Source organism: Paenibacillus sp. SYP-B3998 (assembly GCF_010820665.1).
Classification (GTDB): domain Bacteria; phylum Bacillota; class Bacilli; order Paenibacillales; family NBRC-103111; genus Paenibacillus_E.
The window spans coordinates 1-57671 of the sequence record NZ_JAAIKC010000017.1 but is presented as its reverse complement, the minus strand read 5'-3'; the positions used below and the strand labels follow the sequence as shown (position 1 = coordinate 57671).

Below are 57671 nucleotides of genomic sequence, written 5' to 3'. Positions count from 1 at the left end.
CGAAAGGGCTCCCAATCACGGGACTTGACAACGTACAAGACTCCATTATTTTCCACGCGGGAACGGCTTTGCAAGATGGCCAAGTCGTTACGAATGGGGGGCGTGTTCTGGGTATAACAGCCTTAGGCAAGGACATCGTTGAAGCGCGCCAGAAAGCGTATGCTGACGCGGAGCGCATTCATTTTGACGGGAAGCACTATCGCACGGACATCGCATTGAAGGCATTGAAATAGACTTGAGAAGCACGAGAAAAGTCTTGGAATAGCTCAGAGTTCACCTTGAGTTAGCTGCAATTTAATGAAGCGCAACCTTTTGAAATCAAAAGGCTGCGCTTTTTCTTTTTCCCCCTCTTTATGTCGTATTTAAGAGGGGTTTGTCGAATTTCAAACGAATTTCTAGCTATAAGCAAAGTAGATTTTAATGAATGGAGGATGGCAATGATAAAGCTGAAAAGTATTCAAAGTAAGTTTATGTTACTATTAATTCCCCTTATTGTTATTACGTTGTCTGCGATCGTTGCATTCGCTTATATTTATAGTAAAGGCTTAATTACGAATGAAATTCAGCAGAAAATGCAGCAGCAGCTCAGCAGCGTAACCAGCAACATTAATTCCAAGATGGTTTCGCATCGTAAAGTGGGTGAGGTATTCGCGAGAACGATTGAATTCGCCCCTTCACAATTGACACTGGATAATTATAATCAAATGCTTAGCAATGATTTGTCAGCAAGCATAGATACTACAGGGATTGGGATCTTCTTTGAGCCCTTTAAGTACAACGCGAAAACAAAATATTTTTCTTCGTATGCGTTTAAAGATGGGGAAAAGGTAAAGCTTATCCAGGATTACAACGCGCCTGAATACGATTATCCGAACAAGGATTGGTATAAAGAGGGACATGATAGCAACAAGCCGTATAGCTACTCTAATCCGTATTATGACGAAACTACCAAGGTTTCGATGGTGACGACCAGTATTCCCGTATTCGATCAGAAAAAACAGTTTATCGCGCTGATTACTAGTGATTTTAACCTAGCTAAGCTCGAAACTTTCATTGAAGAAACGAAAGTAGGCCAAACGGGATGGGCATTCTTGATCGATGGCAACGGAAACTATCTGGCGCAGCCTGATAAATCCAAGGTGATGAAAGTAAGCATTGATAAAGATACTAACGCATCCTTAAGCGCACTTGCTCCTACGCTTCTGTCACAACAGCAAGGTGAACTAAGCTTCATGGACGACAGGAATATGGGCGTTAGCAGAATGTATTTCCAAAAAGTTCCTGAAACGGGCTGGACACTCGGACTCGTAATGCCGGAGAAAGAGCTTCATGAGCCTGTAGACAAGCTTGTTATGTCTTTAAGCATCGGAGGTTTAATTGCAGTTGTTATTATGATCGTTGCGATCATTTTGTTTAGCCGATCTCTGGTTGGTCATATCCGCAGAGCGAAAGTAATGGCAGGTCAAATCGCCGAGGGCGACCTCACGCATCAGATCGCTGTGAAAACAAACGATGAATTAGGGCAAATGGGGAATTCGTTCAACGAGATGATTGGGAGGCTAAGTACAATGCTTGGATCCGTGTCCATGCATACGCATACAGTAGCATCCATGTCCGAGCAGTTGTCCGCTAGCGCGGAGGAAACGTCGAGAGCGACGGAACAGATTGCCGATACGATTCAGCAAGTAGCCGCCAGCGCGGATGAGCAAAGCCTCCTTGTGAATCATTCCAAAGAGACGGTTACTGACATTGCGAAGCAATTGATTTCGATTGTGGACGGCGTTCAGAAAGTGAATCACTCGACGGAAAAAACAGCCGAAACGGCCGACGAAGGAAATAAAGCGGTTGGTGAGGTTACGGAGCAAATGAAGCTCATTCATCGTAACATGGCGCATACGTCCACGATTGTCAATGAACTAAGCGGGAAATCGCATCAGATTGGCGAGATGATTACCTTGATTACCTCGATATCCAGTCAAACGAATCTCTTGGCACTCAATGCTTCTATTGAAGCGGCGCGAGCCGGCGAGCATGGGAAAGGCTTCGCGGTGGTTGCAACGGAAGTGCGTAAGCTAGCTGAACAGTCAGCGCAGGCTGCTGATTCTATTCGTGGTTTAATTGGAGACATTCAGTCTCAAATTAGTAACGCAGTCGTATCCATGAATCAAGGCAACCAGGCCGTGAATGATGGAAGTGTCATGAGCGAAAGCGCCAAAGCGGCTTTCCAGGCGATTAGCCAAGCGGTAGAGGATGTATTCCAGCACGTGAAGGAAGTGTCACAGTCTGCAAGCGTGATACGCGCCGATTCCAAACGGATGGTTGAGGTCGTGGAGCAGATATCGACGATTTCAACGAAATCGCTCGAAAGCACACACAGCATTGCAGCGGCTGCTGAAGAGCAGCTAGCCTCAATGGAAGAAGTTAGCGCGGCCTCCCAATCACTGTCCAAGATGGCTGACGAGCTGCAGGAAGTCGTCAAGGTATTTAAGGTTTAACTCATTATCTTAACTCATTATTTATCACTGCTGTCCATGAGTAGTTTATCTTTATGTTTATAAACGTACCATACAGCAACAAGGGCTCCTAGGATTAAAGCGATGGATAACCAATGGTGGGTAAGCAGCTGCCAGAGGTTGTTCATACATGTTGCCTCCTTCTGTTTACTTTGAGAGTAGCTTTGGCAGAAGGAGGCTTTTTCATGCATATCAAGGGTTAGATATATTCCCAAGTTCACTACTCCCATCTAGAATCAACTTCATGCCCTGTGATAAAATGGACCTATGCTGATCTCCAAAACGGGTAGGCGCATGCAAAAGTATAAGCGCTATTCCTTTTGAGACGTCTCTTACCGCCCGCCAATCTGTCACATTAGTCGAAAAAGGGTATAATACAGCAAGGATTTCATGGTAAAATGAGTGAAGGATGAGGGAGGAATTGTGCGATGCTGCCTTCTTTTTATATTGCTCATGGTACGCCTAGCTTGACTGCTGAGCAGCATGCTTACACAGTGTTTTTACAAAAGTTTGCCAAAATTATACCTAAACCTAACGCAATCGTTCTAATCAGTGCTCATTGGAAACATAAGGTACAGCAAATTAGTTCGGCCTTCCAATTAGACATGCAGTGCGCTATTTCGGGGTTTGCAGATGAACTTTATGCGGTTAAACATTCAATCCGTGGTGATTTGGCGCTTAGCCTGCATCTCCAACAGCTTTTTCAAGCTGAGGGGATTCAATGCGAGTTGAATGATCATCAAAGTATGGACCGTGGTGCTTGGGGAGCGCTGCATTTGATGTACCCCTATTCATCGGTTCCGGTTGTCGTGCTGTCTGTAAATCCAAAATCCACACCAGAGGAGAGTTACCGGATTGGTGCAGCGATAGCTTCCCTTCGGGAGAAGCAGGTGCTCGTTCTGGGAAGCGGAGGGACGGTTTACAATCTTCAAAGACTTGATAGCAATAATCCAGTGCCCCAAGAATGGGCTATCGAGTTCGAGGAGTGGTTGGCAGAGCAGTTGGAGACGTGGAATTTGGAGGCGCTTTTCAATTATGAGGTAAGGGCTCCTAACGCACGTATAGCAGTGCCGACGCCAGAACATTTCGCCCCGCTGCTGCGTGCACTGGGTGCGGCTGATACTTCACACAAGGCTAAACTGCTGCATCACAGCTTCCGGCTAGGCACACTTAGCTTGAGCTGTTGGATGTTCGGAGCCAAGACCAAATAAACAGCGTCGATGTCGACCTGTTCACGAAAGAGCCGGCCACGTTGCCGGGAAAGGGTGGAATGATTGCAGTTGGCAAGCTTACTACGAAGTAAAAAAGTACACATCCTCATGATTTTACTAGCGGCAAGCTTGCTCATCTTTACGGCGTACCGCATTTACTTGTTTCTTGGACCGAGACAGGCTCATTATACATTAGCACAAAGCAGGTCGCTGGCGTATGAGCGATTGGGAGGCATTGGCTTAGGGCAGAGCATCAAGCATTTAACGCTGCCTCCTACGCCCAAGCTTAATCAAGGTAATTTTGATTATTACAATGTCGATAAAGGTACTTTCGTGGCTACCCCCCGTGATAAGGATATCATTGTACGGATCATTTTATCGGCGAATGCGGATCCTGCACGGCAAACAACAAGGGGAATCGGTGTGGACAGCACCGAATATGAGCTTACCACCATTTACGGAGCGCCGTGCTACCGCAGGAACGAACAAGGGGCTTCCATTTTCGGCTATTTGGACAAAAGGGCGAATCAAACTTTGGAATTCTGGTTGTTCGATAAACGTGTCAGTTTGATTCGACTAGATATGGCAGATATGAGCTAGCGCTCCCGCTGTCTAGCTGGGCTATTCAAGGAATCGCTGCTTGAACTCGGGCTTCGGCAGCATACAGTGCTCCGTTTGGCCGAACCAGTGGTAGCGATTGCGTGCAATGAAGGCATATACCGCATTGCGCAGCACGGGAGGCACGACGATGGCCGCATACGTCAGTGGCCATGCTCCACGCAGCTGCCTGGAAATACGCAGCGCCGCAGTGGATTGCGTGTAGATTCGCCCTTCTTCGATCAGGACAAAAGTTCCCAGGTGATCGGTCGGCAAGTGATGCCGCTGCAGCAGCTCCTGCCCGGTGGGAGACTGCAAAGAAGCGAAGTGCAAACGACCTCTCGGATCGTTGCGCAGTATGAACTGCACAGCGCTATTGCATAGGTTACATACCCCGTCGAACAGGACAATGCTCCCTTGATCCAGATGATCTGTCACGTGAATCCCTCCCCTAAGTTTTCTTGGAAAACTCACTCTATAGCAAATACTCTACTCGATTATACTATACCTAATCACTAACAAGCATCCACGCCTCTAACACCCTTTTCCGTCAAAACATAAAAAAAGGATTTCCAAATTATGCATGGAATTTCTCATAAGGTACAAAATTGCCTAGAAGTCTTCTATATGACTGTTCACTAGAATATACATTTTACTAGAACAAATAGATGAAGAGGTGCAGCCTGAATGAAAAACCTACCGTTATTTGGAGGAAGAAACCTTAGCGCTTGGCTTGTCCTTGGATGCTCTTTGATAGCTATATCGGGCTGTGGAGATACGCCTTCAGCTTCGCCAACGACTAGTGTCACGCCCGTTGAAACGTCCGTCGCGTCTCCCCCGTCCAAACCTACGTCCATCGCCGTGGAGACGGAGTTGCCTTTCAAATTCCCGTTAACGGGTCTGCCGAGCAGTAAAGAAGTGAAGACCAGACCCTACATGGTCATGGTCGAAAATGCCCCGCAGGCTAGGCCTCAGACAGGCCTCGATCAAGCCGACATCGTCTACGAAATATTGGCTGAAGGCGAAATTACTAGATTTGTCTCCGTCTTCCAAAGCCACGAAGCGAAGACCATTGGTCCCGTGCGCAGCATTCGTCCTTATTTTGTAGAAATCGGGGATTCGCTTGATGCGGTTATTGTCCATGCAGGCTGGAGTCAGGATGCAATGAACATCATGGCGGGTCGCAAGCTGGCCCATTTGGATGAAGTTTACGGCGACGGTGCTTTTTACTGGCGCGCAGACGACCGCAAAGCACCGCACAATCTCTATACCTCTGTGGATAAAATGAAGCAAGGCGTGGAGGCGCGCAAATTCCGCACCGAGTGGAACGGACCTCTGCTCACCTTTGCCAAGGATGGTCAGAACAAGCTGACTGGCGCAGCCGTGACACATATTCAAATTCCATATCTTCAAGGGTATTTCGTCTCCTATGAATATAATGCCGCCGAAGGGGTTTACAAGCGAAGCATGGATGGCAAGCCGCATGTCGATAAAGAAACTGGCAAGCAGCTGCAGACGACCAATCTGCTCGTGCTGGAGAGCAAGCATAAAATTTTGGACAAAGAGGGCCGCCGTACAGTTGATGTGTTCGGGCCTGATAAAGGTCTCATCCTGCAGCAGGGCAAGTCTCAACAAATTACTTGGGAGCGCAAGGGCGGGTTGATCCGAGCTTATGCGGAGGGCACGGAAGTTCCGCTGCTGCCGGGAAACACTTGGGTGCAGTTCGTGCCGGAGGGTACGGCGATTAAGACGGAGTAGACGGATGAGAGATATTAGAACACAAAATCAAGGAAGAAGCCGCCCGACTTGGTAGCAGAAGAACCAAGGCGAGGGCGGCTAATTACTTTTGGAAAATAGCTTTAGCTGCAAGCTGTGACTATTGCTTAGCAAATGAGGGATGGGTTACACTAAAGCTTATCTGCGTTTACGCTTTACTGAGGTGCTTCGACTGCTTTTTATGCGAGAGGAAGCTGATTTCTTACGACGGTTGCGTTTGCGAGGCAAGGCGTCTCTAATAGCTGAATCCGAAGCGTTTACTTTGCCTTTGCCGAAGGAGTTGAAGAGTACCTTCATCATCGGCGCCATTTGTTGAAAGCTGCTCATAACCTTCTGGACTTTACCCATCGTTCCAATAATACCGTCAATACCGCCCATACGTTCTACGAAGCCTGAGATCTGCTTCAAATTCAGTCCGCTTAGCGCATTGGAAGAGGTTGAACCGGTTCCGCCTCCACCGCCTAAAAGGCCTCCAAGGAGTCCACCACCGCCGCCCCCTCCAGCGGCAGGCGCATTGCCGCCACCGAATAATCCACCCCCGCTAGGGTTTCCGGCGCCACCACCGAACAATCCGCCGCCACCTTCAAACGGAACGGGAAGCCCGCCGCCTTGCGGGAAATCCGAGAACGGATTACCGCCAAGACCTGGGTATTGATTGAAGCCATTGCCGATTTGCGGAGCTCCTGTGAAGCTTCTTGTAAACACTTGAGGGACATTGCCGCCATTGCCAACAATCCTTTGTCTTTGGTTAGTCACTTGGATTCACGACCCTTTTCATCAGATTTGTCTCTTATAGGATATGTCAGCTGCCTACTGATGGTATGGACGAATGTCATGGGTAAAGCAAATTGTCGCAGTTTAGTCCTTTAACGCATAAAAATTTTAACGTTTCGCAAACCTAAAGGAAGGAATTTTTCAAGGCGTGTCGAAATTTACAAATGAGCTTACTGCATGATGAGCTAAAATGATGTTCTACCGGGAGTTGATAGCGTATGCAATTAAAAAAATTAAACGATAAAGCGATAGACCAACTTTTTGAGGCCGTACTGACGCTCAAAGATATAGAAGAGTGCTACGTCTTTTTTGACGATCTATGCACCGTGAATGAGATTCAATCGCTTTCTCAACGCCTTGAAGTTGCGCGTATGCTTCGCAAGGGCTGTACCTATAACCAGATCGAAGCCGAGACTGGCGCCAGTACGGCGACCATTTCACGTGTGAAACGCTGTTTGAACTATGGAAACGATGGCTATGTACTGACGCTTGACCGTCTAGGTCGCTAAGGCAGGCATACAGCTGGATAAAAAGCGGGGAATCCTGCCTTACCTTGTGTAAAGCAGGATTTTTCATGTTCAATTGACATGCAGAGGCACATTCGTTAGCATAGGAATTACATGGTATCGTAGGGAACGGGTGGGGACAAACACATGAACACATATGGCGTACTAGTAATTAGTCACGGCTCTCGCGATGAAGACTGGGTCAAGCTTGTGGATGAGGCGGTATCCGCTGTTGTGATGCCAGCCGAGATACCCATTTTTTCATCTTATTTGGAGCTGGTTGAAGGAAGGCTCATTCAAGATGGTATTTACAGCTTAGAGGCACAAGGAGTAACGAATATCATTGTCGTGCCTTTATTCGTATCCTCTGGGAGTACACATATCGACGAAATTAGTTATGCACTTGGCGTGATCCCGGAACCTACCCTAGAAACAGATTTAGAGCAATTTGACATCAAGGCGAACATTTATTTCACAACGCCGATCGATGATGATCCTGTGATTGCTGAAATTATATATAAGAAGATCGAAGAACTGTCGGATTCCCCTAAACAGGAGATTCTACTCTTGGTTGGTCACGGCAGTGTTGAAAAAGGCTTTCATCTTAAGTGGCGGAAAGGCTTAGAGCAGCTTGCCGGAAGATTAAAAGCGTTAGGCGGCTATGGCGAAGCGGATGTAGCGATGCTTTTGCCAGACCAAGTTCATCGCAAGATGAATTGGTGGGCTAAGCATAAGCCTGCGTATAAGGTCGTAGTGGCTCCGCTTTTTCTAAGTGAAGGGTATTTTACGACGAAAGTGATTCCTTCCCGCATGGAAGGGTTCGAATATCGATATAATGGGCGGGCCCTGCTACCCAGCCCGCTAATTTCCAAATGGATCGAGAAGCAGATCGCTTCACAGATTACTACTGCGAACAGGTGATGAGAACGCGATGGTCAAAAGAGCAAGACTGATCTATAATCCTACCTCCGGGCGAGAGGAAATGAAAAAGCGTCTTCCCGAAATCCTTCAACGCCTCGAGCGCGGCGGCTTCGAAACCTCGACACACGCAACTATTGGTGAAGGCGATGCAACACTTGCTGCCGCGGCCGCCGTTGAGCGTGGCTTCGATCTGATCATTTCAGCAGGTGGGGACGGCACGCTATGCGAAGTGGTGAACGGCATGGCGGAGAAAGAAAACCGACCGCCGCTGGGCATTTTGCCATTAGGAACAACGAACGACTTTGCTCGCGCATTGAGTATTCCCAAGAACTGGGAACAGGCATGCGACCTGATCGTTCAACAGTACACAACCGATATTGATGTGGGTAAAATCAACAACCGTTACTTCATTAATATCGCTGGCGGAGGCTCCATGACCGAGCTGACCTACGAGGTCCCCAGCAAGCTGAAAACCATGATCGGCCAGTTGGCCTATTATATGAAGGGCTTGGAGAAATTGCCTCGCCTGCGGCCCATCGAGCTGTACGTCAAAGCGGGCGATGTCGAGTTTCATGAGGAAGTTATGCTGTTCCTCGTCGGTAACTCCAACTCCGTTGGCGGTTTCGAGAAGCTCGTACCGGATGCGAGCATGAATGATGGGCTTTTCGACGTTTTGATCTTGCGCAAATGCAACCTAGCAGAATTCATCCGAGTTGTCACGTTGGCGTTACGCGGCGAGCATCTGAGCGATCCGAATCTGATCTATTTTCAAACCGATCATATCGAGATCAATTCACCGGACTACGTCCAGTTGAACCTTGATGGCGAGTTCGGCGGAACGCTGCCTTGCTTCATGACGAATTTGAAGAGTCATTTGCAGATCATCGTAGATGAATCGGGTCAGTCTATTTATAAGAAGACACTTTTGGAAACTTTGACCACGCCTTTTCAGTCCAAAGGGAACGGGCATACCGATGAGGAGTCAGAGTAGCAGTGCTTAGCCAACCTAACGTTTAGTATTTGAATTAAAGTGAGGGTATTATGAAAGCAAAAAGCGGTTCTGGCTCAGCGCCAGGTAAACATAAAAGTCGTCAGGATAAGCCTGTGGGGGATAGAGCAGGGGGTGCTGCGCGCACAGCAGGGGACTTCGGAGGGAATAGAACAGAGGAGACTGCGCGTAGAACGGGGAACTCTGGAGTAAGAGCAGAGGACACTGCGCAAAGAGCGGGGAATTCTGGAGGAAGAGCAGAGGGAACTGCGCGAAGAGCAGGGAACTCTGGAGGAAGAGCAGAGGGAACTGCGCGAAGAGCAGGGAACTCTGGAGGAAGAGCAGAGGGAACTGCGCGAAGAGCGGGGAATTCTGGGGGAAGAGCAGAGGGAACTACGCGAAGAGCGGGGGACTCTGGAGGAAGAGCAGAGGGAACTACGCGAAGAGCGGGGGACTCTGGAGGAAGAGCAGAGGGAACTGCGCGAAGAGCGGGGGACTCTGGAGGAAGAGCAGAGAGAACTGCGCGAAGAGCGGGGAACTCTGGAGGAAGAACAGAGGGAACTGCGCAAAGAGCAAGGAATTCCGTCAGGAAGGCAGCGCCGGCTTGGATGGCTGATCTTCCCGTGAAGATCGGGCAGCAATACGAGGCTGAGATCGTCGGGATCAGCCATGATGGTGAAGGGGTGGGCCGTGTGAATGGCTTTACCCTTTTTGTTGCTGGTGCGTTACCTGGTGAGCGTACGCTTGTGAGGGTGGAGCATCTGAAGAAGCAGTATGGGTATGCGGGATTGGTGGAAGTGATGGAAGTGAGTCCAGATCGGATCGTTCCGGAATGTACGATTTATGATGAGTGCGGCGGCTGTCAGCTGCAGCATCTCAGCTATGAGGCACAGCTTCGCGCGAAGCGGCAGCAGGTTGTAGATAATTTGCAGCGGATTGGGAAGCTGCAGGTTGCGGGTGAGGCAAGGATTGGCCGAGTCTCAACGACTGCAATAAGTGAAAATTCAGCTCCAGATTTTGATGAGACGAATATGGACGAGGGCGTTATTGTTCATCCGACGCTTGGGATGACTGATCCATGGCGGTATCGGAACAAGGCGCAGGTTCCTTTTGGGGAAGAACGCGGCGGCCTTATCGGTGGGTTTTATGCCCAGGGCAGCCATCGTATCATCGATATGGACGAGTGTTTGATTCAACATGAGTCCAACGACGAAGTCGTGGCTCGTGTGAAAGAAATCGGCGCGCGTCTCGGCATTCGCGCTTATGATGAAGAGCTTAATGCCGGACTGCTGCGCCACGTCGTTGTCAAAGTCGGCTTCCGCACGGGAGACATCATGGTTGTCTTGGTGACGAATGGGAATGTGATTCCGCGTGTGGATGAATGGGTCGCTGGCATTCGGGAAGCTTTGCCCGGTGTGAAGAGCATTTGTCATAACATTAATGTGAAACAGACGAATGTTATTTTTGGGGATGAGACTCGCGTCCTGTGGGGCAGCGAAGTCATCTATGACTATATCGGCGATGTGAAATTTGCAATTTCCGCGCGATCCTTCTTTCAAGTGAACCCCGTCCAAACGGAAGTACTGTACGGGAAAGCACTGGAGTACGCCGCGCTGACAGGCGGCGAGACAGTTGTCGATGCCTACTGTGGCATCGGCACAATCTCCCTGTTCCTCGCCCAGAAGGCGGGACAGGTGTACGGTGTCGAGATCGTCGAGGAGGCGATCGCGGATGCACGGAAGAATGCCGATTTAAACGGCATGACGAACGTGCACTTCGAGGCAGGCCCTGCGGAGGATGTCCTCCCCGAGTGGACACGTCAGGGCGTTCGGCCTGACGTGGTCGTGGTGGACCCGCCGCGCAAGGGCTGCGATCCGGCGCTGCTCGCGACGATTCTTGAGCTGCGGCCGCAGCGTGTCGTCTACGTGTCATGCAGCGCGTCGACACTAGCGCGTGACTTGCGCGCGCTGGTGGATGGCGGGTACGGCGTCGCGGAGGTGACGCCGGTGGACATGTTCCCGCATACGGTTCATATTGAGAGCGTTGTATTATTGGTGAGGGATGAAACAGTGGAGAAAAACCCTTATGTTTATTAGATTTCCCGATATGGTATAGATAGAAAATATTGGTAGTACAGAGCTCGAAAGTAAGCTTGATGTAAATTTGATGTAAAAATTGACCGAATATCAGCCTAAAACAAAAGAAGACGCCAAGAAACTCCTGTGCGTCTTCTTTTGTTTCATTGTGCAGCTTTAGATGTAAAGAGTGATTCAAACTTATCAGCAGCCGACTGATCAGCAGTACGGAGAGCTTGTGTCCATAAATGTTCATTGTTGTCGTGATGCTTCTATGCCCAAGTCGTTCTGAAATGATTTTGGCTTGGACGCCTTGGTTAACAATTGTGGCCGAGGTATAACGGAGATCATGTAACCGGATATATTGGAAATCATGAAATGCCGGAACCATTGATATGGTCGCTCGTGATGGAATGGTTCTCCGTCAGGGTGGGAGAAAAGGAAGAACCATTCGCCGCCGCGCCACTCGTCACTCATGTCATTTCGTTCCTTGATCCTGTAGGCGTGGTATTCCTTCAGCTCTTCGAGTATCGAAGACGGCAGGGCGACCTTTCGAACGGATTTTTTTGTTTTGGTTGTTTTACGATTACTTCTTCATTGAATGCTTGTATCATCATTCGCTAAACATCAATAACGCCAGTGCTAAAGTCAATATGCTTCCACTCGAGTCCAAGATCTCACTTATAACATCCTATATTCAAATTTATAAAAAAAGTCATGAGCTAATATTAAGGAGTCTTGAACCAGTAAACAAAGTGTGGAGCCAAAAGCAAAAAAAGTTTGTACCCTGTAAAAGGTCTAGGGATCCTGTCTTGTCCTTATGTATGGATGGTTTACGTAATAAAGGACTAACAGGTCTATAACAATATTGGGTTAAGTAAGGGATACAAAAGGAAAGCGCGATAAACAGGGTTTTAGGTATGGGTTGTTGAAACTAATATAAGATGGGTATGTTGAACTACATTGGAGGAACTATAGCCGAGGGGGTATTTAAACCCCTCTGTTCACTAATAACACTAGTAAAGTCAAGAGGAGAATACATAATACATTATGGCCAGCATCGAAGAAACTCTTTGGGATTCTGCTAATAAGTTACGTGGCTCGGTCAACTTCTCCATTTCCATCCTCGGTTTAGGTTCGTTTGAATTCGTCAACCGCAATTTTCGGTTTTAAGCCGACTTTTCACGACAGATATATTTTTGACGATATATGTTTGGTGCCTGATGTTGATATAGGTGATATTTCTGAGCTGAAAAAAATAAAAAAATTAATGGAGGATACGAAGTGATTACATCAGAAGAAATTAAACGCAGATTATGGGACGGGGCAAATGAACTGCGTGGTTCAATGGATGCCAGTCGTTACAAAGATTATATGCTGGGGTTGATGTTCTATAAATTTTTGAGTGATAAGACTATAGAAGCATTCAAAGTAACCAGCGGTTTAGGGCATACGACTGAATCGGAATTGGTTGAGGAGTACACAAAGGCCAAAGCTGAATACGGTGAACAGCTGGATAAAATGCTTCAAAATGTACTAGGTTATTATGTTTCACCCGAACATCTCTATCAGACTTGGTTAAAAGACATCAACTCAGGAGATTTTGAAGTTCAAAAAGTAACGGATAGTTTGAACAACTTCGAGCGTACAATTGCCGTGTCTGGAGATTCGAATGACTTCAAGGGATTGTTCTCAAGTTCTGCGCTTGATTTAACGGATACTGCTTTAGGTAGTAGCCTAAACGATCGTAGTAAAAATATTAAGGCACTGATTTTACTGTTTGCAGACTTGAACATGGTGGCATTACAAAAAGGCGATGTATTGGGTGATGCGTATGAGTATCTCATTGGTCAGTTTGCGATGGAGTCAGGGAAGAAGGCAGGAGAGTTCTACACACCACGTCAAGTCAGTGAAGTCATGGCACAAATCGCAGTGAAAACGCCAGGCATCAAGTCAATCTATGATCCGACTGTCGGTTCGGGTTCACTACTATTAACGGTAAAGAAGCATTTGGATGCAGATGTTCAAAAGAATTTGAGCTATTACGGACAAGAAAAGAATACAGCAACTTACAACTTGACTCGTATGAATTTATTGCTTCATGGTGTTCGCCCAGACAAGATGACTATTAAAAACGGCGACACCCTTTCACATGACTGGCCTGAAGATCCAACACGTCCAAATGAAGGTGTACAGTTTGATGCAGTGGTTATGAATCCACCTTATTCTGCGAAGAACTGGAACAGAGCAAATTTAAAAGTCAGCGACCCTCGGTTTGAAATAGCGGGAGTGTTGCCACCAGACTCCAAAGGGGATTTTGCATTTCTTTTACATGGATTATTCCACTTAGGTCCAAACGGAACAATGGCGATTGTCTTACCTCACGGGGTTCTGTTCCGTGGTTCATCTGAAGGTGAGATTCGTGAACGATTGCTCAAGAAGAATTACATTGATACCATCATCGGTTTGCCAAGCAATTTATTTACCAATACAAGTATCCCAGTAGTTATTATCATTCTGAAGAAGAACCGAGCAATTGGCGAACCTGTCTTAATTATTGATGCTTCTCGCAAATTTATTAAAGTTGGCAAACAAAACATGCTACAAGAAAAAGACATCGCTAAAATCGTGGATACGTATGTTGAACGAAGACAAGAGAAAGGGTACAGTCATTTAGCAACTCGTGAGGAAATACTGGCGAATCAATATAACATGAATATTCCCCGCTACCTTGAGGCGCTTGACGAAGAAATTCCTCATGATGTAGATGCGCATCTTCTTGGTGGGATTCCTCAGAAGAACATTGACGACTTAAAGATTTTGCAGTCTACCGTGTCAGATGTTTTGGGACAATCGTTGAGAGAAATTCGTGCCGGTTATGTTGAACTATTAAAACCAGTTGATGAAATTTCTGTGGATATATTGAACGACTCGCGTATTGTTGACAAATCAAAAAAAATCGAAGGCAAAGCTAAATCTTATATTGATAAATATTGGAATGTTCTACGAAATGTAAACACCAGTAGTAGTTTGACTCAGTTAATGGATGAAATGCTTATTGAAATCAAGGTGTTGTTATCAGAGTTCAAGTATATTGATGCTTATGATGGGTATCAGATTGTGGCTGAGATTTGGAAGAATGCACTGGCGCATGATACAGAAATAATTGCGTCAAGTGATTTCTATACGGCAGGACGCACTCGCGAGCCGAAAATGGTAACTAAAGGAACGGGTGAAAAGAAACGTGAAGAGCAAGATGGTTGGTTTGGCAGTATCGTACCGAATGATTTGATAGCTCAACGTTTATATAGTAATGAGTTAGAAGAAATCGAATCAAAAAATATACGCATTCAAGAAATTGAAGCTGAGTTGCTAGAACTGGTTGAGGCTGCAAAGGTTGAAGACAGTGATGAAGCTAATGCTCTAGGCGAGATCTTGAATGAAGCTGGAGAAGCTTTTGAAAGCAAATCAATCAAAGTAGAGTTGAAGAAGGCGTTCAAGGGAACAGTTGAATATAACCTACTGAGTAAAGTTGAGAGGTTATTTGCAGATAAATCAGCGCTTATCAAAGCCGTCAAAGATGATGAAAAGGCGCTTAAAGAAGCCGTGTACAAGCGTATCCTAATTTTGACAAATGAAGAAATCGACAACCTGATGTATGAAAAATGGTTCGGAAGCGCTGTGGATGCTATGGTTGGTTTGGTAGAGTTACCGCTAAAAAAAGAGTTAAGAACGTTGCAAATGTTGAACAATCGCTATGCCGATACGTTGTCAGCGATTGATAATGAAAGTCGGGACTTGGAATCAGCTTTTGAAGCCTTAATGAGTGAATTGGTGGTGAGGTAATGACTGAACGAAAAAAAATTGTACCAAAAAGGCGATTTAAAGAATATCAAGACACTAACTGTTGGGAACAGCGTACGGTTGGAGAACTGACAAATGTAGCATCCGCGGCTCGCGTTCACAAAGAAGAATGGGCTTCATCGGGGATACCATTTTTCAGGTCAAGTGATGTTGTATCTGCTTACAAAGGAAAAGAAAATGAGAAGGCATTTATCTCAATTGAACTATATGAACAGTTAGCAAGGGTTTCCGGAAAACTTGAAAAAGACGATATTTTAATTACCGGAGGAGGTTCTATTGGAATTCCTTATATTGTGCCTAATAACGACCCTTTGTACTCAAAAGATGCCGATTTAATATGGATAAAGAGTTCAGAGAAATTCAATAGTCGATACCTTTATACTTATTTTACCTCGCCGGAATTTAGGAGATATTTAAGGGGTATTTCTCATATCGGAACAATAGCCCATTACACAATTGAGCAAGTAAAAGAAACTCCGATACGCTTGCCTTCCATTGACGAGCAGAATGATATCGGCTCATATTTTACCCAGCTAGACCACCTCATCACCCTTCATCAGCGTAAATTAGAAAAAGCGAAAGCGTTAAAATCGGCTTATCTTTCTGAAATGTTTCCCGCTGAAGGTGAGTATGAGCCAAAAAGGAGATTTGCCGGATTCACTGACACTTGGGAACAGCGTAAGCTATCTGAGATAGCCACTATGCACGCTAGAATTGGTTGGCAAAATTTAAGAACTTCTGAGTTCTTAGACAGTGGTGAGTACATGCTAATAACAGGAACTGACTTCGAAGACGGAGCAATAAATTATTCAACTTGTCATTATGTTGAAAAAGAAAGATACATTCAAGATAAACACATTCAAATCACTAATGGAAGTATACTTATCACAAAGGACGGAACATTGGGTAAAGTCGCTTATGTACAGGGATTGACAATGCCAGCCACATTAAATGCTGGTGTATTCAATGTGGAATTAAGAGATGGTAATTCCGTTGATGGCAAGTATCTTTTTCAATATTTGAAGGCGCCGTATTTAATGGATTACGTTTCTAAAAAGGCTACTGGTGGAACAATAAAACATCTTAATCAAAATATACTTGTAGATTTTCCAGTTGTACTTCCAAACAAGGAAGAACAGACTAAAATTGGAGAGTTCTTCTCCAGTCTCGACGAGCTTATCACCCTTCATCAGCGTAAGCTGAATAAATTACAAAGTATTAAAAAAGCATACCTAAATGAGATGTTTGTATAGAGGGGAGCGTAAGTCATGAGTAGTGCACCAAAAACTGCGGCAGAAAAAACCTATCAAGAAAATTTTGTTAAAGAACTTAAAAAATATAAATGGCAAGCTCCTGACTTCTTGGATGGAAATATTCAAAAAGTGACCGTTGCTGATCTGGTTGCTCATTGGCGTGGCGAATTGAACCGTATTAATGCAGACCAGCTGGAAGGTGTGGAATTAACGGATAACGAGTTCAAACAAGTTATGGCAAAAGTTAACCGTATCAGTAACAGCTATGAGGCAGCCAAGATTTTAGCCATTGAAGAATCAAAAGGAAAGATTGATGGCATTTACCGTGATGATAATCCCAATATAACAAGAAAACAAATCACGTTGACCATATTTAAAAAAGCTGAAGTCCGTGGCGGGGACTCAAGCTATAAAATTGCTAGAGAAGTACAGACATCAAATAACAACCGTTTTGATCTTGTCTTGCTTATCAATGGCTTACCGTTAATTAATATTGAGCAAAAACGTGCGGACAAAACGCTAGACGAGGCATTTGGACAGTTTATACGCTACTATCGTGACGGCGAATACAGCAATAACTTTATGGCCTTTTCGCAGATGATGGTCATTACTTCTGAAATTGCCACTCGATATTTTGCCACTCCAAAAACCGTAGGAGATTTTAACCCTAGTTTTGTCTTTCATTGGTCGGATAAAGACAACAAACCGATTAACAATTGGCAAACAGTAGTGGAGCACTTTCTGATGATTCCAATGGCTCATCAAATGGTGGGAGATTACTTGGTCATTGACGAAGCAAGAGATGAAGAAAACAGGCGCCATATGCTATTGCGTCCATATCAAGTGTATGCCCTACAATCTGTCGAAGGTGCTGCTTTCGGTTGGGACAATGATGAAAAAGTTCCTCATGGCGGATTTGTTTGGCATACCACTGGCTCAGGGAAGACTATCACGAGTTTTAAGACAGCTTTGTTTTTATCGACTAGGGCAGGATTTGATAAGGTCGTTTTCCTTGTTGATAGACGAGAGTTAGACAACCGTACAAGTGAGAACTTCAAAGCGTATGCTGCTTACGAGTCTGTTTCCGTTGATGATACAAAGCACACCTATCAGCTTAAAAAGATACTTAAGTCAGTTAAAAATGGAATTGTGGTAACGACCACATTCAAACTGAATTCTCTGGTTAAAGAGCTGGAAGAAGCTCATGATGATAGTTTAGCAGATAAGAAAATCGTTTTTATCATCGATGAAGCTCACCGTACGACAATGGGACAGATGATGGGAACCATTAAGAGTTATTTCAAGAAAAATGGACTTTTCTTTGGCTTTACCGGAACACCTTTATTTGATGAAAATAAGATCAAAGGGAAGGTCAATGAAAAAAGCGAAGTCATCAATACAACTGAGAAGTTATTTGGACCTAAGTTACATCAATATACGATTGATGAAGCGATTGCTGATAAAAACGTATTAGGTTTTCATGTTGACTATATCAACACCGGAGAATTCAAGAGTTATGATGATTTAAGAGAACAATTAGCTGAAAAGATTAAGCAAGAACATCCTGAGTTGACGGAAAGAGAAATTGAACGTCAAGTTCAAGAGATGTCAGAAGTTGACGTTGAAAAGCAAGCTCAAAATCGAGGCTTGTTAGAATACCAGGATGAAACGCATATCCCGCGTGTGGTTGAAGAGATTCTGAATAACTGGGAATCTCAATCACAAGGTAGAGAGTTTAATGCAATATTAACAGTGGCTTATAAAAACCGGGTGATTGCTTATTATGATGAATTCAAGAAGCAGCTGACAGCTCGTGGTGAAACGTTAAACGTGGCTATGACGTTTAGTTTCGGTAACGAAAATGATCCTACACCCATAGATCCTAAGCTTGTAGAGGGTATGTTTAAGGACTACGCTGCATTTACAGGCATTGAGTTTGTCGCTGGTGATAAAAAACACGGTGAGGATGCTTACTTTGAAGATCTCGTTGAGCGTGCCACTCGCGGCGGTAGTGGACGAAATCCTAAGAATATTGATCTAATCCTGGTGGCAAATCAATTACTGACAGGCTATGACGCTAAGCGTCTTAATACACTGTATGTTGACCGTTCACTTGAACTTCAAAGTTTGATACAAGCCTACTCAAGAACCAATCGTGTGTTTGGCTCAAATAAAGAATTTGGAACGATTATCAACTTCCAATATCCACGGCTTACCGAGCAAATCGTAGATACAGCCTTGAAGCTGTATGGAAGCGGTGGCAAGAGCAGTAAAGCAATCGTGGATACCTATGAAACTGCTGTAAAGAAGTTAGCCATTAAAGTTATTGATATGATTCCAACTTTACCTGATCCTACTGAATGGCAGGCAATTGAAAATGATGAAGAGAAAAAAGAAGCGTTTATACTCGCTTTCAAAGATGCTGCTGAACAGCTAAATTTAGTAGAACAATACTATGAATTTAAGTGGAATGATTTAACTTTTGGTATAGATGAGCACACTTGGATGCAGTATTTCGGTGCATATAAAAACTTAACGTGGAAACCGGGAACTCCATCTCCTCCAGCATCAATCAATCCACTCGTTGGAAAAACCAAACTAGCAGGAACACAAGTAATCGATGCGAATCATATCCTCAGATTAATTGGTTCAAAAGTTACCTCGCCGAACGGAGTGCAAACAGTGGATAGTGAAACACTCCGTATTATACATGAGCAAATTCAAGAGTTGAGTAACATGGGGGAGTACGAGCAAGCACAGTTATTGAAAGAATTTGTGGATACTGAGCTTGTTCCAGGTAACCTATCGAGCGGTTTGGAATTTGACGAGGCTTTTGAAGTTTGGAAAGCAAGTAAGCTGCAGAACGTGGTTATTGATTTTTCTTTAGAGTGGGGACTAGATAGTGACTTACTTGTCAAATCAGTGAAATCATATTCTATTTTACAGCCTGATGTTGTTCCTTATATCAATGAACTCATTAGTAGTGTCAATTTTAGTAAGGCAACCAACCAAACGGCAGGTAACTTGTTAAGGCATAATATGACGCTAACTACCAAACTTCCGGCGTGGATTGCTGAAATTAAGCAAAAGTATAGTTAACCTGATGGTGCTCCTGTAGTGTTTACGGACCTGTTGACGTCTTGTTGACGAACATCGTCAACAACCAATAAAACGCAAACAAATAGAACAGTACGACATGGTTAAAACCCTTGTAAATTAAGGGTTTTAACCAACTATCACAGAATTTAAACAACCACCACATGTTCCCGCATACCGTGCATGTGGAATCGGTTGCGCTGCTTGTTCGAAATGAAACAGATGCTGAAGAGCCTTATTAATACTGGGTTTTTTCGATGAAACAGCACGATGAAATTAGTGATACAGTTGCGTTTTTAAGCCATTGGTACATAGTTGGTGTGAAAACTCAACATAAATGAGCCGAAATCAGCGAAAATCACCCGAAAAGAGCCTAAAATAGGGCAAGTTTTGAATAAACTGTTATAGTCCTTAAGAAACTAACCCAAACGATTAGTAAAGTAATCGTTCGGGTTAGTTTGTGTTATAATTAAAACGAAATGCTGATACTTAGCTACTGGGATGGTGAGACTTATGAATCAAATCAAAGATCTCCAGAAGCTTATTAAGCTTACTGGTGATCGCGCTAAGCTAGATGCTAAGGCGAACGAGACATATATTGTGTATAAGAATGCAAAAGGTCAGATAATTAAGGAATACAATAATGGTCATGTTATCCCAGTTACCGGACAGGATTCCCCTCATGCATGAATTGTCTCCGATCATGTACGTTTTTGCTGGGAACAATGGCAGTGGGAAAAGCACCATAAGAAACCTTATTGTTGATCGGCTCGGAATAAGCATTAATATTGACCCAGATGCTTTGTGGCAAGGGGTATTGACTCACTTTACCCTGAGAGTAGAAAAGTGTCCGCAGGAAAAAAAGCCATAAAATTAGCCAAGGACTGTATTCGAAACAGACGTGATTTTTCAGTAGAAACAACGTTGGCCGGTGATAATGTCATTCGCCTTATGCGCGATGCCAAAACCAATGGGTTTGAGATCACAATGTTTTATGTCGGTTTAGGCGATTATCATTTGAATATTGAGAGGGTTGCAGGTTCGTGTTAAGAATGGTGGCCACCACATTCCCTCTGAAGATATTATAAGGCGCCATGGCACATCTATTCAAAATTTGCTTTCACACTTTCAGATAATTGACCATTTAATTGTTATTGACAACAGTTTGTCAGAGGGCAGGATTATTCTGGGCTTAGACAACGGTACTATTACACATCGTTCAGACTCCATTCCTTCTTGGGTTGAATGTATTGTAAAGGCACTGGATGCATAGGAAGAACGACCACGAGATTTGGGTTGTTCTTTTTCTATTATCTTTATAATAAAAAAGAAACCGAACGATTAGTGTGGCCACTGAAAAACTTACGTTTTTTCGGAAGATCGTCCATTTTTATATGTGAAGTGCCGAGGTATACGTCTTTTCGATTACCTGATCAGACGGCCAGTCCTTCTATACAATCTGTTTATCGGTTGCTAGTAGATGATGAGAACAGCACATGTAGAATATTTTGAAAGGAAGCTTGAATAATTCGCTAAAAATGTGATTGTTTTACGTGGTGGTATGGGCAAAAAACAACGAGAGGCGATTAGGCAGCGGATTGCAAGTATACCTGATACGGAAGAGCGAGTTTTTATTGCTACGGGGAAATTGATTGGGGAAGGCTTCGATGATGCAAGGCTGGATACGTTATTTCTAGTTCATCCGATCTCATGGAAAGGAAGCTTGCGGCAATATGCAGGAAGGTTGCACCGCTCGCATGCCAATAAACAAGATGTACAGATTTATGAATATGTTGATATTCAAGTACCGCTTCTCATGAACATGTATAAGAAAAGGATAAAAGGTTATCGTGCTATGGGATATAGCGGTATGGAATTGTAAGTTTATCTTATACTGAATGGTACTGGCGGATACGAGTAGGCCCTGTCTTTAAGATAGGGTTGTTTCAATTGAATAATAGGTTAATCTATGTTTCTTTAGACTCGAAAGCCTCCACCATTATTTGGCGGAGGCTTTTTTCTAATCATCTCGTGTACGCATGGCAAAAAAATGTTGTCTCTAAGGAGTCGAAATTGTGGATGTTAAGCAAAAATGAGTATTGTCGTAATACTTTCGCCATGTTCGTGCACTCCAACATATGGGATGATAGCACTCAAGAGGCCGCCAATGAAAGTCGCGGATAACTTGAGTACGTTGTTTTCTTTTAAACTCTTCAGGCTATTGCCATCCTTCCTTCTATAACTCACCCTGATATCTAGGGTGGCAGCTTTCCTGAAGAAATACACAATCAGGCTATTGCATCTCTTCCTTCTAAACCAACCTTTGATAAAACTAGAGATGCAAGTTACCTGATTTTATTTTTATGAATAAGAGGAGGCATTAGGCCGCAATGAGAAATATCATTTATCTAAGAAGAAATAGAAAGCTCATTGTACAACCTGGGCAACACCGTCTTCCCCAAAAATATATAGCAACAGCAATGAAAAATATGGAGTACTTAGGGTTTACTTTCTCCAAACCACTTATGGAAGTTCTTCAAACGATGTCTGTAGATGAGTTTTTGGGGATGTATCAGCAGCTTGTGCAGGATTTGAAATCCCTCGTAGGGGAGCATGTAAATTTCAAGCCGATGTACCCTAATTTCCCCCAACAAGTTATGATAGCTAGGGATGCAGAACTGTACGTTAACGCCATCCTTCACTATGTAACGCTCGAACTGCCCGAACATGCTCCCATGGAAAGAATTCCCTTATTGGATCAGGTTGATTTGGAAATCATCGATTTAGGAAATCCGGAAGATTTTACTCAGATCATTCGTAATCTCATTCAAGCAAAGGTATCGATCTCGGAATCGGAAAAGGAAGATATTGAATGGGTAATCGAAACTTATGATGATCTAAGTACCGTGCTGCCAGGTGAGATTCCTTTAAAAGAAAATGTGGGTTTTGTTGTGGGCGCGCTCCTCAAATATGAGAAGGCAAACATCAAACTCATCGGAAAATACATGAAGACTGCAACGGATGTACTAAGGTTAGCTGTCGCACTGTCGGGTGGGGATGTAAGTCTTGCAGCAAACACGAAGTTCCGAAAATTCAAGCGGGCTGAGAGGCGGTTGCTTTTGGACCTGCTTGAGCAATGCGGGAATCGAGTTGAGGATATGCTGCGCCATAAAAATCGCTGGATCCGTCTCGGAGAGATTCTACACCCTGCCGAATATAAAAATAAATATGATGGCTGTAAGGAAGCTTTTGATATCCTAAGAAATAATAAACCTTATGAAACGTTCGGTGGCAAGGTTGAAAATGCGCTTCGCGATAAGGATACATTACTTGCCGTGGATATATTAAAAGATCGTGCAGGTGAGTTTGCTAGACGGCTGGATCATTTGCTAAGAATCAATGAGGATTTCTCCCCAGTTATTGAAAAGTTTGCGGAAATTGCAGTACATGTTTCGACTCCAGTGTTGTTACAAGTCATGGCTCATTTTAGCCATAGGAATGAAAGGCATGAGTTGCGGACGTTCTTTCCAAAAGGAAACGTAGCGAAAGCAATAGCTATCCCGAATACACTTCCCGACATTGCAACCGAAGCTTGTGAAACGATTGTACAAACGTGCAAAAACACGTTGATGAATCGATTCTCTGAACTTCCTCCGCTAGGGGACGTTTATGTTGACGCGAGATTGAGGCAGTATGTCATGCCTTTCTCCCAGAGGTCGGCGAGCAAGGCACTTCGTACGATTGTTCGGGGTAGCCGACTTGAGATGCCAGAGGGGGACACGATCCGCTTTTTCTTATGGTGGAAAGAAGGGAAGGTAGACGGAATATATACAGGAAGAGTCGATATTGACCTCTCTGCTGTTATGTATGACGAGCATTGGCAGTATATCGAACATATTTCCTACACGAATTTGCGTTCAGCTAAATATAAAGCCGCTCACAGCGGAGATATTACATCGGCACCCTCAGGGGCTTGCGAGTTTATAGATATTGATATTCCTTCTGTTGTTAAATATGGTGGACGCTACATTGTCGCCTCACTGAATTCGTTTACTGAGCAGCCTTACTGTGATTTGCCTGAATGTTTTGCAGGTTGGATGATGAGGAAGCATCCCAATTCTGGGGAAGTTTTCGAACCTTCGTCAGTGGTGGATCGAATCGATATTGCTGCAGACACGAGAATTGCGATTCCAGTTATTTTGGATTTGGTGGAGCGGGAGGTTATTTGGTGTGATTTAGCGCTGCAAATGCATCCTAACTATTACAACAATGTAGAGGGAAATCAAAAAGGTATGGTTCTAATGGGGAAAGCGATGACCTCCTTAACAAAGCCTAACCTGTATGATTTATTCATGCTTCATGCTGTGTCCAGAGGTCGAATCGTGGAACATGCCGATAGCGCTCAGACGGTGTTTTCTGTGAATGAAGGAGTTACTCCCTTTGAATTAAGCAAAATCATGGCTGAGTTTATTGCTTGATGGGGACGGCTATGATTAAAGAAAATAATTGAGAAGCGTTGGCTAGGAAGCTTGAGAATTGTTGTAAAATCTAAAGTTGGAAAACAGGTACATGTTTGTTATGATGTTTGGATATTTACAATAAGTAATTTTACCAAAGCTCATAGAAAGGCTGCTGAAAATATTGACAGAGGTCTATTTAAGGGGGGAGCACATGCGAAGAGAACAATTGTACCGGATTCGCCGGAAGCTGGAGCAAGCGGCCAAAGCCGATCCGGAGTGCAGTGTATTCGGATCTAGAGCGCATAAGTACAAGCTGAACGAGCCGCTTAGCCTTGCCGAGCTTCGGCGGTTCGAACAAGCGCACGGAATCGCTCTGCCTGAGTCTTATGCGTCTTTTGTAACGGAGCTGGGGAACGGAGGAGCGGGACCTTATTACGGAATTCATCCGTTGGGCGCCAAGCAGGCCATTGATCTTGACCTCATAGGGCAGCCTTCGCCCTTGCGCCCGGGAGATAAACTGGAGCTGTCCGGAACGTCCGAGGGCGGCTTGGATGAAAATTCCGAGGACGATGAAGACGAGAAGTACCCAGGGCTGCTCAATATCGGCGAGCAGGGTTGCACCTACGAAACGATGCTGATGATTACAGGTGATTACCGGGGTAAAGTGATCTATGTCGATCTGGACAGTCTAAAGACATTTTTTACCTATGAAGAGAACTTTCTGGACTGGTACGAGCGCTGGCTGGACGAGACGATCGCGGGTTACGACAGCGCGTGGTTCGGGCTGCGCCGCGGCGGGGACGACCGGGAGCTGATGGAGCTGTACCGGTCGGCTGCGGAGGAAAGCATCAAGATCGAAGCGCTGGAAGGTATGCTTAAGCTGCCGGACATTGGCGATGAAACCGTCGGCTTTCTCCTACGGCACTATCACGAGAGCTCCAGTGAAGTGTGCCGCTGGGCACTTCAGGTGCTGGCCAAGATGAGATTCGGCCAGGCGGAGCCGCTGATCAGGCAGAAGCTGCGCAGCCAAGACGCCGCCGATCGCCTGCTTGCGCTGCAGTTTATCAAGTGGTACATGCCCGAAGGGGATCGGAGCTTTACCGAGGAGCTTGCAGCCATGCTGCCGCTGGAGACCGACGAGGAGGCGTTTCTCTTCTTAGCGATGATATTGAGCGAAGCCGGGGTGGACATGCTACTGATCATGCTGCCTTTTTTTTCCTATCCCAACAAGAACATTCGCATCCAGGCGCTGTATCAAGCGGGAAAATCCCCTGCCCCTGTGAAAGCGGACTATGTGTCGAAATTCATCGAGGCCTTGGAAGATACGGAAGCGCGGGTGCAGCTCATCGCTTTGCAGGCGCTGAGGGGCGTGACGGATGCCAGACTGCTTGAAGTTTTTGAGCGGCTTCTGCAGCAGCACAAGACGGACAAGGATTATATTCGCACCAATGTGCGGGGGCTGCTCGAGGAATTTCCGTTCCGGTCTCTGGAGCAGGTGGAACGGGAAGTTCCTTCCTCCTTAAGGCAAGTGAAGGGGATGCTAAGGAAGCTGATGGAGCCTTATCTTAAACCTAGGAAATGATCGAGGGCATAATTATAGTGTGTATGAAAACGTTGCTTTGCCATTTTTCAAGCGAGATATGAAATCAAAAGAGAAAAAAGATAAAGCAAGCTACTATTTAGAAAAGCTTGGCATTAGCGATCTGAAATACAAGAACGTAAAGCTAATAGTCAGTTTAGTAGCTGTTTTCCTGGAAAATGGAAAGCGAAGTATTATATTAATGATAAAACAAACGGCTCTTACAATATCAGGTTTGCAGCCAAGTGAATATTTGCTTTATCGTCATCTCTCATAGCTTTTGGAGTATTATGCGGATTCATACGGTATAAAAAGCCCTTCTTGACAAGAGAGGCTTTTTTCTTTTGGTAATAGGGGGGAAAGAATTAGTAGATGATTATGTGACCGACCAAGATATTTATTCTAAAAGTGCCTTGGTTTCATTGACTGTAAGGGCTCTAAGTTGTACTTCTCCTAATTCATCAGGTGGATGCCATCATTGTTTGTTTCTCCTAGACTTGCCCATAGGAAGGATTCTCCGAACCCCTGCTCTTTTGGTTCCTTATTCATATACCTTAACTCGACCAACTCAAATTTTCCTGACATTATATATATTGTATTCTACGGTGGGGGAGCAAATGATGAAATAGTCCAGAATCATAGACCAAATCAAATGTGTGCTTTTCGAATGTAAGATTAAACACACTGTCACAATAAAAGTTAATATTAACTGCATGCTTATTTGCATTGTACCGAGCACCTTTTATTGCTTCTTCGGAAATATCTACAGCATCTACGCTGACGCCTTGTTTTGCGATATGTATAGCATTTCGACCTTCGCCGCAATCAAGTTCCAACGCTTTTTTAATACCTTTCAAGTCATGTTGAAAGTTGTGTTCTCATGTTTCTTGTTGTTATTCTTCCATTTATTCACACAATACTAAAAAATCATAGCGAGACAAACACTCCTCTTAAAGGATACAATGAAAAGATTCAACATGTGTAAGGCATGCGCAATAAAGGAGAATGTAGAAAGTAGGAGTCCATAATGTGGAAATTAGTTGTTGTTATACTTTTTATAATTGTTTCCGGGTGCGGGTCGGGAAATCCGGAATCGGCTACCCGTAACTCGGTGGAATCTTCAACACAAGCGCCTCAGCTATCAACGCTAGAACCAACATCAACAACGAGTGCACAAGATACAAAAGCTAATGCGCAGCAATCAAAAGATTTTTTATATGAAAATAAAAAGCTGGGATTTTCCTTAAGCTTCCCTACCTCCTGGCAAGGTAAATATCTGATTGAAGATTCTGCATACGGTATTGTAATCAGTTTTAAAGCGAATGCAGAGCAAACGGGATACTTGCGCGGAATTAGAATAGTATCAAAAGATACTTGGAATACCTATAAAGAAGCTGGCTTTTTTAGATTTTTGGGGGAACGAAACGGGTACGTGTATATAGAAAATTCTTCGCTTGGAGCTCCTTTTGATAGTAAAGGTGATAAAAAAAACTTCGATGCATGGACAAAGATGCAGGAGCAGATGGCGGATGTTCTAAAAACATTTCAGATGTTACCTGAATATGAGGAAGGGATTTTTAATAAGATGAGGACGATGAACCTTACCATAGATAGGTTCAAGGAACGGGGATATAAAGTTGAGGAAAAACAAATTTTCGCAAGAAAGTTCGAAGACATAGGCGAATTGACGGTAACACCGGTTACGAAATTGGGTAATAATAAAGATTTTCCATTATCTTTAATTTTGACTGGGGGAAAGAAAGACATTGTCTTAACGCCAAACAGAAAAGATGGCCATGCTATGTTTAGCTCATTCGAAGCCATTTCGTTTAAAGATATAGATGATTACAGCTTAAAGAGCGGTTATACAGATATCATCGTCATAGCTAATTTTATCACTGGCGGGGGACAAGATGGCGCTAAACCATTCTCCGATGTATTTATATTTAAAAATGACACATGGGGTAATTTCATCGAAGATACAATTTTGGAAAATAGAATAATGGGTTCTTCAACCAGTAGAACGCTGACAGTGAAACAAGTACTTGATCTGGCGAAGCCATTTGATATGAAAAACTTTGTAGGTAATTTCACGAAAATTTCTTCGAATGAATACGATAAATCTCAAATTAATATAGAAAGTATAAGCGATGGCAAGATCAAGTTTGCTGTAGATGCCTTCCATGTAAATGGGAGAGCTAAAGGCGCTGAAACTGGAAATGTAAACGTGGGAAATATCGAAGAGATTGCAACATTAGATGGTTATATAGCTACCTATAAAGCGGATGATTTTGATTTTGAATTGACATTTGAGTTTTTCGGGAATGACACATTTGAAGTAACTGCAAAGGGAAGGTCTGCATTTGGAGCGAATGTTAGCGCGAATGGTGTTTATAAAAGAGACTTATAGAAATGATGGTGGTTATGAAGATTGAATTTGAAAATCATATAATCGAAGTTAATGTTCAATATGGGAAGAGAAAGAAGATTTCAATTCACATAGATTCGTTAGGTCTCATAACGGTTAAAGTCCCTAATGTTACAAGTCATGAGATGATAATAAGTGCAGTGGAACATCATGGGAAATGGATACTGGAGAAATCGCGTGAAAATGCGGCGGCTCGAGAAGCACCGAAGCCAAGAGAGTACGAAAATAAAGGGAAGTTCCTCTATCTTGGGAAAGAGTATTTTCTTCATGAGTTAATAGATACGGGCGAGTTAAATGAAGAGGAACTTAAAAGGAATCTCAAAAAGTTTTATTTTTCAAGCTGTAAGAAGATTATAGGAGAACGAATAAATAGATATCAAATACAACTGAGAGTAAAGCCCAAAACCATCGAGGTAGTAGAGTCTAGCACCAAGTGGGGAAGTTGCAGCTCGGATAAAAAGGTAACCTTTAATTATCGTTTAGCCATGGCTCCAATTGAAGTTATAGATTATGTGATCATCCATGAATTATGTCATCTGCTTCATATGAATCATGATAGATCATTTTGGAGACGCGTTGGGAGTATTATACCGGATTATAAAAAAAAGGAGGCGTTCTTAGCGCGATATGGGCAGGCTATGACGCTTTGAAAATGACGGGGGTTTTGGACCATCTCTGATGTGGAGAGAAAGGCAAATCGAGTCATGTTGTTAAAAGGAAATCTGTATGAAGAGCCATCACTAGGGTTCTGATAACAGCGTTTTTATCTTATAAAGCGGGGGCTATACATTTGAAAAAGTTCTTATTGTTTGTACTTTCGTTTTTGTGGATGACGGGTTGCTCGGGCGGAGAAAAGAGTATGAATACGACTCCTCCACAAACTGTAGAAATGAAAGAGACGAGTAAACCAGTGCAGGGCAGTAAAGACGAAAAATTAAAGCATTATGAAGTAACGTTAAATCGAGAAATTTATGAAACGAATGTTGTTTCTGATGCTAGCGGTGGTCAAGGTGGTTTCAAAGTTAGCTTAACAAATGGAAAGAGATCATTTGAATTAAAAGTAGAGGAATTTGGCAAATTGCCATTAGATATTAAGCAGCTTTCAGGTGCCAAAGGAGAAAAGAACATCATCATAGCTGCCCCCTCCGGCGGAAGTGATGGCAATATGAATGTGGCGGTCATTAAACTAAATAAAAATAAAGACGCTATCGAGTTAGATCGTGACGTATTCAGTAAACTCAGCAAAACTTCTTTTTACGACTTAGATTCTAAAGTAAATAATAAAGAACTGCATGATTGGATTACCGACAAGTATATGGGCTTTCATACTGCCCATTTCGATAACTTTGTGTTGGATAAAGATAATGTTGGAACTGCAAGCTTTCGGCTTGGCTATCACCCAACGATATTACAGGGTTCGGCGAAGGTTCATTTTAATTTTGATGTCCTTGAATTTCAGTTAGATGAAATCAGAGAGGTTTCTTTCGAGGATATAAAAGCCAGCCGTTGGTGTGAAAATGTGACCGAGGAGAAAGATTACAATTTCAGACAAATGTTAGGTGTGAAAAGTAAAGAAGGAACTAGAAGTATATTAGAAAGTGGAGATGTAAATACACTAGTAAGCTGCGGTGAATCGTTAGATAGACCTTTAGCTGATGGGCAATATTACTTATTTGAAGCTATTGCAAGATTTGATGTGAATGGCAAAAATCAGTTGTTAGATAGGCTTTTAACTTATCAAATAAAAACGGATATCAAAGATGAGAACGGTAACTACGCATATACAGTAGCACTTATTAGAGGGATTACTGATCAGAAAATATTAGACAGGCTTCGGAGTAAACTTAGTAAAAGCAGTATGATTCAGGCCCAAAGAACGGTAAAACTCTTAATAAACGGTAACGGTTTATCTGTTGATCAAATCAAAGATATCATTCAGGATGGCGAGAATTCTGTACCTATAAATGCTAATATCTCGGTTTATACTTCTGGTCAAGTTTTTAACTCTAGTGCCAATACTTGGCCGGGGACTGTTCTTGGAAATGCGATAGTTGCTAAGGATGCTGAGAAAATCAAGTGGCTTCTAGAACATGGAGCAGACCCTAATTTGCCTATGGGTAATTATGAATTTAAAAGTTCACCACTAAGGCATGCTTTTAGTTTGGCTGACGGTGATTACACAATAGCTGAGGAATTACTTAAACATGGGGCTAATGGTGATGAAGTCGTATTTACAATGCCAGGTGAGGCCTCTTTAAATGCTTATTTTAGGGATGAGCCTGCGATAACTAAATTGTTAGAAAAATACGGGTTTAATCATTGGTACTTGCAAGATCCTGAGGAGAAGCTAGAACTTACATCGAAGGCTGAGATCCTTAAGCTGAAAAGGTACTGATGCTTCTGCACTTGGTCATTTACAATTACTGGGTTGAATGCACCCGGTATATAGAACCTTCGGCTTCGGAAATGGGTGAAAAGCAGGTATCGCAGAATTAACGCTGCGATACCTGCTTTTTATGCTATAGAGTGGCTTGAGCAAGCGAGCCCAGCAGCCAACTCTATGCTGATCAAACAGTTTTTCAAATTTATGGTTGACTATTGCAGATGTTTTTAATAAAATTAACCATGGGTTGTAATTCATAGTAATTAACTAGGAATTATAGGTGTTTAATGTACCAGACACACTGGACATCGAAATCACTCCCCAAAACGATCTCACGTAGTGAGTAAGTAAGTAAGTAAGTAAGTAAGTAAGTAAGTAAGATAGCAGTAGGATGAAGTAGCTTGAACGTTACTTACCCTTAGGATAATGTATGAAGCTAACTCGACAACGAGAAGCAAACTGATTCAAGTTTGTTTCTCGTTGTCTTTTTTTGCATAAAATTGGAGGCTGATCTATGGCAACTACACACACGAATCGTATGCCACTGAGAAATACGAATACCATACATGATCCCAACGGTCATCACCGAATTAGTAATATTTACGAGAAGATGCTGAGGAATTCATTGTACAAAGTGCTTCTTTTCTTTTCAGGATTGCCCGTCAATCTGATTGTGACGCTTATTTATTTCATTCGGAAGAAATCCGATCCTTATTTGCAGATAAGAGAAGAGACGATACATGGCTATCGTCAAGAAGGATATGAAGCTCGACTGACAGAGGAGATTAGCAAAGAGCTCACTAGCAAGTATCTGTTTTTCAATAAACAGGTAAACGAAAAAAAGCTTCAAAGAGAAACGGGAAAATTAGTAGAGAAAGTCTTTCTTGAAGAGGTTGCGACTAAAGTAGAGGAGATCATGAGAGTTGCTAAGATCAGCAGAGTTACTTATGGCAGCACGTTTAGAGTGCTGATCTCGAATCCGCTCTTTTTTATAGTTTCACTGATTCCGTGTTTATTGATGTATTTGCTTATTTATATATACAGCAAGCCATATTTGAAATACGTGTTCGATCGTCTAGTCATGATGGTGTTTGTTATTTTCGGCGTAACATTTCTCGTATTCACAATTCTTTACTTATCACCTCTGGACCCTGCGTCCAACATTTTGGGTCAGACTGCAACGCCGGATCAATTGAGTCAATTCAAACAGGTGTATGGACTCGATCAGCCGTATCTTATTCAATTGTGGAATGCCTTTAAAGGGCTAATCACCTTCGATCTTGGCAAATCGTTCGCTGGGAACGAAATGGTTTCAACAGAAATCGTTCGCAAGCTTCCGATTACGTTGAAGCTAACGGTTATTTCGTTAATTATCGGCATTCTTATGGCCATCCCTGCTGGACTTATCTCAGCTACAAGGCAGTATTCTTTCTTCGATTATAGCTTTATGTTACTGGTGCTAATTGGTTTATCCATCCCGGATTTTTGGCAGGGGCTCGTATCCATATTGAATTTCTCCATTAAGGTAAATTGGCTGCCAGCTACTTATAATCCAGACAATTGGTTGTCCTTAATCAATCCAGCCATCGTTCTGGGAACGGGTCTTGCTGCGTCGGTAGCCAGAATGACCAGGTCTTCCACGCTTGAGGTAATTCATCAAGATTACATCGTTACGGCTAGGGCAAAGGGTTTGAGCGAGCGTAAAGTCGTCCTGAAGCACGCGCTTGGCAATGCGCTCATTCCCATCGTCACTGTAATCGGCTTGCAGTTTGGCGGTATGTTGGGCGGCGCTGCTGTAGTAGAAAAAGTTTTTAACATTAACGGCATTGGCAGTTATATCGTAGATAAGCAGTTTGTTCCGGATATTCCCGGTATTCTAGCCGGGGTGATCTACGTGGCTGTGACCATTTCATTGGTCAATTTGCTTGTAGATCTATTATACGCGTTCCTAGACCCCAGAATCAGATCCAAAATGAGAGACTACTAAAGTGGGTGCATGATGAGCAAATACTATTTGAAACGCGAAACACAACGTAAACTTAAAGCATTTCAGGAATACAGGCTTTCGAATTTCGCTTGGTCAGCTTCTCTAGTGATAGCTATCTTATTTTTATTCAATGGCTATGATCTGTTTGAGCGCACCGTACACATTCCGTTTCTTGCCTGTGCAGGCATTTACTTGATTTTCGGACTCTTACAGCTGCTCGTCTCGGTGAAAATTAAAAAGGACGTACTGGAAGCGGGTGCTATCCAAACGTCCACGCGAATCTTCGGATTCTCACTCATTATTGCACTGTTGACTGGCAATATATTCGTTGCGATCGCTGCCCTCGATATGATCAAAAAAGGCAAAACGATCGAATATACACTGTCCATTTATATGGCTTTGACGAATTTCTGTATCATTATGATCTCAGCTTTGAATATATTCAAGCCCTATGTGGCTGATCTGTTTGTACTAGGCATGGGCATTCTTCTTGTCATTAGCATCATCCATGTATTAACGATGATCCTGATTTCATCATTTGTGAAAAATGGAACGGTGGATCGCCGGCTGCTGCCACTCGCTTACCTTTTAATTTTCACTTCGTTTACAGGGAATGTGTTTTCCTTGCTTCTAGGCTTTACGTTGTTATCCAAAATCAAGAATGGCAACAAAGAAGTGCCCGTGACGTGGATCGACATTCTGCGAAGATTGTTTAGAAATTCAATGGCGGCACTCGGCCTTTTATTCATCACGGTGTTGCTTTCGGTATCGATTTGCAGCTATTTCACCTTCGAGTATACGCTTGCGATAGAAAACAATTATTCAACACTACTGCTTCCTCCAAGTCTGGAGTACCCTTTTGGAACCGATGATTTCGGAAGGTGCGTGTTTTCGAGAATTGTGTTCGGCGGCCGAATTTCATTGCTTGTGGGCATTATTTCCACATTAATTCCAGTCCTTGCAGGCGGTGGCTTGGGCGCTTTATCGGGTTATTACGGTAAGTATGTTGATAACTTCATTATGAGAGCTTTGGATATTTTGTATGCAGTTCCAGGGATGCTTCTAGCCATTGCCATTGTTGCCGCTTTTGGGGCCAATACGACCAATCTGATCATAGCGCTCAGTATTGGATACATCCCTACCTATGCGAGGACGATGCGGGCGACGGTGCTCAGCGTTTCGAATTTTGAGTTTATCGAAGCGGCTAGAGCATGCGGAGCGAAGGATCATATTATCATTTTCAAGCACATAATTCCTAATTCCTTGGCGCCGATTATTGTAAAAGCAACGTTGACGATAGGCGTAGCCGTTATCTCTACAAGCAGTTTAAGTTACTTGGGACTGGGCGTGGAACCTCATATACCGGAGTGGGGCAACATTTTAAAAATAGGCAGCGAATATCTGGAATCCAAATCATATTTGGCCGTCTATCCGGGCCTGGCGATCATTATGATGGTGTTATCTTTTAACTTTTTTGGAGATGGGCTTAGAGATGCTCTGGATCCGAAGTTGAAATAGGAGATGGATGGGACACATGGAAAACATACTAGAAATCAAAAATCTCCACGTGCATTACGTGACGGAGGATAACGTCATTAAAGCTGTGAATGGCGTGAATTTGGAAATCAAAAAAGGTGACAGCCTAGGCTTGGTCGGCGAAACAGGAGCAGGCAAAACGACAACGGCACTGTCCATTATTCAGCTTATTCCCGACCCGCCCGGCATGATTGTGGATGGGGAAATCCTTTATAAAGGGAAGAATTTGATCCATAACACCGAGAAAGAGAACAAGCAGCTCCGAGGCAACGGAATCTCGATGATTTTCCAAGATTCGATGACCGCCCTGAACCCGATTATGCGAGTGGGGGATCAACTGGCTGAGGTGCTCATCACGCATAAAAAAGTAAGTAAGCATGAAGCCCGCAACCAGGTCGTCGACTTGTTGGAAACCGTGGGCGTGAAGGCAGATCGGTACAATGATTACCCGCATCAATTCTCGGGCGGCATGAAGCAGCGGGTGCTGATCACGATGGCGCTGCTGTGCAACCCAGCATTGTTGATTGCGGACGAACCTACGACCGCTTTGGATGTAACCATTCAAGCGCAGGTTCTTGAGCTGATGAAGCAGCTAAGGAAGCAGTATGACATGTCCATGCTCTTCATTAGCCATGATCTGGGCGTTGTCGCAGAGACATGTGACAGGGTTGCAATCATGTATGCCGGGGAAATCGTCGAAATTGGCACGGTGGAAGAGGTGTACACAGCGCCGAAGCATCCCTATACGAGAGGGCTATTTCAATCGATACCCAAGCTAGAGGAGGATCGAGCAAAGCTGTTTCAAATAGAAGGAAGCATGGCGAATCCGGCCTCATTGCCTGAAGGCTGCTTCTTTCACCCAAGATGCAAGCACAAAGCTGATATTTGTGAATCAATTTCACCAACGATGCAGGGAGAGAGGCATCTAAGCAAATGCCATTTCTCACTACTGGATGAGGTGAAAGTATGAGTGCACAGAACGTGTTAGAGATCAAACATGTAAAAAAACATTTTGCCGTTCCAAGGGGCTTACTGCATGCCGTCGATGATGTGTCTTTTAGCGTGAAAAAGGGGGAGACCCTAGGCATCGTCGGGGAATCCGGGTGTGGGAAGAGTACCTTGGGAAGAGTCATTTTAAGATTGCATGAGCCAACCGCTGGCAAAATCTTATTTAAGGGCATGGACATTACCGCCTTCAATAAAGAGGAAATGCGGCAAATGCGGCAGCATATGCAAATTATTTTTCAAGATCCGTATGCCTCTTTGAATCCGAGAATGACCGTTTCTCAAATTATTGAGGAGCCATTAACATTTTTCAAAATTTACAAAACGGACAAAGAGCGTAAAGCGAGAGTAGCCGAGCTAATGGAGTTAATTGGGCTGCCGCAAAGTGCTTACAATGCGTATCCGCATGAATTTGATGGAGGACGAAGACAGCGAGTTGTTATTGCGAGAGCTCTAGCTGTACATCCTGACTTTATCGTGTGCGATGAACCAGTTAGCGCACTCGACGTATCCGTTCAAGCGCAAATTCTCAATCTGATGGTGGACTTACAGAAGCAGCTTGGACTTACCTATATGTTTATTTCGCATGATCTGTCTGTCGTCAAACACATTTCCAATCATGTCGGCGTTATGTATTTAGGACAGCTTATTGAGAAAGCGTCAAAGTCGGCGTTTTTCCGAAGGCCGTTACATCCCTATAGTATGGCTTTGCTATCCGCGATCCCGTCAGTCGACTTGAAGGAGAAGAGAAACAAAATCATTTTGACGGGGGAGATATCGTCTCCGATTAATCCGAAGCCCGGCTGCCGCTTTGCAGCAAGGTGTCCCTTCGTTCAAGATGCATGTCTGGAGAAAGACCCGGAGTGGAAAGAGATCGAAGCTGATCATTTCGTTGCTTGTCATCGCGTAGAAGAATTTGCGCAAGGACTTATTTATTACCATTAATTCCTCATTTATTTGTGAGTGGGTTATATACAGATGAACAACTACAGGGAGGATTTTAGATGAAAAAGAGAGCCATACCCGCACTATTGCTAAGTAGTATGCTTGTACTCGGAGGGTGCCAAATCGCAACGAAGAAAGATGTTGTCGCCGAGACAAGTAAGGAACCCGCCATTCAGAAACCGGTGGATATCGAACTGCTTACACAGAGCAGCAATGAAACAGATGCGAACGTTATTCGGGATCAGCTATCCAAGTCAGGATTTAATGTAAAATTAAATCTACAACCCGATTTCGGAAGCTATACAGCGCAGCAGAAGGCAGGTAATTATGATATTGCCATCTCCAGTTGGACGACAGTAACGGGGAATCCGGATTATGCGGTAAGATCCTTGTTCAAGACAGGCGGAGATTATAATAAAGGGCCGATCAGCGATCCTGAAATTGATAAGTTAATTGATGCGGCAGCATCACAGACGTCCGAACAGTATAAGGCGACGTATGCCAAATTGGAACAGCGCTTAGTTTTCGATAAAGCTTATATCGCTCCCTTGTATGTGTCCTTGAAGAGCCAGGGCTTGAATAAGAACGTATTGAAGGAGAGCTCCGTAAGACTATCCAAATCAAGATCCATGGTATGGGAAGCAATTGATTTTGCCGATGAATCCAAGAGGGACAAGGAACCGTTAATTTTGCAGCAAAGCATTGCGAGCCTTACCTCCCTCGATCCGATTAAAGGGAATGATGGTTCGATTAATATGCTAAATACGAATATGTATGTGCGCTTAGTTAATTTGACAGATGACGATAAAATCACGGCAGACGGGGCTTTGTCCCAGAACTTTGCTATTGCCGATGGAAATTCAGAGTATTATTTCCTCTTAAGGGATGATATCAATTTTGCCAAAATTCAAGCTAAAGCCGCTGTCGACTCCAAAGAGCGAGTAGGCGCTGAAGATGTGGTGTTTTCCTTAAACCGTGCTAAGAACAAGGCCGCAGTTCCAGACCACAGAACGTACAGCTTACATGAGCATATCAAAAATGTTGAGGTTGTTACCGATCTAAACACGCTATCATCCGCTAAACTATCAGGATCAAGCGGTACGGTTAAAGAAGCGCTCGAAAAAGGCTTGAAGGCTCCAATCAGCCAATTGACGGGTAATAAGTCGGAGGCTAACAATCAATCTGGGAAATACCAAGTTGTTAAATTAACGACGACAGAACCATTCCCTCAAGTATTGAACTATTTGGCACATCAATCGGCAGGGATTGTTTCGAAAAATCAGGTCGAAAGCATTAACACCTATGATGTCGTCAAATATGATGTGAATAAAGATATCTCCTACGGTGACCAAGCGACGATAACGGAGGGCGCCAAGTACAACAATGCCCTCACTGCCAGCGGTCCTTATATTTTATCTTACAAGAATGATTATGAAGCGGTATTCTATAAAAATCCGGGCTACAGAAAGGGAACGGAATTCGAGCCGAAAATTGCTAAAATTGTCGTACGTTTCATCAAAGACGCGGATAGCGCATTGTCTGCATTAAGAAGCGGTGAGATTCATGTGTATTACGGCGTTTCCGAGAACAAATTTGATCTGGTCAAAAATGATAGCAAGCTCAAACTGCAAACGCTTGAAAGCAACGGTGTCGCTTATCTCTCATTTAACTTGAGTAACAGAGAAGTATCCAAGAGTGAAGATTTAAGAAAAGCGGTCTTGTATGCCATTAATCAAGATGAGCTGATCAAAACGTATAATAACAATAAGTTTAAAGCGGTCTCGACGTTGTCGCCTTTAGTTAAGACGGGTCTGGAGTTCAAGGCTGATCCTAACAAAGTGAAGGATTTCTTGAAGAAGTATAATGAAGGTAAATGAGTGAATGCTATTCATTCTGTAGAGTGCCGCGGCTAGTTGTATGACAAAAACAAAGAGTAAGGGATGCGCGTGTTGGCGTATCGACTACTCTTTGTTTTTTTTTATCTTCATAAATTAGATGTAAAATCTCAATCAACAATAGAGATAATATATTCCCCTCGATTTTCACCAGATCTAATTATCCCTAAATCTTTTAGCTTAGATGGAATTAGATAATTATCTTGATTTTACGAAGGAACAAATGACAAAATGAAGTAAGGCTTGGATGAAGTGCGAAATTTATTCCCGAAATACGAAAGCAATATATGCTAATCAAGGGTGGGCATCAATATGAAAAAGGCAATATTCATGGCGATTTGTTTATTAATCGTATTTATCGCAGCTTCTTATTTCATTAATAAGCAATTTGATACAAGTAATCCTGACAACAAAGAGAACGCAGCAGCAAGTAAAGAAATTGAGGGCTTCTATACGGAATTCAGTAAAGAAAATATGGGAAGCAATATCACGTTCCATATCAACAAAACGCTAGCGAATATTGAATTATACCGTTTCTATTATGGAGAAATACGCCAGTACCGAATAGTCAGTATCAAGAATTTAGAGGCCGACTATAAACAAGCGGAGATCGAAGTGAAAACCTTGAAAAAAGGCGGGGGAGAAAAGACCTATAAAGACACACTCATAGTTGTACGTAAAGGCGACAGATGGTTAGTTGATAAATATTACAGTACTAGCGTGAATGACTGGCCTAAGCTCCCCTAGGGGTGGCATAGCCAAATTATTGAATCGTTGCTGTCGGAAATAGGTGCATAGCTGGTGATTGACATCGGGATTAGGCATGTCTCGATTTGTTAGGAGGGTTTCGTAACGTAAAATGCAGGTGTCACAGGTAGCTCTGTGATACCTGCTTTTTCTTTTATGGTATCCGGCGCGTCTTACCGAAGCCACTCCATCGACGAAAGCATACAAAATTTTAAAATCAACGCTATCCAATTCAACATTTAATATGCTACCCTTATTGGACAATATTGTTAATTTCTAGCGGAATCATTCAGAAAGGTTGTGTAAGATGCAAGCAGGTATTACCAAGGCAAGGAGTTCGTATTCAGAAGGGAATAAGAGCGCATCCTTCTTCACGGTTTATCGGTGGTGCCTTGCTTATCTGAAACCGTACTACGGTCAGGTTATTTTATTCCTTTGCTTAGGTTTGATCCAGGCATTCGCGCAAATTGCCTTCCCCAAGGGGATTCAATTTCTAATCGATGACATCCTTCCGCATAAGGATATTCGTAGGTTCGCATGGGTTATTGGCGGACTAACCTTGCCCGTTCTATTTCTCATAATCGCCAATGCTTTGCAGCAATCGATTGGTGTGCGCTTTCAAGAGAAAGCGGCTTTTGATATGCAGCTATCGGTGTTTCGGAAAATGAGGGAGCTTGGATTTTCTTATTACGAGAAGCATCCAGTCGGTGAGACACTATCCTTGTTCCAATCTGAGATTCCAGCTATTCAGGAGATACACCGCAGGTATTTTCCGAGCATTATTAGAGTTTCCATTTTGCTTATAATCTCACTCTTTTTTCTTATATCTATTAGTCCGAAATTATCTTTAATTTTTATTCCTAGCTTCCTTGTTTATATGGTCGGAGGCCCCTATTTTGAGAAAAAGTCAGCATTATCGGGCGAGCTAACTTCTAATCGTTTCCGTGAGTTGAACAGAAAGCAATATGATAGCTTGTCTGCCTTGTTAGAGCTTCGAACACTCGGTAGGGAATCTTGGGATTTAAAGCGATTGATCCAATCCGCGAAGGCGGCGAGCAATGCCTTATTCCTGCATTTTATCCATATCAACTTAAGAGGTGGGTTACGTAGAATTGCGGTTTATCTTGGAGGAACCCTGCTGTTTATATACGGATTTTATTTAATTCGGGAAGGACAGCTATCGCTTGGGGAATTCGTTGGCTTCACGTTGCTGTTTTTTCGCGTTATTTTCGATCTGACGATCTTATTAACCAATTTGACGGAACAAAAAGTGTTGATGATTAGGGCCCAGAACCTATATCGCTTTATGATCAGCCCGCCAGATGTGCAAGAAGCAGTGAACCCGGTGCGGCTTGCACAAGTGAAGGGGCAATTGGAATTCGATGGCGTCGATTTCTGTTATTTGGCTGGCACGCCTTTGCTACAGGGATTCGAGCTGAACATTCACGCGGGGGAAAAGATAGCTTTGGTAGGAACTAGCGGTGGAGGGAAGTCGACGATAGCAAAGCTAATTGGGCGGTTTTATGATCCAAATGGCGGGGAAATCCGGCTTGACGGTGTCCCGATTCGAAATCTTTCTTTAGAACAGCTGCGTCAGTCGGTCGGGTATGTCTTTCAAGAGACGTATCTCTTCGGTATGAATATTCGCGATAATATCCGTTTCGGCAATCCAACATCTACGGACGAAGAAATAGAGGCAGCAGCGAAGGCGGCATATGCGCACGATTTCATTATGGAGCTTCCTAACGGATACGAGACACAGGTCGGAGAGCGTGGAACGAAATTATCTGGTGGGCAAAAGCAGCGAATCGCTATAGCCCGAATGCTCATTAAGAATCCCGTTATCGTAGTTCTTGACGAGGCAACCTCAGCGCTCGATTCCGTCAGTGAGACAGAAGTCATTCGGGCACTTCGTGAGTTGACTGCGGGTAGAACGACAATTGCCATTGCCCATCGGTTGTCCACGATTGTGGATTATGATCGTATCGTTTACATGGAGGATGGGCAAGCAACCGAAATTGGCACATACACCGAATTGATGGCGAAGCGAGATAGATTCTATGCACTTGTCGAAGGGAGAGGCGAAGAATGAGGGATTTACGCTGGTTTTTTGCTTTTCTCAAGCAAGTAAAAGGGTTATATGCAATCAGTATGTTGCTTTTAGTCGTCTCGGTCGTCGCTTACATCCTGATTACAGCTGTGCAGCGAACAATGATCGATACTGTATTTCAGCAAGGACAGTATGATCGGTTCAAAGAAGTATTAGTCTTGTTTATCGCAAGCGCTATTGTCTATGTGGGCTCTTGGGTTGCTAAGGACATGTTCTTCGAACGAACCTCTACGAAGCTAAGCATTCTGATGCGCGAGAGCTTCATGCGAAAGCTGCACCGTATGCCGACCGCAACGTTCCAAAATGAAAGGATCGGCAGCATTTCTTCGAGAATGGAGCAGTTCCTTCGTTCGAGGGATTTTTTTACAAATCATCTCCCTTACGGGATTGAAAATGGATTAAATATGTTCATTCTTATGGTGATCGTCGGAAGCGCGAATGTTTGGTTGCTAGTGAGCATTTCCCTGCTCAGCCTATTCTATATTTGGCTCAGTAAACGATATGTACCCAAGATGAGCAAGGTAGCAAAGGACATTCAGAGCTGCCATTCCGAAATTGGCACTCATATCGAAGAGGGAATCTCGTCCACCCGAGAGGTAGTAGCCTATCATCGGAATGCTTGGGAAGCAGAGAAAATCGATGCAGGGTTTCAGAACTACTTGAAGAAAATGCTGGAGCAGGCCAAGCTGAAGAACAAGCAGTCATTCTTCACCGATCCCTTTCGTTGGGGGGCCGTGCTGCTGATTCTCGGGTTCGGTGGCTACAGTGTGATACAAGGGCGGATGACCATCGGGACATTCGTTATCGTGTATCAATTTACGAATCAACTCATGGATGCTTATCAAGGCGTATACAACTTCATTATTCGTTTCGCTGAATCCAAAGCCACTGTGGAACGTGCGGGCGAATGGTTGCATGGCGATCAATTAACAGAAGGGACACGCGCGATTAGCGGAGCCATCGTTCAATTAAGCTTTTGCGACGTTCATTTCCAGTACAGTGAGGATCGCGGGATGGTATTAAAAGGTCTTACTATGGATCTACCGATAGGTCAAAAGATAGCCATTGTTGGCGCAAGTGGTGCTGGAAAATCGACTGTCGCTCAGTTACTTGCGCGGCTGTATGAGCCAGGTCAAGGTTACATCGAAGTAAACTCGATGTCGATGGACACCTACAATCGCGAGACATGGTTGTCTCGAATGTCTGTCGTATTCCAAGACCCCTACCTGCTTCCAGAAACAGTTCGAATGAACGTTACACTGGGTAGAGAAGTTCAAGAGCACGAGGTGATAGAGGCTTGCCGCATCGCACAAATCCATGACACCATTCTCATGCTGCCAGATGGGTACGAAACCGTGCTAGGGGAACGCGGCATCACATTGTCCGGCGGGCAGAGGCAGCGCCTCGCGCTTGCAAGAGCGATCTTAATCAATCCAGAGCTATTGATCTTGGACGAAGCGTCCTCCGCATTGGATTTGGAAACTGAAAGAAGGGTTATGCACGAGCTGGACGTGCTACGTCAAGGGAAAACGACGATTTTTATTGCACACCGTTTATCTACGGTAGAGAACGCAGATTTGATTGTCGTCATGGAGGACGGGCAGGTTGCCGAGATGGGTACCCATAGGGAGTTGTTGGGTGCGGGCGGTGTTTATGCGGGATTGATTCAGGTGGAGCGGGTTTTTGGTTAGTGGGGTTTTTTGGAGATTGGTTGCTGGACATTCATGGTGCTGTGAGGTGGCGACTTGTAAATTTGCCAAGCTAAGGTTTACTTGCCTCAAGGTGAGATGATCAGAGTGGCTCTGAGTGGCTAATAGAATCTGATATAGAAGGTGTAATATTTAAAATCTATAGTCTATTGAAATATAGTAAAATGGAAGAATCTAGCGAACCCCTTTTAAAAGTGCCCCTAGTGTAATGTTCATAGATAAAGTTAGCTAGTATTTTTGTATCCTAGGAGGAACAACATGAGCGAACATAAGGGAGTTTTCGAAGAAATTTTACATAAGAATAAAGAGTATCCTGCCAATCAAATTACGTATAATTTACTTCCTCAGAACCATAACCATGCATTAATTCAGCAAGTTATGAAAGATATAAGTAAAACGTTTAAGCAACTTGCTGATCAGAACCAGCAGGCACAGATATTAGAACTCACTCATCAATTGAGAGCCATGATTCCGAATCTACCTTCATACGAATTGGACATGCCGTTGAAGGCGATTCACTATAGAAATGATGATCATACCTTACCGATGTATCCTGAATTATTTCTGTCGCATCCGCTGTTACTTACGAATTCAGTGTCAGATCCCATGCATTTGTTGAAAGCTCTAAAGTATGAGCTCTTAACTGCGGATAATGCTTATTTCATGGTTAGTTTTGTTCGCTGGTCGGGTTTACAACTTTTAATTAGAGCACTGGATGATCTAAGGATTGAAGATCCAACAAAGAAAGTGAAAATTTTAACATCGACTTATCTGAAAATTACTGAACCAAAAGCACTTCGTCGGCTATTAGAACTGCCTAATGTTGAAACTAAGGTATTTGACTCTGGGCGCGTTTCTTTTCATACAAAGGCGTATATGTTTGAGAGAAAGTCTAGCTTGAATACAGTTATAATTGGCTCGTCTAATCTCAGTTTCTCTGCCTTGAAGACAGGTCATGAATGGAATGTTAAGTTACCAGGGGATACTTATTACTCTATATACGAAAATGCAAAGAAGACCTTCGATATGTATTGGGCGGATATTAAGGCTAAACAGCTCAATGTGGAATTGATCGATGCCTATGAGAAAGAATATAACAATAAGAAAATCATGCTTGTAAATCCTTATTTAGCGGCACACCATGTAGATATGGCGGACAGCTTTAATGACTTGACCGATAATGCTCAAGAAATTACGCCTAACATCATGCAACAGGCAGCTCTTGATGCCTTAGAACAAACGAGATTAAATGGTCATAATAAAGGTGTAGTTATTGCAGCTACAGGAACAGGGAAAACTTATTTGTCAGCATTTGATGTGAGGAAGTTTGGAGCGAAGAAAGTCTTATTTCTAGCACATAGAGATGAGATTTTGGAAAGCTCAAAAAAGACCTTCTCAAAGGTTCTTAACAATGCTGAATTATGTGGTAAGTTAACCGGAGCTGAAAAAGAGTGGGATAAACCATATCTATTTAGTACGGTGCAAACTTTATCGCGAGATGATGTTTTAAATAGATTCAATGAGGATTATTTCGACTATATTGTGGTGGATGAGTTTCATCATGCGGAAGCAACAACCTATAAAAAAGTTATTAACCATTTCAATCCCAAGTTTTTATTGGGCTTAACGGCTACGCCTGATCGAATGGATGGCCGAGATGTTCTAACACTGTGTGATAATAATGTCGTTTATGAAATTCGCTTAAGAGATGCATTAAGGGAGGGGCTTCTGACTCCATTCCGTTATTTTGGTTTAAGTGATTCGACCATTGATTATAATCAAATAGAGCTACAAAGTAATGGTCAGTTTGTAGAAAAAGAGCTAGTAAGGGCACTAAACAACAACGAGCGGGTAGACTACATTATTAGTATGATTAATAAGTTTGGGTATGACGGAAGGATGATGATGGGTTTAGGTTTTTGTGCTTCAATTGAACACGCTCGATATATGTGTGAGGAATTTAATGCGCGAGGGTATAGTTCGGCCTATTTAACAGGAAAGGATTCCCCTGAAGAAAGGCAGAAAGTAATTGCTAGACTTGAAGATGAAAGCAATCCGTTACAGATTGTTTTTACTGTTAATATTTTCAATGAAGGTGTAGATATCCCTAAAGTTAATTTGATTCTATTTCTAAGGCCTACGGAATCAGCAACGATATTTATTCAACAGCTTGGTCGAGGACTGCGGAAAGTAGCAGGTAAAGAGTATGTGACTATATTGGATTTTATCGGAAATTACCAAAAATCATTTATTGTTCCATTAGCATTGTCCGATCAGCATAACCATAAAGCATTTGATCGTGATTCTTTACGAATTGCAATTGAGACTGAATTTGCTGATTTACCAGATGGTTGCTTTGTAGATCTGGAAGAAGTCTCACGAAAGGAAATTTTGAAGAAAATTGAGAATATCCGAATGGATCGAGATCTTCTTCTCATGGACCTTTATAATCAATTTAAAAGAGAATTAGGGTACTCACCTGAATTAAACGATTTTTTATATTTTGATGGGGCTCCTAGTGTACATTTTTTCATCAAGAAATATGGATCATGGGTAGAAACGAAAAAGAAAATGCAAGACTTAAATAGCTTTGATAAACAATTGCTAGAAAACAAACAAATGTTAGAAGTAATACGAAGAATTGAAAACATGTTACCTCTTAAATGGCCGTACGGATTTTCGGTTTTAGCTAAATTAATTGAAAAAGGAATAATAACTCGAGAAGATGTAATTAGTGATTTAAGCTACAGGTTTGCTCTACCAATAGCTGAAGATGTTCATGGGAGTAAGATTGATAAGGCAATGGAGAAGCTATCTATTCATCTACCAAAGCAGAATTGGTCATTCGGTAAGCTAGAGAACGGCAAATTTATCTCATCCGATACGATTAAGCAAATAAATGAGGATGGTCAGTTACTAAGTTATATAACAGAACGTATTGAATACGGATTGGCGGAATTCCGAAGATTTTATAGACCTGATGTGTTCTTTGAGAGCCAAAAGAACGTAGTGAAATACCAGAATTATACAAGAAATGATCTGATTTATTTGTTTGAATCACCAGCCAAAGAAGGCACTTGGCGCGAAGGAGTTAGTCGAGTAGGGGATCATTATTTGTTGTTTATTAATTTAAACAAGGGAGGAACTGTTGCTGATCACTTACAGTATCATGACTATTTTGTAGATCAGCAACATTTCCATTGGCAAAGTCAAAATCCCACTTCCCACGACTCCGAGCGTGGACAAGAATTTATACACCATGTGGTTAAAGGTAGACATATTCATCTCTTTGTACGAAAGTTTGAGAAGATGCATAATGTTGCCTTGCCGTTCACTTATTTAGGTGAAGCCGATTATGTAAATAGCCATGGAGATAAGCCAATGAATATTAACTGGAGATTACATCAACCGATTCCTGATGCGCTCTACACAGATTTTATTCGCTAGTATTAATTTCTACGGAGTACTTCTAAAGTTGGAAGATCAGCGGGTGCCCATTCAAGCTCATTGAGTCTATCAAGAGGTAACCATAGTAGCTTTTCATGCTCATTTGGAGTAGGAGATCCTTCAATAATTTTAGCTTTATAGGTAATTAATCTGACAATAACTGTTGGGTATTCATGAGTTGCATCGGCAACAAGTTCACCGACTTGAACTGTACAGTTCAGTTCTTCCTTAATTTCGCGAGCTAGGCTCTGCTCAGGAGTTTCATTATTCTCGATTTTACCGCCGGGAAATTCCCAATACCCTGCTAAAGACATATTTTGAGAGCGAAGTGCACATAGCACTTCGTTTTTTTCATTAAAAATAACAGCTCCAACAACATCGACTTTTTTCATTGTTCTCTCCTACTTATTTAAAATTTATGCTTAGTATAACCGAAATCACGTAACGCACAAAATTTGAAGCGAGCCTAAACTAATATTGATTAGACAGTGGTGTATTTTTGATGGAATTCTCACTCATCATCCTCAACCAAATCAATAATTTCTCGTATATCCTCAATATTCAAAGCTTCAGCAATTCTTACAATATGACTGAAATTCACATTTTCTCGTTTACCATTAGATAATTCACTCAAAGCAGCATGTCTAACATCAGATAATCTAGATAACTCACGCAAGGATATCTTGTGATGTTTAGTCAGCTCGGAAATTTTAACGACAATTTTTTTGGTCATATCAGATCACCTACAAGTAATCATATTTAGTTGTTGACTATACGCAATAACGTACCATATAATACTATTATGGTTGGTACGTAAAAGCGTAATATGTAAGGAGGCGATTAGCATTCAAGACATCCTTAGAAAATACGACGAAGCAATTCAAGAAGAAAACATTTTGCACCAAAAAATCAGCGTTTGCACAGATTTTATAAACGTTATTCTAGATTATATCTCCAATAAAGCAGATTCTATTCACATGCTGACTGCTGAGGACATCGTTACCGCGGTACATACGATAGGCCAGGATCTGGATACAGAATTGCTTCATCTGAGGCTGGAGAAGGGTATTTTAGAAAATAAGATAAAAGGGTTAAAGTCACGTGATGAAGGTGAATAGAAATCTCCAAACACTTGCTGTTAAATATCAAATAGCAGGTGTTTTTTCATAGTTAATTGCCTAAAATATGGTATGATCTGGTAATGAACTGCCTATCTTCGAGGTAAATACAAGACAAAATCACCAGATGCATTTCTGATACCTTTTGAAAGGGAGAAACCGATGTCTCTAAAAAGTGTGACAATATTAAAGGAGAGAATGGTCAATTTTCAGGGGTATCCGTTCTCACTTCCATTAATAAAAGGAATGGATTCCATAGATGTTTCAAGTAATGTTACGTTTTTCGTGGGTGAAAATGGTTCAGGGAAATCGACATTACTTGAGGCAATAGCCTATCAGTGTGGGTTTAATACAGCCGGTGGGGGAAGGAACAATACGTATCACGTAGGATCCGCCGAGGCCGCTTTAGGAAATTACGTGAGATTATCATGGTTACCAAAGATAACAAACGGTTTTTTTATGAGGGCAGAATCATTCTATGAGTTTGCAACACATATCGATCAGATAGGTGGATTCGAATCATATGGTGGTCGATCCCTCCATAGTCAATCTCATGGGGAGTCATTTCTTAGTCTATTCAAACATAGGTTTAGAGACAAAGGGATTTATTTACTAGACGAGCCGGAAGCAGCGCTATCACCAGCAAGACAACTTTCATTACTCCAGATTATCAAGGATCTATCAGATTCTTCACAGTTCATTATTGCTACGCATTCGCCTATTCTAATGGGATATCCCGATGCTCAGATCATTAATTTTGATAGCTATCCAATATCTCAAATTGCGTATGAAGACACTGCTCATTACCAAATTACCCGAAGATTTTTAGAGAATCGAAAGACTATGCTTAGGCATTTATTTCAGGATGCTGATGATGAGAAAAACTAGCCCGTATCCATAGGAAGTTTTTCACCCATTTTAGTTACAGTCTTGTCCAAAATATCCCGAATGTCTTTGTTAGTACCGGGGGGAATATGAAAAGAACTCTCACAATACTGCTGATACTACTTAGCTTAGCTGCTGCTATATTTGGTCTGTATCTTTACAATCAAAATCCAAACGCACCAAAACATGCTGCCGCAAGGGATACTTTGATTAAATTCTACGATTTATATGTCACAAGTGCTGAGCGCACGGGTGAATTCTTTCCAGATGGTAATCCACAATTGGTCATACACTATCGTTTTTGGTACGGGGACATACAAAGTTATCGCATTGTGAAGATTAGGGATATCGACCATCCTAAACAGAAGTCGATATCTGACGTTCCTGTAAAAGGCAAACAGAAAGAAGCTTTGGTAGAGGTTATGGTCAAAGGAAAATCTAGTCCTTACATGGATACAGTCACATTAGAATTAATAGAAGGAAAATGGCTTATTGTTGATTATTGGAGTACAAGTCAAGAAGATGGGCCCAAGATGCCTTAACAAATTTAATGTAGAGAAAAGATCAGATACGTATAGAGGAATTTGGCAACCCCCATTGACAACAAATGGATACCAAGTTAATATCTTGGTAACAATACGATAACGAAAGGAGTTCGGTGAAGATGAATGTAGTACAGTTATTCCATTTCAATCATAATGAACATAGTAGCTTCAACATGGAAAGCTGTATACGATTCAAACTCTCATCGTCTCATCTGGTATCTGCTTACACGGCGTAGACTGGCAATTTCTGCTGGTTCCTCTCTGCGTTAGCCGTATGACCCGGTCATGGACTCTTGAGTCCATGGCCTTTTTTTATATTCTTATTTCCAAGGGGAAGATAACAATGGCAATTGTTCAAGTGAGATCCACGAACCCGAAGCTTTCTTTTATCATCAAAAAGAATCCAGAATCTGGCGCGATGCTCAGGTCGATCCGTAAGGGGATTGCTTATGGCTGGTACACGGATGATTCGACATTCAATGTATATTTTAAGGATGCGGATAATGAAGTTTCATACAAGCAGAATGAGCAGGATCATTTTGAATATCTTAATGTGTCCCGCTATAACACGCCTTTATTTCCATTGAATGCGATCAATGAGTTTTTCTCAGCTCCGCTTAAGGCGCAGGATGAACGGGATGTGGAAGGATACGAGCACTCTTTTTATATCAATATGATTCATGTTGAGATGGTGCGGTATGTTGAAATTTTTGGAAAGCATCTGAAAGATTTTACGTTCGAAATTAACCATAAGGCTCATAAAAGCTACTCGCTTAAGATCACGACGCGGCGAAGCCTGTACCATCTCATGCATGCTGTGAGTGTGCTGTGTTTATTCTTAGCTATGTTTGGTAATGAGTATATGGATATTACAGATAACATTTTGGATAAATATATCAAGAGCATTCATGTGATCGACGCGCCGTTTTATATTCGCAACTTGTTTGTTAGGCATTTCTTATCTTCCAAGGAACGCTTCAGGACTTACAAAGCGGAGCTAGAGAGAACGAGCCTTTACGACATCCAGTTTGCTTATGGAGGTACGGGACTTCAACGGAGGAACTATATTGCAAGTGCGCTGCCGTTCGACAAATCGATTGTGGATGTTGGCTGTGGGGAAGGGTTTTATGCGATTCCGTTCTCGGCGAAGATCGAGGGCAGTTACTATGCGATTGATATTGATGAGCAATTGTTAGCCGTCGTAAGCCGGAAAGCGAATTCGAAGGATATCGATAATATTGTCCCGTTCAGCTCTATTGATCGTTTCTTAGAAGCTTATAATGGCGAGCAGGTCGATATTATCCTAACGGAAGTTATTGAGCATATGAGTGAAGATGAGGCCAAGGGGCTGATTCGGCAAATTTGCGAGCACGTTGATTTTGACCATTTTATCATTACGACGCCGAACTCCGATTTCAATGTCTTTTATGAATTGACTGGTTATAGGCATGAGGATCACAAATGGGAAATGGGGCAGGATGCCTTTCAAATGTGGTTTATGGATGTCATTCACGGACTGAATCTCGATTATGAATTCGTAGCCATCGGCGACGGGGTCAACCAAATCCAGACGACACAAGGCGTCATACTTAAGAAAAGGGGGGCATAGGCAGTGGAGATTCAAACGAGAGTACATACGATCTTTCTCTTGATTGGAGCAACGGAGTGCGGGAAAACAACTTTTGCCAAGGAAGTTCTGATTCATGGGCTGAAGTTCAGCGATGAGGCCAAAAATTTCAGAGCAAATGTCCAATATCTCTCATCAGACAGCATTCGCGAAGAGATTCTTGGCAATGCGTATGATAAGTACGATCAAGTGATGCTCGAGGCGAGCGAGCAGGCGTTTCATCTCTTGTTCGAGAGATTGAAGATGGCGACTTCCTTTCCGATTAACGCGGAGTTCGTGGTTGTCGATACGACTGGATTAGCGGAGGATTTCCGCGCCAAGGTTCGAGAGATTGCTCAAGCTAATCATTACAATTTGGAAGTTATATTGTTCGATTATCGCAATAGAGAAGATTACTACGCTACGGATCGTTCCAAAAAGTTAATTACGAGCCACATTAATCGCTTGCGCAAAGACGTTCTGGGATCGCTCTCCCGAGAAGACTATTCCAAGATTCATAAAGTGCGCCATAAAGATTTTTATTCCGTGACTGACGGTCAAGTGAACCCTCATTACAAGGTGGTCATTGAAGATCAGCACGACTACTTGTCGACGATTCTCCCGCAAGCCGCGAGGTATATCGTCATTGGCGATATCCATGAATGTGTGGATGAACTTCAAGGTCTTTTGCTTAGCCATGGTTACAAAATGGAGGGCAATAGGCTTGTAGTTACGGATAAAGTACTCAATACGAAGATCATTTCGGTTGGCGACTGGATCGATAAGGGGAAGAAGACGAAGGAAACCGTTCAATTTTTATACGAAAATCAGGAACACTTCTTGTTCGTCATGGGGAATCATGAGAATTTTGTTTATAAGTTCATGCGTGGGGAGATCAGCGGAGTCGATGAAGAGCTGCTTCATACTTACTTCGATTCGACACAAGTACTGGAGCACGATGAGGAGTTGCTCCAGAAGTTCAATCATTTGGTGTCGCTTGCGCAACCCTTTTATCGCTTCATCGGCTTGAATAGCCCGTCCTTCTACGTGACCCATGCGCCGTGTAGAAATAAATATATAGGCAAACTCGATACGAGCTCCGTTCGTCATCAGCGGAATTTCCGCCTTGATCGTGAGGCGTCGGTAGAGGATCAGCTTGCTTTTCTCAAACTGGATGCGGTGAAAAACCATCCGTACCATGTATTTGGGCACATAGCCGCCAAAAATGCGTTCCGCATCAAAAACAAAATGCATATCGACACAGGCAGCGCACATGGGAATGCGCTCACGTCGGTTACCCTTTCAACTAAACCGTTCATGAAGTCTCAGAAGTCCAATCAAGTCATCATGACGGATGAACTTCCTGCATTGTTCCAGGAAGAGCGCATCGTATCGCTCCAAGACCTGGCTGAAGATGAAATCCGCAGATTGCAGTACATCTCTGAGAATAAGGTGAATTTCATCTCGGGGACGATGTCTCCGGCCGATAAGGATGAGGCTGCTCAAGATCTGGAGTCGTTGCAGCGCGGCTTGGACTACTTTGCGGAGCGGGGCGTTCAGCAGGTTGTTTTGCAACCGAAGTATATGGGTTCACGCTGTAATATTTACCTGAGCAAGGACATTGAACAATGCTTTGCCGTTAGTCGCAATGGCTACCAAATCAAGCAGGTTGATTTGACGGACATCTACGCGAGGCTGCTTCAGAAATTCGGTGCTTATATAGAAGAGAAGCAGATTGCGATGCTGATTCTGGACGGGGAGCTGCTGCCTTGGAAAGCGATTGGAGATGGACTTATTCAAAGGCAGTTCAAGCCAATCGAGAAAGCTTTGGAGAGCGAGTTAGATTTTCTAAAACAAAATGGCTTTGAGCAAGCTTTGGGCAAGCTAACCGAAGAGTATCAAGCGAGCGGCTTTGAGAAGGACCAGCATCACCTGTCCAAAACCGCGCTTAGCGATAAATACGGTTCTCACGTGTATCAAAATTACAAGAATGTCCATGATATTTTGGATACTTATGTGTCGTTAGAAGATCATCTCCAGGCCTATGAAACTTACAAAAAACAACTGGAGATTTATGCAGAAGACGGAGAGCTTGTATACAAGCCTTTTGCCTTGTTGAAAGTAGTTTATGAGCAGGGTGCTGAGGAGATTCCCGATTGGAAGACATCGGAGATGTACAGCTTCTTGTCGGAGGATGAATACCTCGTATTGGATCTGTCCGAACCTGATCGGTACGAGAGAGCGGAGCAGTATTTCTCCAAATTGACTGTCGATAACCATATGGAAGGCGTTGTGATTAAGCCAGAGGTCGGCAAAAGTAATGCGGTTCCTTATATGAAGGTTCGCAACAAAGATTACTTATCGATTATCTATGGTTATGATTACCGATTCCCGCATAAGTTCAAGAAGCTGATCAAGCAGAAGAACATTAAACAAAAGCTTCGTACGTCAATGAATGAGCATCTGCTAGGGAATAAAATGCTCTCTATTAAGTTCAATGAGATTACGCCGCATAATGAGGTTTTTAAGGAAGTGGCAGCGAATCTGTTGTTTGAGGTTGCTAGAGAGAAAGAGATGGATCCGCGGTTGTAGGTGATATGAGCTAACTGAGATTAGACTAATGCAAGGAACAACCATATGGCTTACGGCTACGATAAGCTAAAATGATTTTTCCTTTTATTACCAAAGGACAAACAAGGTGTAGAAAAGGCAAGTCTTCAGCAAAAAGCTGGAAGGTTTGCTTTTTTTATTTTTAACAGATTATTTTTTCAGCTAAAGATTTAGAAGAGAGTATCCGAAATAGTATAGATGCTTTATCTATTTGAAGATCTGGAGGAAGAACATGAAAGAGTCAAGAAGTCACACAACGTTTAACAGTTTCAAAAATAAGGTGCATCTAAAAAGCATAAAGATAAGGCTGCTCTTTTTTACAGGACTCCTTTTATTATTAAGCTTACTAAGCATTTCTTATCTTAGCTATTATTTCGCCTCTAATACAGTTCGGGATGGTATTGATGAGGAAGTCAAAGCGAGCGCAACGGTCATTACTCAAACGTTAGATACCCATCTGCAATCCAAGCTATCCGTCGTGAAGACACTGGCCAAAATGGCTGAGGGCAATTTCGGAAACACCGAGAAACAGTTAGATTTCATTAAGAAAGCTCAGCAGCAAAATCCGGAGCTAACGGGTATCGTGTTCTCTCATGAGCTTTCGGGGGGAAATTCAATGAATCAAAATGGGGAAATATTGGATCTTTCCACACGCGCGTATATAAAAGAGTTGAATAATGGGAAATCCATCATCTCTGACCCTGTAGCCTCTAAGGTAGATAATTCTTTATCTGTCATCCTGGGTGCCCCTATTTTAAATAACCAAAAAGTAGCGGGTAATTTTACTGCTTCTGTAGCCATAGCGGACGTTACGAAAACCGTTTCGACTGCTGAGTTCGGTAAAACGGGCTACGCAACTCTTTTGGATTCCGCGGGGAATGTGATTTACCATCGAGAAAAAGAGCGGATTATGAAGACCACAGTCAAAGACTTTAACTCACCCGAACTCACAGAGGCATTTAATAAGGCGATAAAGGGTGAACAAGGGACGTTTACTTATTCATTTAGCGGAATAGATAAATTCGGCTATTACGCGAGAACAAGCAACAATTGGGTGCTGATTCTGAGTGCTCCACTAGCTGAACTAGACGCGCCTGTTAATAACATGGCTAGCCGTATGGGTCTAATCACCATCGTTATTGTTTTCATCGGTCTGGTCCTGACCTATATACTTGCTAATCGACTAACGCGCCCCCTTGTACGTTTGAAACAATCGATCGAGCTTGTGGAAGCCGGGGATCTCAATCATGTGTTGATCGTAAGGGGCGGGGATGAAATCGCTCAAGCCGCTGTTAGCTTTAACCGAATGACGCAAACAATCAAGACGATTCTCACAGAAGTTAGCCTTTCTTCTAATCAGTTGGCTTCCTCTTCGGAACAGCTGACCGCAGGGGCGGAGCAAACTTCTAAAGTCACGGAACATATTGCAAACGCGATTCAAGTCGTTGCTGAAGGCGCAGGACGACAGGTTGACAGTGTAACAAGCGGAGCGTACACCGCTGAGGACATGTCGAATAAAGTTCGTCTTATCGTTGATAACACCAAGCAAATGTCTGAAGCCACTGGTGTGGTAACCGTTAAGGCCAAAGAGGGCGGACTTGCCGTTGAGCATGCCGTCTCGCAAATGGGTGTTATTCAGAACATGGTAGATGAATTGGCCATGGTGATCAAAACATTGGGGCAAAGATCAGATGAAATCGGGAATATCGTTGAAATCATATCCGGAATTGCTCAACAAACGAATTTACTTTCATTAAATGCTTCCATTGAAGCGGCGAGAGCAGGCGAAGCTGGAAAAGGCTTTGCGGTTGTAGCCTCCGAAATTCGCAAGCTCGCCGACCAAACCGCTTACTCAGCTGAGCAGATTGCTGCGCTAGTTTTGTCAGTCCAAGCTGACACTGGACATGCTGCAGCGACGATGAACACGGCAGTTGAGGAAGTAGAGTCTGGTAGGCAAGCCGTGAATAGAAATGGCGATTTATTCAAGGAAATCCAGCATGGAATAACAGGACTTGGCGATCTGGTAGGTCATGTATCGGGTTATGCCGAGCAGATCTCTGAGGGCGCAGAACGCATAGTGACCGCCATTCAAACCATTTCGGAAGTGGCCGAAACCAATGCCGGAGAGACACAGAACGTATCGGCTTCTGCTGAAGAGCAGCTGGCTTCGATGCAGGAAGTAACATCTTCAGCCGCGGCCCTGTCCAATATGGCAGAGGACTTGCGCAGTATGGTAGATAAATTCAAGATCTAATTTTCTTCATAGGAGGAAAGTAAAGATGCTTAGATTACCCAAATTACTAATTTACTCCATGGTTTTTTGCTTTTTATTTGCCATTCATTTCGTAGGTCAATCCGGTGTGGCGCAAGCTGATTCAACAGATATAGTAAGTATAGAGGATCCGCAGCTTGAATCCGTTTTAAGAAAGACACTCCAAATATCAAACAGACCCATTACGAGCCAGGATATGCAAGCCATCCATTCGATTGAAGAATCTAGTGCACTTGGAATCAAAAGTCTAAAGGGCTTAGAGTTTGCAATTAATCTGACGTCCTTGCACGTAATGGAGAACAAAATCGCTGACCTGTCGCCCATCGCAAATTTAACCCAATTAACCAACATTGACTTTAGTGACAATGAGATAACGGATATAAGTCCGTTAAAGGAGTTAACTAACCTTGAAGACTTGTCTTTAAGCGGTAATAAAATCAGTAACTTAGAACCCCTAACAAAGCTTAGTAAATTAAAAAAAATAGGGATCAATGAAAATGAAATTGCAGATTTGAGTCCATTACAAGGAATGAAAGACTTAATTGCACTATCTGCGTACAACAATCATATTCGAGACCTATCACCATTATCAGAGATCGCAAATTTAGAAATTCTATATCTAGGTAACAATCTTATTGTAGATATCACCTCACTTGGGAAGTTAACGAAATTAGACGTTCTTTCGCTGCCTGGGAACCAGATCGAGAATATTGGCGTTTTCAAAGATATGCCAGATCTTGCACTTGTCAGTTTTCATGGTAATCCAGTGAAAGATTTCTCAGCCTTACGGTTTCTCACTAAAGTTGAGTTCCTTAATCTCAGCCATTTCGGTCTTCAAGATCTAACTTTTCTAAATGAGATGGTTCGTTTAAAGGAATTGAAGCTTTCCAATAATCGGATTAGCGATATTTCTCCACTTTCGAAATTACCAGCTTTAAGCAAGCTTGAACTGAATGATAACGAAATTTCAGATCTTAATTTATTTTCAACTATGAAGGGTCTAACAAGCCTAAGTCTGAATCATAATCAGATTTCGGATATTACACCTCTACAGAATTTACCGAAGCTTTTTACTCTCAATCTTGATGCAAATCCCATTAAAGATTTCAGGGAAGTTGAGAAAATGAAATCTTTAAGTTCATTAACATTAAGGGATAACGGGCTGAAGGAGATTAATTTCTTGGGGAATCTCAACAGATTGGAGCATTTATCTCTTGATCACAACCAGATTACCGATTTAAGTCCTTTAAAAAGGCTAGATAAGTTGAAGAGCTTGAGTGTGTCGGAAAACAAAATAACAGACCTTCAGCCGTTAGCCAGTCTTTCAGGGTTAAATGAATTAAACCTTAGTTTCAATGATGTTAAGGATATATCTGCTCTTTATTCTCTTAAAAGGCTGAGTAACTTGTCTTTAGCCAACAATCAAATTACGAATATTGAGTCTTTAAAAGATTACTCTAGTTATTGGGAGATAGATTTGATTAATAATCCTTTGGATGAGCAAGCGCTTAAGATCATTCAAGATGCAATGAGCCGTCGACTAGTGATTAAACATGGTGCAGTCATCACCGTTAAGCTAAATGGTTATGTTCAACCCTATTATGGGGATGAACAGCCGATTCTAGACAATGGAACTGTTCTCGTGCCAATGCGCCGGATCTTTGTTGCACTAGGAGCAAGCATTTCATGGGACGGCGAAACACAAAAGATCACTGCTTTGAAAGGCCAACATAAGATTTCTTTGAAGATTGATTCCAAGGAAGCCATTCTAAATAACCAAAGTAAGCAATTGGATGCAGCGCCACGCTTAAGGAATGGTGCGACTTTAGTTCCTATTAGATTCATTAGTGAATCGCTAGGGGCAGGAGTAGAATGGGATGAGAAGCATCAAACCATTCTCATTAAAAATCAAGAGTAAAGTAGAAGCCGTCCGCTCAATTCCCTGCCAATAAGGAAAATATGAAAGCCGTAGAGATAACAGAAGATTGTACAATCCAACAAGATTAATTGATACGAAAAAGAACAGTCCCTCACAGGTCTTAAATCCAGTAAGGGATTGTTCATTTTCAGTTAATCTCGCCCCTTTATAATGACAGTCATGGATTGAATTAAAACAAAAGTGAGGATGCTTACAATGAAGATTCTTTTTGTTTGCAGCAGAAATAAGTGGAGAAGTCTAACTGCTGAGAAAATATTCGCTCATTACAATGGGTTTGAAGTTAGATCTGTGGGGACAGAAGAACAGGCAAGAATTAAAATAACAAGTGGACACGTAGGCTGGGCGGATATCATTTTTGCAATGGAGAAGAAGCATGTGAAGAGAATTAAAGAAAAGTTTCATGATGCAATCGCTGATAAAAAACTGATCTGTCTGGATATACCAGATGAGTATCCGTTCATGAATGAAGAATTGATTGAGACTTTGAAATCCAGAGTTTCGGAATATATAGAGATACCTGATTAAAAAATGGTTAAAATCAGCTTCTCAAACTTTTTTGCATTTGGAAAAATAAAACATTGCATTATAGTCGCGTGCCATGGTATATTGTTTTTCCGGCCGCAAGACAGGCTGGCGAAAGTAACTTGAGAATAACAAGTTGCAAAAGAATTGTAAGTGTGTTATAGTGAACTTCCGGCCGCGAGAGCAGGACGGGAACGAAAGAAATTGATCTTTGAAAACTGAACAACGAGTGAAAGAAGCAGGGTCGAGCAATCGACCAAAAAAGAGATGCAAATCTCGCTAGCAACGCAAATGAGCAATTAAGCTTTCAAATAGGTTTAACTATTATGGAGAGTTTGATCCTGGCTCAGGACGAACGCTGGCGGCGTG

General features: G+C 42.8%; 44 protein-coding genes and 1 pseudogene (1 of these 45 running past the window's edge). 39 read left to right on the top strand and 6 right to left on the bottom strand.

Features of this window, described 5'->3' with window-relative positions; translation table 11 throughout:
• Positions 1 to 233, top strand: partial view of a phosphoribosylamine--glycine ligase gene (gene purD, locus GK047_RS26060; protein WP_163953240.1) — the 3' end only. The gene continues 1027 nt to the left of window position 1, outside the view; the window shows 233 of its 1260 coding nt (coding positions 1028-1260); its start codon lies off the left edge, out of view; it ends in the stop codon at positions 231 to 233.
• Positions 234 to 437: 204 nt separating this feature from the next.
• Complete coding sequence (locus GK047_RS26055) at positions 438 to 2495, top strand: methyl-accepting chemotaxis protein (protein WP_163953239.1); 2058 nt, start codon at positions 438 to 440, stop codon at positions 2493 to 2495.
• Positions 2496 to 2512: 17 nt separating this feature from the next.
• Here GK047_RS26055 and GK047_RS30240 read toward each other — a convergent pair whose 3' ends face one another.
• Entirely contained in the window at positions 2513 to 2641 is a 129-nt protein-coding gene (locus GK047_RS30240; RefSeq protein ID WP_275901718.1) for a hypothetical protein, read from the bottom strand.
• A gap of 300 nt (positions 2642 to 2941) precedes the next feature.
• Here GK047_RS30240 and GK047_RS26050 point away from each other — a divergent pair, with 300 nt between their 5' ends.
• Together GK047_RS26050 and GK047_RS26045 are read left to right on the top strand one after the other, a co-directional pair.
• Entirely contained in the window at positions 2942 to 3724 is a 783-nt protein-coding gene (locus GK047_RS26050) for a DODA-type extradiol aromatic ring-opening family dioxygenase (protein ID WP_163953236.1), read from the top strand.
• Positions 3725 to 3793: 69 nt separating this feature from the next.
• The gene (locus tag GK047_RS26045; protein WP_163953234.1) at positions 3794 to 4324 is read left to right on the top strand and encodes a hypothetical protein; all 531 of its coding nucleotides are present in this window, start codon (positions 3794 to 3796) and stop codon (positions 4322 to 4324) included.
• Between the two features lie 21 nt (positions 4325 to 4345).
• Here GK047_RS26045 and GK047_RS26040 read toward each other — a convergent pair whose 3' ends face one another.
• A complete protein-coding gene (locus GK047_RS26040; protein WP_163953232.1) occupies positions 4346 to 4759 on the bottom strand; it encodes a DCC1-like thiol-disulfide oxidoreductase family protein in 414 nt (137 codons plus the stop codon).
• Between the two features lie 249 nt (positions 4760 to 5008).
• On the opposite strand from GK047_RS26040, the gene GK047_RS26035 reads away from it, so the two are divergent.
• A complete protein-coding gene (locus GK047_RS26035; protein WP_163953230.1) occupies positions 5009 to 6079 on the top strand; it encodes a DUF3048 domain-containing protein in 1071 nt (356 codons plus the stop codon).
• A gap of 156 nt (positions 6080 to 6235) precedes the next feature.
• Here the strand turns inward: GK047_RS26035 and GK047_RS26030 are convergent, their stop codons facing one another.
• Complete coding sequence (locus tag GK047_RS26030) at positions 6236 to 6853, bottom strand: hypothetical protein (protein WP_163953228.1); 618 nt, start codon at positions 6851 to 6853, stop codon at positions 6236 to 6238.
• Positions 6854 to 7089: 236 nt separating this feature from the next.
• On the opposite strand from GK047_RS26030, the gene GK047_RS26025 reads away from it, so the two are divergent.
• From GK047_RS26025 to GK047_RS29905, 14 genes and pseudogenes are all read left to right on the top strand, one after another.
• Positions 7090 to 7380, top strand: coding sequence for a YerC/YecD family TrpR-related protein (locus GK047_RS26025; RefSeq protein ID WP_029198698.1), 291 nt, complete (start codon positions 7090 to 7092; stop codon positions 7378 to 7380).
• A gap of 144 nt (positions 7381 to 7524) precedes the next feature.
• Entirely contained in the window at positions 7525 to 8298 is a 774-nt protein-coding gene (locus GK047_RS26020; protein WP_163953227.1) for a sirohydrochlorin chelatase, read from the top strand.
• A 10-nt stretch (positions 8299 to 8308) separates the two neighbouring features.
• Positions 8309 to 9289 (top strand): diacylglycerol kinase, encoded by a 981-nt coding sequence (locus tag GK047_RS26015; protein WP_163953225.1) that lies wholly within the window; start codon positions 8309 to 8311, stop codon positions 9287 to 9289.
• Between the two features lie 605 nt (positions 9290 to 9894).
• A complete protein-coding gene (rlmD, locus tag GK047_RS26010; RefSeq protein ID WP_240344268.1) occupies positions 9895 to 11382 on the top strand; it encodes a 23S rRNA (uracil(1939)-C(5))-methyltransferase RlmD in 1488 nt (495 codons plus the stop codon).
• A gap of 357 nt (positions 11383 to 11739) precedes the next feature.
• Positions 11740 to 11985, top strand: a complete 246-nt coding sequence (locus tag GK047_RS26005) for a hypothetical protein (protein ID WP_163953221.1) — start codon at positions 11740 to 11742, stop codon at positions 11983 to 11985.
• 660 nt (positions 11986 to 12645) lie between these two features.
• A complete protein-coding gene (locus tag GK047_RS26000) occupies positions 12646 to 15207 on the top strand; it encodes a type I restriction-modification system subunit M (protein ID WP_163953219.1) in 2562 nt (853 codons plus the stop codon).
• Complete coding sequence (locus GK047_RS25995) at positions 15207 to 16478, top strand: restriction endonuclease subunit S (RefSeq protein ID WP_163953217.1); 1272 nt, start codon at positions 15207 to 15209, stop codon at positions 16476 to 16478. The genes GK047_RS26000 and GK047_RS25995 overlap by 1 nt, the downstream gene beginning before the upstream one ends.
• A 15-nt stretch (positions 16479 to 16493) precedes the next feature.
• Positions 16494 to 19577, top strand: a complete 3084-nt coding sequence (locus GK047_RS25990) for a type I restriction endonuclease subunit R, EcoR124 family (protein ID WP_163953216.1) — start codon at positions 16494 to 16496, stop codon at positions 19575 to 19577.
• Between the two features lie 510 nt (positions 19578 to 20087).
• On the top strand, positions 20088 to 20264 hold the full coding sequence (locus GK047_RS25985) for a hypothetical protein (RefSeq protein WP_205516990.1): 177 nt from the start codon (positions 20088 to 20090) through the stop codon (positions 20262 to 20264).
• Positions 20257 to 20847: pseudogene (locus GK047_RS29340) on the top strand (ATPase). Before GK047_RS25985 ends, GK047_RS29340 begins: the two are co-directional and overlap by 8 nt.
• Before the next feature lie 267 nt (positions 20848 to 21114).
• Positions 21115 to 21456, top strand: a complete 342-nt coding sequence (locus GK047_RS25970) for a helicase (protein ID WP_240344267.1) — start codon at positions 21115 to 21117, stop codon at positions 21454 to 21456.
• Between the two features lie 508 nt (positions 21457 to 21964).
• Positions 21965 to 24052 (top strand): TerD family protein, encoded by a 2088-nt coding sequence (locus GK047_RS25965; RefSeq protein WP_163953210.1) that lies wholly within the window; start codon positions 21965 to 21967, stop codon positions 24050 to 24052.
• Positions 24053 to 24245: 193 nt separating this feature from the next.
• Positions 24246 to 25616 (top strand): SMI1/KNR4 family protein, encoded by a 1371-nt coding sequence (locus GK047_RS25960; protein ID WP_163953208.1) that lies wholly within the window; start codon positions 24246 to 24248, stop codon positions 25614 to 25616.
• A 58-nt stretch (positions 25617 to 25674) separates the two neighbouring features.
• Entirely contained in the window at positions 25675 to 25890 is a 216-nt protein-coding gene (locus tag GK047_RS29905) for a hypothetical protein (RefSeq protein WP_240344266.1), read from the top strand.
• Between the two features lie 307 nt (positions 25891 to 26197).
• On the opposite strand, the gene GK047_RS25950 is transcribed toward GK047_RS29905, so the two are convergent.
• Positions 26198 to 26470: a class I SAM-dependent methyltransferase gene (locus tag GK047_RS25950; protein ID WP_163953206.1), complete on the bottom strand. Its 273-nt coding sequence runs from the start codon at positions 26468 to 26470 to the stop codon at positions 26198 to 26200.
• Positions 26471 to 26640: 170 nt separating this feature from the next.
• Here GK047_RS25950 and GK047_RS25945 point away from each other — a divergent pair, with 170 nt between their 5' ends.
• From GK047_RS25945 to GK047_RS25890, 12 genes are all read left to right on the top strand, one after another.
• On the top strand, positions 26641 to 28023 hold the full coding sequence (locus tag GK047_RS25945; RefSeq protein WP_163953204.1) for a hypothetical protein: 1383 nt from the start codon (positions 26641 to 26643) through the stop codon (positions 28021 to 28023).
• Between the two features lie 14 nt (positions 28024 to 28037).
• The gene (locus GK047_RS25940) at positions 28038 to 28691 is read left to right on the top strand and encodes a M48 family metallopeptidase (protein WP_163953277.1); all 654 of its coding nucleotides are present in this window, start codon (positions 28038 to 28040) and stop codon (positions 28689 to 28691) included.
• Positions 28692 to 28900: 209 nt separating this feature from the next.
• Positions 28901 to 30436: an ankyrin repeat domain-containing protein gene (locus GK047_RS25935; RefSeq protein ID WP_163953202.1), complete on the top strand. Its 1536-nt coding sequence runs from the start codon at positions 28901 to 28903 to the stop codon at positions 30434 to 30436.
• 526 nt (positions 30437 to 30962) lie between these two features.
• Positions 30963 to 32411 carry an ABC transporter permease gene (locus GK047_RS25930; protein WP_163953275.1) on the top strand — a complete coding sequence of 483 codons (1449 nt, stop codon included), beginning with the start codon at positions 30963 to 30965 and terminating at the stop codon, positions 32409 to 32411.
• A 9-nt stretch (positions 32412 to 32420) separates the two neighbouring features.
• On the top strand, positions 32421 to 33929 hold the full coding sequence (locus GK047_RS25925) for an ABC transporter permease (protein WP_163953200.1): 1509 nt from the start codon (positions 32421 to 32423) through the stop codon (positions 33927 to 33929).
• Between the two features lie 16 nt (positions 33930 to 33945).
• Positions 33946 to 34917: an ABC transporter ATP-binding protein gene (locus GK047_RS25920; protein ID WP_163953198.1), complete on the top strand. Its 972-nt coding sequence runs from the start codon at positions 33946 to 33948 to the stop codon at positions 34915 to 34917.
• Positions 34914 to 35897 carry an ABC transporter ATP-binding protein gene (locus GK047_RS25915; protein ID WP_163953196.1) on the top strand — a complete coding sequence of 328 codons (984 nt, stop codon included), beginning with the start codon at positions 34914 to 34916 and terminating at the stop codon, positions 35895 to 35897. The genes GK047_RS25920 and GK047_RS25915 overlap by 4 nt, the downstream gene beginning before the upstream one ends.
• A gap of 59 nt (positions 35898 to 35956) precedes the next feature.
• A complete protein-coding gene (locus GK047_RS25910; RefSeq protein ID WP_163953194.1) occupies positions 35957 to 37774 on the top strand; it encodes an ABC transporter substrate-binding protein in 1818 nt (605 codons plus the stop codon).
• Between the two features lie 330 nt (positions 37775 to 38104).
• The gene (locus GK047_RS25905; RefSeq protein ID WP_163953192.1) at positions 38105 to 38539 is read left to right on the top strand and encodes a hypothetical protein; all 435 of its coding nucleotides are present in this window, start codon (positions 38105 to 38107) and stop codon (positions 38537 to 38539) included.
• Positions 38540 to 38846: 307 nt separating this feature from the next.
• A complete protein-coding gene (locus GK047_RS25900) occupies positions 38847 to 40631 on the top strand; it encodes an ABC transporter ATP-binding protein (RefSeq protein ID WP_163953190.1) in 1785 nt (594 codons plus the stop codon).
• Positions 40628 to 42340 carry an ABC transporter ATP-binding protein gene (locus tag GK047_RS25895; protein ID WP_163953187.1) on the top strand — a complete coding sequence of 571 codons (1713 nt, stop codon included), beginning with the start codon at positions 40628 to 40630 and terminating at the stop codon, positions 42338 to 42340. The genes GK047_RS25900 and GK047_RS25895 overlap by 4 nt, the downstream gene beginning before the upstream one ends.
• 276 nt (positions 42341 to 42616) lie before the next feature.
• Positions 42617 to 45805: a DUF3427 domain-containing protein gene (locus GK047_RS25890; RefSeq protein WP_163953186.1), complete on the top strand. Its 3189-nt coding sequence runs from the start codon at positions 42617 to 42619 to the stop codon at positions 45803 to 45805.
• Between the two features lie 2 nt (positions 45806 to 45807).
• Here GK047_RS25890 and mutT read toward each other — a convergent pair whose 3' ends face one another.
• Positions 45808 to 46197, bottom strand: a complete 390-nt coding sequence (gene mutT, locus GK047_RS25885; protein WP_163953184.1) for an 8-oxo-dGTP diphosphatase MutT — start codon at positions 46195 to 46197, stop codon at positions 45808 to 45810.
• Between the two features lie 119 nt (positions 46198 to 46316).
• Positions 46317 to 46538 carry a helix-turn-helix domain-containing protein gene (locus tag GK047_RS25880; protein WP_163953182.1) on the bottom strand — a complete coding sequence of 74 codons (222 nt, stop codon included), beginning with the start codon at positions 46536 to 46538 and terminating at the stop codon, positions 46317 to 46319.
• A gap of 73 nt (positions 46539 to 46611) precedes the next feature.
• Here GK047_RS25880 and GK047_RS25875 point away from each other — a divergent pair, with 73 nt between their 5' ends.
• From GK047_RS25875 to GK047_RS25840, 8 genes are all read left to right on the top strand, one after another.
• Positions 46612 to 46923 carry a hypothetical protein gene (locus GK047_RS25875; RefSeq protein ID WP_205516989.1) on the top strand — a complete coding sequence of 104 codons (312 nt, stop codon included), beginning with the start codon at positions 46612 to 46614 and terminating at the stop codon, positions 46921 to 46923.
• A gap of 162 nt (positions 46924 to 47085) precedes the next feature.
• The gene (locus tag GK047_RS25870) at positions 47086 to 47811 is read left to right on the top strand and encodes an AAA family ATPase (protein WP_163953180.1); all 726 of its coding nucleotides are present in this window, start codon (positions 47086 to 47088) and stop codon (positions 47809 to 47811) included.
• Positions 47812 to 47897: 86 nt separating this feature from the next.
• On the top strand, positions 47898 to 48350 hold the full coding sequence (locus GK047_RS25865; protein WP_163953178.1) for a hypothetical protein: 453 nt from the start codon (positions 47898 to 47900) through the stop codon (positions 48348 to 48350).
• A gap of 346 nt (positions 48351 to 48696) precedes the next feature.
• Positions 48697 to 49962 carry a class I SAM-dependent methyltransferase gene (locus GK047_RS25860; RefSeq protein WP_163953176.1) on the top strand — a complete coding sequence of 422 codons (1266 nt, stop codon included), beginning with the start codon at positions 48697 to 48699 and terminating at the stop codon, positions 49960 to 49962.
• Positions 49963 to 49965: 3 nt separating this feature from the next.
• Positions 49966 to 52551 carry a metallophosphoesterase gene (locus GK047_RS25855; protein ID WP_163953174.1) on the top strand — a complete coding sequence of 862 codons (2586 nt, stop codon included), beginning with the start codon at positions 49966 to 49968 and terminating at the stop codon, positions 52549 to 52551.
• 250 nt (positions 52552 to 52801) lie between these two features.
• Positions 52802 to 54823 carry a methyl-accepting chemotaxis protein gene (locus GK047_RS25850; protein ID WP_163953172.1) on the top strand — a complete coding sequence of 674 codons (2022 nt, stop codon included), beginning with the start codon at positions 52802 to 52804 and terminating at the stop codon, positions 54821 to 54823.
• A 25-nt stretch (positions 54824 to 54848) separates the two neighbouring features.
• Positions 54849 to 56759, top strand: a complete 1911-nt coding sequence (locus tag GK047_RS25845) for a leucine-rich repeat domain-containing protein (RefSeq protein WP_163953169.1) — start codon at positions 54849 to 54851, stop codon at positions 56757 to 56759.
• Positions 56760 to 56975: 216 nt separating this feature from the next.
• Positions 56976 to 57305 carry a low molecular weight protein tyrosine phosphatase family protein gene (locus GK047_RS25840; RefSeq protein WP_205516988.1) on the top strand — a complete coding sequence of 110 codons (330 nt, stop codon included), beginning with the start codon at positions 56976 to 56978 and terminating at the stop codon, positions 57303 to 57305.
• The last annotated feature ends 366 nt before the right edge of the window (positions 57306 to 57671 follow it).

Coding starts and splice junctions, on each gene's coding strand:
- GK047_RS26015 (WP_163953225.1), top strand. CDS start 8,309: ATGGTCAAAAGAGCAAGACTGATCTATAATCCTACCTCCGGGCGAGAG.
- GK047_RS25995 (WP_163953217.1), top strand. CDS start 15,207: ATGACTGAACGAAAAAAAATTGTACCAAAAAGGCGATTTAAAGAATAT.
- GK047_RS25920 (WP_163953198.1), top strand. CDS start 33,946: ATGGAAAACATACTAGAAATCAAAAATCTCCACGTGCATTACGTGACG.
- GK047_RS25900 (WP_163953190.1), top strand. CDS start 38,847: ATGCAAGCAGGTATTACCAAGGCAAGGAGTTCGTATTCAGAAGGGAAT.
- GK047_RS25945 (WP_163953204.1), top strand. CDS start 26,641: ATGTGGAAATTAGTTGTTGTTATACTTTTTATAATTGTTTCCGGGTGC.
- GK047_RS25985 (WP_205516990.1), top strand. CDS start 20,088: ATGAATCAAATCAAAGATCTCCAGAAGCTTATTAAGCTTACTGGTGAT.
- GK047_RS25925 (WP_163953200.1), top strand. CDS start 32,421: ATGATGAGCAAATACTATTTGAAACGCGAAACACAACGTAAACTTAAA.
- GK047_RS25850 (WP_163953172.1), top strand. CDS start 52,802: ATGAAAGAGTCAAGAAGTCACACAACGTTTAACAGTTTCAAAAATAAG.
- GK047_RS25890 (WP_163953186.1), top strand. CDS start 42,617: ATGAGCGAACATAAGGGAGTTTTCGAAGAAATTTTACATAAGAATAAA.
- GK047_RS25930 (WP_163953275.1), top strand. CDS start 30,963: ATGCCACTGAGAAATACGAATACCATACATGATCCCAACGGTCATCAC.
- GK047_RS26025 (WP_029198698.1), top strand. CDS start 7,090: ATGCAATTAAAAAAATTAAACGATAAAGCGATAGACCAACTTTTTGAG.
- mutT (WP_163953184.1), bottom strand. CDS start 46,197: ATGAAAAAAGTCGATGTTGTTGGAGCTGTTATTTTTAATGAAAAAAAC.
- rlmD (WP_240344268.1), top strand. CDS start 9,895: ATGGCTGATCTTCCCGTGAAGATCGGGCAGCAATACGAGGCTGAGATC.
- GK047_RS25880 (WP_163953182.1), bottom strand. CDS start 46,538: ATGACCAAAAAAATTGTCGTTAAAATTTCCGAGCTGACTAAACATCAC.
- GK047_RS25865 (WP_163953178.1), top strand. CDS start 47,898: ATGAAAAGAACTCTCACAATACTGCTGATACTACTTAGCTTAGCTGCT.
- GK047_RS29905 (WP_240344266.1), top strand. CDS start 25,675: ATGAAATCAAAAGAGAAAAAAGATAAAGCAAGCTACTATTTAGAAAAG.
- GK047_RS25915 (WP_163953196.1), top strand. CDS start 34,914: ATGAGTGCACAGAACGTGTTAGAGATCAAACATGTAAAAAAACATTTT.
- GK047_RS26050 (WP_163953236.1), top strand. CDS start 2,942: ATGCTGCCTTCTTTTTATATTGCTCATGGTACGCCTAGCTTGACTGCT.
- GK047_RS26055 (WP_163953239.1), top strand. CDS start 438: ATGATAAAGCTGAAAAGTATTCAAAGTAAGTTTATGTTACTATTAATT.
- GK047_RS25845 (WP_163953169.1), top strand. CDS start 54,849: ATGCTTAGATTACCCAAATTACTAATTTACTCCATGGTTTTTTGCTTT.
- GK047_RS25840 (WP_205516988.1), top strand. CDS start 56,976: ATGAAGATTCTTTTTGTTTGCAGCAGAAATAAGTGGAGAAGTCTAACT.
- GK047_RS25960 (WP_163953208.1), top strand. CDS start 24,246: ATGCGAAGAGAACAATTGTACCGGATTCGCCGGAAGCTGGAGCAAGCG.
- GK047_RS26005 (WP_163953221.1), top strand. CDS start 11,740: ATGCCGGAACCATTGATATGGTCGCTCGTGATGGAATGGTTCTCCGTC.
- GK047_RS30240 (WP_275901718.1), bottom strand. CDS start 2,641: ATGAACAACCTCTGGCAGCTGCTTACCCACCATTGGTTATCCATCGCT.
- GK047_RS25860 (WP_163953176.1), top strand. CDS start 48,697: ATGGCAATTGTTCAAGTGAGATCCACGAACCCGAAGCTTTCTTTTATC.
- GK047_RS25870 (WP_163953180.1), top strand. CDS start 47,086: ATGTCTCTAAAAAGTGTGACAATATTAAAGGAGAGAATGGTCAATTTT.
- GK047_RS25990 (WP_163953216.1), top strand. CDS start 16,494: ATGAGTAGTGCACCAAAAACTGCGGCAGAAAAAACCTATCAAGAAAAT.
- GK047_RS25895 (WP_163953187.1), top strand. CDS start 40,628: ATGAGGGATTTACGCTGGTTTTTTGCTTTTCTCAAGCAAGTAAAAGGG.
- GK047_RS26035 (WP_163953230.1), top strand. CDS start 5,009: ATGAAAAACCTACCGTTATTTGGAGGAAGAAACCTTAGCGCTTGGCTT.
- GK047_RS25940 (WP_163953277.1), top strand. CDS start 28,038: ATGAAGATTGAATTTGAAAATCATATAATCGAAGTTAATGTTCAATAT.
- GK047_RS25935 (WP_163953202.1), top strand. CDS start 28,901: ATGAATACGACTCCTCCACAAACTGTAGAAATGAAAGAGACGAGTAAA.
- GK047_RS26020 (WP_163953227.1), top strand. CDS start 7,525: ATGAACACATATGGCGTACTAGTAATTAGTCACGGCTCTCGCGATGAA.
- GK047_RS25910 (WP_163953194.1), top strand. CDS start 35,957: ATGAAAAAGAGAGCCATACCCGCACTATTGCTAAGTAGTATGCTTGTA.
- GK047_RS25905 (WP_163953192.1), top strand. CDS start 38,105: ATGAAAAAGGCAATATTCATGGCGATTTGTTTATTAATCGTATTTATC.
- GK047_RS25965 (WP_163953210.1), top strand. CDS start 21,965: ATGAGAAATATCATTTATCTAAGAAGAAATAGAAAGCTCATTGTACAA.